At 72.9% G+C, this 56,131-nt stretch carries 50 protein-coding genes (2 of these 50 only partly in view); 19 read left to right on the top strand and 31 right to left on the bottom strand.

From position 1 onward, the window contains the following. From ACFFR3_RS21790 to ACFFR3_RS21770, 5 genes are all read right to left on the bottom strand, one after another. Positions 1-955: the 5' portion of a SpoIIE family protein phosphatase gene (locus ACFFR3_RS21790; protein WP_379483732.1), read on the bottom strand. It extends 746 nt beyond the left edge of the window; only the first 955 of its 1,701 coding nucleotides appear in the window; its start codon is at positions 953-955; its stop codon lies off the left edge, out of view. 61 nt (positions 956-1,016) lie between these two features. Then, positions 1,017-1,394: a DUF3037 domain-containing protein gene (locus ACFFR3_RS21785; RefSeq protein WP_379483731.1), complete on the bottom strand. Its 378-nt coding sequence runs from the start codon at positions 1,392-1,394 to the stop codon at positions 1,017-1,019. Then, the gene (locus ACFFR3_RS21780) at positions 1,391-2,206 is read right to left on the bottom strand and encodes a HipA family kinase (RefSeq protein ID WP_379483730.1); all 816 of its coding nucleotides are present in this window, start codon (positions 2,204-2,206) and stop codon (positions 1,391-1,393) included. The genes ACFFR3_RS21785 and ACFFR3_RS21780 overlap by 4 nt, the downstream gene beginning before the upstream one ends. A 38-nt stretch (positions 2,207-2,244) precedes the next feature. Further along, a complete protein-coding gene (locus tag ACFFR3_RS21775) occupies positions 2,245-3,123 on the bottom strand; it encodes a TIGR03619 family F420-dependent LLM class oxidoreductase (RefSeq protein ID WP_345398271.1) in 879 nt (292 codons plus the stop codon). Then, positions 3,120-4,367: an LLM class flavin-dependent oxidoreductase gene (locus tag ACFFR3_RS21770; protein WP_379483729.1), complete on the bottom strand. Its 1,248-nt coding sequence runs from the start codon at positions 4,365-4,367 to the stop codon at positions 3,120-3,122. The genes ACFFR3_RS21775 and ACFFR3_RS21770 overlap by 4 nt, the downstream gene beginning before the upstream one ends. Positions 4,368-4,456: 89 nt before the next feature. On the opposite strand from ACFFR3_RS21770, the gene ACFFR3_RS21765 reads away from it, so the two are divergent. The 4 genes from ACFFR3_RS21765 (at position 4,457) to ACFFR3_RS21750 (ending at position 9,205) form a co-directional block, all read left to right on the top strand. Next, positions 4,457-5,272 carry a TIGR03619 family F420-dependent LLM class oxidoreductase gene (locus tag ACFFR3_RS21765; protein WP_345398274.1) on the top strand — a complete coding sequence of 272 codons (816 nt, stop codon included), beginning with the start codon at positions 4,457-4,459 and terminating at the stop codon, positions 5,270-5,272. A 46-nt stretch (positions 5,273-5,318) separates the two neighbouring features. Then, on the top strand, positions 5,319-6,737 hold the full coding sequence (locus tag ACFFR3_RS21760) for a serine/threonine-protein kinase (RefSeq protein WP_379483728.1): 1,419 nt from the start codon (positions 5,319-5,321) through the stop codon (positions 6,735-6,737). A 109-nt stretch (positions 6,738-6,846) separates the two neighbouring features. Then, positions 6,847-8,913: a PASTA domain-containing protein gene (locus ACFFR3_RS21755; RefSeq protein WP_379483727.1), complete on the top strand. Its 2,067-nt coding sequence runs from the start codon at positions 6,847-6,849 to the stop codon at positions 8,911-8,913. A gap of 103 nt (positions 8,914-9,016) precedes the next feature. Continuing rightward, positions 9,017-9,205, top strand: a complete 189-nt coding sequence (locus tag ACFFR3_RS21750; RefSeq protein WP_355425886.1) for a DUF6203 family protein — start codon at positions 9,017-9,019, stop codon at positions 9,203-9,205. Between the two features lie 14 nt (positions 9,206-9,219). Here the strand turns inward: ACFFR3_RS21750 and ACFFR3_RS21745 are convergent, their stop codons facing one another. The 4 genes from ACFFR3_RS21745 to ACFFR3_RS21730 all read right to left on the bottom strand — a co-directional run bounded on the left by ACFFR3_RS21745 (position 9,220) and on the right by ACFFR3_RS21730 (position 13,249). Continuing rightward, complete coding sequence (locus tag ACFFR3_RS21745; protein WP_379483726.1) at positions 9,220-9,567, bottom strand: hypothetical protein; 348 nt, start codon at positions 9,565-9,567, stop codon at positions 9,220-9,222. Continuing rightward, positions 9,483-10,661: an AAA family ATPase gene (locus tag ACFFR3_RS21740; RefSeq protein WP_379483725.1), complete on the bottom strand. Its 1,179-nt coding sequence runs from the start codon at positions 10,659-10,661 to the stop codon at positions 9,483-9,485. Before ACFFR3_RS21740 ends, ACFFR3_RS21745 begins: the two co-directional genes overlap by 85 nt. A gap of 24 nt (positions 10,662-10,685) precedes the next feature. Beyond that, on the bottom strand, positions 10,686-12,611 hold the full coding sequence (locus ACFFR3_RS21735) for a hypothetical protein (RefSeq protein WP_379483724.1): 1,926 nt from the start codon (positions 12,609-12,611) through the stop codon (positions 10,686-10,688). 89 nt (positions 12,612-12,700) lie between these two features. Beyond that, a complete protein-coding gene (locus ACFFR3_RS21730; RefSeq protein WP_345398301.1) occupies positions 12,701-13,249 on the bottom strand; it encodes a TetR/AcrR family transcriptional regulator in 549 nt (182 codons plus the stop codon). Between the two features lie 100 nt (positions 13,250-13,349). Here ACFFR3_RS21730 and ACFFR3_RS21725 point away from each other — a divergent pair, with 100 nt between their 5' ends. Then, positions 13,350-15,584, top strand: a complete 2,235-nt coding sequence (locus ACFFR3_RS21725) for an MMPL family transporter (protein WP_364380385.1) — start codon at positions 13,350-13,352, stop codon at positions 15,582-15,584. A gap of 15 nt (positions 15,585-15,599) precedes the next feature. Here the strand turns inward: ACFFR3_RS21725 and ACFFR3_RS21720 are convergent, their stop codons facing one another. From ACFFR3_RS21720 to ACFFR3_RS21695, 6 genes are read right to left on the bottom strand one after another with little or no spacing between them, the layout of a single operon-like run. Continuing rightward, positions 15,600-15,890, bottom strand: coding sequence for a hypothetical protein (locus tag ACFFR3_RS21720; RefSeq protein WP_364380388.1), 291 nt, complete (start codon positions 15,888-15,890; stop codon positions 15,600-15,602). A 26-nt stretch (positions 15,891-15,916) separates the two neighbouring features. Then, positions 15,917-16,558: an ArsR/SmtB family transcription factor gene (locus ACFFR3_RS21715; protein ID WP_345398307.1), complete on the bottom strand. Its 642-nt coding sequence runs from the start codon at positions 16,556-16,558 to the stop codon at positions 15,917-15,919. Continuing rightward, the gene (locus tag ACFFR3_RS21710; RefSeq protein WP_355425866.1) at positions 16,558-17,055 is read right to left on the bottom strand and encodes a cupin domain-containing protein; all 498 of its coding nucleotides are present in this window, start codon (positions 17,053-17,055) and stop codon (positions 16,558-16,560) included. Before ACFFR3_RS21710 ends, ACFFR3_RS21715 begins: the two co-directional genes overlap by 1 nt. 29 nt (positions 17,056-17,084) lie before the next feature. Continuing rightward, positions 17,085-17,984 (bottom strand): LLM class flavin-dependent oxidoreductase, encoded by a 900-nt coding sequence (locus tag ACFFR3_RS21705; protein ID WP_345398316.1) that lies wholly within the window; start codon positions 17,982-17,984, stop codon positions 17,085-17,087. A 49-nt stretch (positions 17,985-18,033) separates the two neighbouring features. Beyond that, entirely contained in the window at positions 18,034-19,122 is a 1,089-nt protein-coding gene (locus ACFFR3_RS21700) for an alcohol dehydrogenase catalytic domain-containing protein (RefSeq protein ID WP_379483723.1), read from the bottom strand. 56 nt (positions 19,123-19,178) lie between these two features. After that, positions 19,179-20,360: an MFS transporter gene (locus ACFFR3_RS21695; RefSeq protein ID WP_345398322.1), complete on the bottom strand. Its 1,182-nt coding sequence runs from the start codon at positions 20,358-20,360 to the stop codon at positions 19,179-19,181. A gap of 73 nt (positions 20,361-20,433) precedes the next feature. Between ACFFR3_RS21695 and ACFFR3_RS21690 the strand changes: the two genes are divergently transcribed. From ACFFR3_RS21690 to ACFFR3_RS21675, 4 genes are all read left to right on the top strand, one after another. Beyond that, positions 20,434-21,468 carry an ROK family transcriptional regulator gene (locus ACFFR3_RS21690; RefSeq protein WP_364380399.1) on the top strand — a complete coding sequence of 345 codons (1,035 nt, stop codon included), beginning with the start codon at positions 20,434-20,436 and terminating at the stop codon, positions 21,466-21,468. A gap of 124 nt (positions 21,469-21,592) precedes the next feature. Continuing rightward, a complete protein-coding gene (locus ACFFR3_RS21685; RefSeq protein ID WP_345398328.1) occupies positions 21,593-22,831 on the top strand; it encodes an ABC transporter substrate-binding protein in 1,239 nt (412 codons plus the stop codon). Further along, positions 22,828-25,422, top strand: coding sequence for an ABC transporter permease subunit (locus tag ACFFR3_RS21680; protein WP_379483722.1), 2,595 nt, complete (start codon positions 22,828-22,830; stop codon positions 25,420-25,422). The genes ACFFR3_RS21685 and ACFFR3_RS21680 overlap by 4 nt, the downstream gene beginning before the upstream one ends. Before the next feature lie 2 nt (positions 25,423-25,424). Then, positions 25,425-26,165, top strand: a complete 741-nt coding sequence (locus tag ACFFR3_RS21675; RefSeq protein ID WP_345398334.1) for an ABC transporter ATP-binding protein — start codon at positions 25,425-25,427, stop codon at positions 26,163-26,165. A gap of 1 nt (position 26,166) precedes the next feature. Here ACFFR3_RS21675 and ACFFR3_RS21670 read toward each other — a convergent pair whose 3' ends face one another. Next, entirely contained in the window at positions 26,167-26,886 is a 720-nt protein-coding gene (locus tag ACFFR3_RS21670) for a dienelactone hydrolase family protein (RefSeq protein WP_379483721.1), read from the bottom strand. 169 nt (positions 26,887-27,055) lie between these two features. Here ACFFR3_RS21670 and ACFFR3_RS21665 point away from each other — a divergent pair, with 169 nt between their 5' ends. The 6 genes from ACFFR3_RS21665 to ACFFR3_RS21640 all read left to right on the top strand — a co-directional run bounded on the left by ACFFR3_RS21665 (position 27,056) and on the right by ACFFR3_RS21640 (position 32,788). Next, the gene (locus ACFFR3_RS21665; RefSeq protein WP_379483720.1) at positions 27,056-28,024 is read left to right on the top strand and encodes an alpha/beta hydrolase; all 969 of its coding nucleotides are present in this window, start codon (positions 27,056-27,058) and stop codon (positions 28,022-28,024) included. 136 nt (positions 28,025-28,160) lie between these two features. After that, positions 28,161-28,721, top strand: a complete 561-nt coding sequence (locus ACFFR3_RS21660; RefSeq protein ID WP_345398343.1) for an RNA polymerase sigma factor — start codon at positions 28,161-28,163, stop codon at positions 28,719-28,721. Further along, a complete protein-coding gene (locus ACFFR3_RS21655) occupies positions 28,718-29,653 on the top strand; it encodes a hypothetical protein (protein WP_379483719.1) in 936 nt (311 codons plus the stop codon). The genes ACFFR3_RS21660 and ACFFR3_RS21655 overlap by 4 nt, the downstream gene beginning before the upstream one ends. A 245-nt stretch (positions 29,654-29,898) precedes the next feature. Continuing rightward, positions 29,899-30,999, top strand: coding sequence for an acyl-CoA dehydrogenase family protein (locus tag ACFFR3_RS21650; protein WP_364380423.1), 1,101 nt, complete (start codon positions 29,899-29,901; stop codon positions 30,997-30,999). After that, the gene (locus ACFFR3_RS21645) at positions 30,996-31,952 is read left to right on the top strand and encodes an acyl-CoA dehydrogenase family protein (RefSeq protein WP_379483718.1); all 957 of its coding nucleotides are present in this window, start codon (positions 30,996-30,998) and stop codon (positions 31,950-31,952) included. Before ACFFR3_RS21650 ends, ACFFR3_RS21645 begins: the two co-directional genes overlap by 4 nt. Next, positions 31,949-32,788, top strand: coding sequence for a TIGR03619 family F420-dependent LLM class oxidoreductase (locus ACFFR3_RS21640; RefSeq protein WP_379483717.1), 840 nt, complete (start codon positions 31,949-31,951; stop codon positions 32,786-32,788). Before ACFFR3_RS21645 ends, ACFFR3_RS21640 begins: the two co-directional genes overlap by 4 nt. A 105-nt stretch (positions 32,789-32,893) precedes the next feature. On the opposite strand, the gene ACFFR3_RS21635 is transcribed toward ACFFR3_RS21640, so the two are convergent. From ACFFR3_RS21635 to ACFFR3_RS21605, 7 genes are all read right to left on the bottom strand, one after another. Beyond that, positions 32,894-35,659, bottom strand: a complete 2,766-nt coding sequence (locus ACFFR3_RS21635; protein WP_379483716.1) for a CHAP domain-containing protein — start codon at positions 35,657-35,659, stop codon at positions 32,894-32,896. A gap of 263 nt (positions 35,660-35,922) precedes the next feature. Further along, positions 35,923-36,672: a glucose 1-dehydrogenase gene (locus tag ACFFR3_RS21630; protein ID WP_364380434.1), complete on the bottom strand. Its 750-nt coding sequence runs from the start codon at positions 36,670-36,672 to the stop codon at positions 35,923-35,925. Next, positions 36,659-38,665, bottom strand: a complete 2,007-nt coding sequence (locus tag ACFFR3_RS21625) for an acetate--CoA ligase family protein (protein WP_379483715.1) — start codon at positions 38,663-38,665, stop codon at positions 36,659-36,661. Before ACFFR3_RS21625 ends, ACFFR3_RS21630 begins: the two co-directional genes overlap by 14 nt. A 3-nt stretch (positions 38,666-38,668) precedes the next feature. Next, positions 38,669-40,195, bottom strand: a complete 1,527-nt coding sequence (locus ACFFR3_RS21620) for a class I adenylate-forming enzyme family protein (protein ID WP_379483714.1) — start codon at positions 40,193-40,195, stop codon at positions 38,669-38,671. A 15-nt stretch (positions 40,196-40,210) separates the two neighbouring features. Beyond that, positions 40,211-40,534, bottom strand: coding sequence for a VOC family protein (locus tag ACFFR3_RS21615; protein WP_345398370.1), 324 nt, complete (start codon positions 40,532-40,534; stop codon positions 40,211-40,213). Then, on the bottom strand, positions 40,531-40,893 hold the full coding sequence (locus ACFFR3_RS21610; RefSeq protein ID WP_345398373.1) for a Zn-ribbon domain-containing OB-fold protein: 363 nt from the start codon (positions 40,891-40,893) through the stop codon (positions 40,531-40,533). The genes ACFFR3_RS21615 and ACFFR3_RS21610 overlap by 4 nt, the downstream gene beginning before the upstream one ends. 46 nt (positions 40,894-40,939) lie before the next feature. After that, positions 40,940-42,808: a serine/threonine-protein kinase gene (locus tag ACFFR3_RS21605; protein ID WP_379483713.1), complete on the bottom strand. Its 1,869-nt coding sequence runs from the start codon at positions 42,806-42,808 to the stop codon at positions 40,940-40,942. A 172-nt stretch (positions 42,809-42,980) separates the two neighbouring features. Here ACFFR3_RS21605 and ACFFR3_RS21600 point away from each other — a divergent pair, with 172 nt between their 5' ends. Beyond that, positions 42,981-43,571, top strand: coding sequence for a cysteine hydrolase family protein (locus ACFFR3_RS21600; RefSeq protein WP_345398379.1), 591 nt, complete (start codon positions 42,981-42,983; stop codon positions 43,569-43,571). Continuing rightward, positions 43,571-44,308, top strand: coding sequence for an SDR family NAD(P)-dependent oxidoreductase (locus ACFFR3_RS21595; protein ID WP_379483749.1), 738 nt, complete (start codon positions 43,571-43,573; stop codon positions 44,306-44,308). The genes ACFFR3_RS21600 and ACFFR3_RS21595 overlap by 1 nt, the downstream gene beginning before the upstream one ends. Before the next feature lie 14 nt (positions 44,309-44,322). Here ACFFR3_RS21595 and ACFFR3_RS21590 read toward each other — a convergent pair whose 3' ends face one another. Next, positions 44,323-45,573 carry a serine hydrolase gene (locus ACFFR3_RS21590; RefSeq protein WP_379483712.1) on the bottom strand — a complete coding sequence of 417 codons (1,251 nt, stop codon included), beginning with the start codon at positions 45,571-45,573 and terminating at the stop codon, positions 44,323-44,325. Positions 45,574-45,604: 31 nt separating this feature from the next. Here ACFFR3_RS21590 and ACFFR3_RS21585 point away from each other — a divergent pair, with 31 nt between their 5' ends. Continuing rightward, positions 45,605-46,513, top strand: a complete 909-nt coding sequence (locus ACFFR3_RS21585; RefSeq protein WP_345398391.1) for a cyclase family protein — start codon at positions 45,605-45,607, stop codon at positions 46,511-46,513. On the opposite strand, the gene ACFFR3_RS21580 is transcribed toward ACFFR3_RS21585, so the two are convergent. After that, the gene (locus ACFFR3_RS21580) at positions 46,491-47,654 is read right to left on the bottom strand and encodes a cytochrome P450 (RefSeq protein ID WP_379483711.1); all 1,164 of its coding nucleotides are present in this window, start codon (positions 47,652-47,654) and stop codon (positions 46,491-46,493) included. The two genes, ACFFR3_RS21585 and ACFFR3_RS21580, sit on opposite strands and share 23 nt — an antisense overlap. Positions 47,655-47,731: 77 nt before the next feature. Here ACFFR3_RS21580 and ACFFR3_RS21575 point away from each other — a divergent pair, with 77 nt between their 5' ends. Further along, on the top strand, positions 47,732-48,331 hold the full coding sequence (locus ACFFR3_RS21575) for an acyl-CoA-like ligand-binding transcription factor (RefSeq protein WP_345398397.1): 600 nt from the start codon (positions 47,732-47,734) through the stop codon (positions 48,329-48,331). 3 nt (positions 48,332-48,334) lie between these two features. Here the strand turns inward: ACFFR3_RS21575 and ACFFR3_RS21570 are convergent, their stop codons facing one another. The 6 genes from ACFFR3_RS21570 to ACFFR3_RS21545 all read right to left on the bottom strand — a co-directional run. Continuing rightward, on the bottom strand, positions 48,335-49,828 hold the full coding sequence (locus ACFFR3_RS21570; RefSeq protein ID WP_379483710.1) for an AMP-binding protein: 1,494 nt from the start codon (positions 49,826-49,828) through the stop codon (positions 48,335-48,337). After that, entirely contained in the window at positions 49,825-50,892 is a 1,068-nt protein-coding gene (locus ACFFR3_RS21565; RefSeq protein WP_379483709.1) for an LLM class flavin-dependent oxidoreductase, read from the bottom strand. The genes ACFFR3_RS21570 and ACFFR3_RS21565 overlap by 4 nt, the downstream gene beginning before the upstream one ends. Positions 50,893-50,979: 87 nt before the next feature. Further along, positions 50,980-52,113, bottom strand: coding sequence for a M20 family metallopeptidase (locus ACFFR3_RS21560; protein WP_379483708.1), 1,134 nt, complete (start codon positions 52,111-52,113; stop codon positions 50,980-50,982). 23 nt (positions 52,114-52,136) lie between these two features. Beyond that, the gene (locus tag ACFFR3_RS21555; protein WP_379483707.1) at positions 52,137-53,702 is read right to left on the bottom strand and encodes an AbgT family transporter; all 1,566 of its coding nucleotides are present in this window, start codon (positions 53,700-53,702) and stop codon (positions 52,137-52,139) included. A gap of 55 nt (positions 53,703-53,757) precedes the next feature. After that, the gene (locus tag ACFFR3_RS21550; RefSeq protein ID WP_345398406.1) at positions 53,758-55,179 is read right to left on the bottom strand and encodes an ATP-binding protein; all 1,422 of its coding nucleotides are present in this window, start codon (positions 55,177-55,179) and stop codon (positions 53,758-53,760) included. Further along, positions 55,176-56,131 carry the 3' portion of an NAD(P)/FAD-dependent oxidoreductase gene (locus tag ACFFR3_RS21545; protein WP_345398409.1) on the bottom strand. It continues 694 nt past the right edge of the window, so 956 of the gene's 1,650 nt are visible here — the last part of the coding sequence; the start codon falls outside the window, past its right edge — the gene reads right to left on this strand; its stop codon occupies positions 55,176-55,178. Before ACFFR3_RS21545 ends, ACFFR3_RS21550 begins: the two co-directional genes overlap by 4 nt.

Genomic DNA, 56,131 nt, shown 5'->3' with positions numbered 1-56,131 from the left:
CCAGCCCGGCACGGCGGGCGATGTCCTCGACCAGCAGCAGGTCGCCCGCGGTGTACGGCTGCGCCCGCTCGGACCGCCCGAGGGTCAGCGCGCCGATCACCTCACGGATGCCGCGGATGGGGGCGATGCACGCGGACTTGATGCCGGTCTGCGCCAGCAGGTCCTGCTGGGCGACGGCGATGCCGGTGTCGGGCGGCATTCGGTAGCTCTGCGGGCTGATCAGCGTCGCGGTGACGCCGCGCAGCGCCCGCGACAGCGGCATCGGGGAGTCCTCGGTGACGGGCGGCAGCTGCCGCTGCAGGTCGTCGCGGTGGGTCAGCGTGCCGTTCTCGTAGTGGACCACGACGGCGCGGGAGATCGTGCCTTCTTCGTCGACCAGGTCGACCACCACCCAGTCGGCCAGCAGCGGCACCACCAGGCGCACCAGGTGGCGCAGCGTCGCGTCCACGTCGAGGCTGGAGGTGAGCGTGGCGGTCGTCTCGGCGAGCAGGGCCAGGCGTTCGAGCTCCGACAGCGACGGGTTCTGCCAGGGCGGCTCGGCGGCGCCGTCCTCGGCGTCGGGGGCCGGGTGGAAGATCACCAGCGCGCCCGTCGCGGACTCGTCGACCCTGCAGGGGGTGACGAGCCAGCTCACGCGGATCAGCGTGCCGTCGCCGCGCTCCATCCACTCCTGGTCGCCTGATCCGGTGCTGCCGGAGATGAGGGCGTGGCGCATCACGCACCGGCTGTGCGGCAGCGCCTCGCCGCGCCTGCCGCGGTGCAGGGCGTCGTGGGCGTCATGGTCCAGCAGGTCGCCGGCGCGCCGCAGGAGCAGGCGCTCGGCGTTGGGGTTGACCTCGATGATGCGGCCGCGGTCGTCGACCACGTACGCGCCGGCCTCCTTGAGGTCGCGCAGCCTCAGAGGACGCCCGCCCTCAAGGGTGAGGTCGTGCGCCTGCCTGGGCGGGACGCTCATGGACGATCTCCTTTCTCCAGGAGAACCTACCCAGGAGCCACCCCTATCACCGCAGGCTCGGTCATACGCGTACGAGCTTGTCGAAAAGCCGGGCCAGTTCGGTGCCCGGGTCGGCGGTCAGCCCCGCGTGCACCGGCCCCGCCTGGACGACCGTGCTGCGCGGCGCCGTCAGCCAGCGGAACCTGCCGCCGAGCGACTCGCCGGCCAGCGGGCCGGGCTCGTCGCCGCAGGCCAGCTCGTACGCGCCGAGCGCCCGCCGCACCCCCTCGACGTCGGCCCCCGGGTCGAGCGCCCGCAGCCGGCCGGGGTCGAGCTCGACCTTGGCGCACAGGTAGCCGCGCGGCTGGCAGTAGAGCAGCACACCGGCGTTGATCTGCTCGCCCCGCTCGACCTTCGGCACCACGCGGATCACCGCGTACTCGTAGACGTCCCTGCTCATCGGCTCCCGCCCTCCCGCCAGAACGCGCCGACCGAGCCGGGGCCCGCCGTCTTGCGGGCCTGCTGCTCGCCTGCCAACAGCCAGCCGCGCGGGCCGTGCGCCCGCTCCAGGAGATGCTCGACGTACGCCGCCCGCACGGCGGCGGGGGAGTCGAAGCCCTGCTCGCCCGCCAGCCACTCGTCGGGCACCAGGGCCGTCACGCTCTCCAGCAGCTCGCGGTCGATGCGCCCCGCCAGGTCGGCGCCCGCGCGGCCCACGTCGCCCGCGAACGGCGCCAGCACGTGGTCGCCCGCGTCGAACGGCCGCTGCGGGTCGGCGGTGCGCCAGTTGTGGTGGAACCACAGGGCGGCGCCGTGGTCGATCAGCCACGTGTCGCGATGCCAGATGAGCAGGTTGGGGTTGCGCCAGCTGCGGTCGACGTTGTGGATCAGGCCGTCGAACCACACCACCCTGGCGGCGAACACCGGGTCGGGCACCCAGGCCAGCGGGTCGAACCCGAGCGCGCCCGGCAGGAAGTCGACGGCCAGGTTGAGCCCGGTGCTGGCCTTGAGGAGGTCCTGCACCTCCTCGTCGGGCTCCCTGACGCCGAGCTGCGGGTCGAGGTCGATGAGCTTGAGCTCGGGGGTCCTGAAGCCGAGACGCCGGCCCAGCTCGGCGGCGATGATCTCGGCGACCAGCACCCGCCGGCCCTGGCCGGCCTCGCGGAACTTGACGACGTAGGTGCCGAGGTCGTCGGCCTCGACCACGCCGGGCAGCGACCCGCCCTCCCGCAGCGGGGTGACGTAACGGGTGGCTGCGATCTTTTCCAGCACGAGATGAGGCTATCGCCCTGGAAGCGCCGTTCAGGACGTCACACGGGCATCTTGGCGATCACCTCTTCGGCGAAGCGTTCCATGGTGGCGAGCTTGAGCTCCAAGGTGCCCTCGCCGTACCGGGACTTCTCCTCCGGCGTGGCCAGCCACCACGGGGCGGCCAGCGTGCCCGTCACGCCCTTGGCGGCGAAGTGGCGGTAGGTCTCCGCCTCGGGCAGCACCGCGAGCGGCGCGATGACCTCGAACTCCTCGATGGACCTGCCGTTGGCCTCCAGGTGCCCGCGCAGGGTGTCGAGCACCTCGTCGAGCTGCTCTTCGGTGTAGATGCGGTTGCCGATCCAGCCGTCGCCGAGCCGGGCCGCGCGGCGCAGGGCGGCCTCGCTGTCGCCGCCGACGTACACGGGGATCGGGCCTGACGGGGTGGGGGAGATCGACAGCGGCGGGAGGCCGTCGAGGGTGACCGTCTCGCCCGACCAGAGCCCGCGCAGCGCGGGCAGCATCGCGTCGAGGCGCTTGCCGCGGGTGTGGAAGTCCTGGCCGGTGGCCGTGAACTCCTCCTTGCACCAGCCCACGCCGACCCCGAACGTGACCCGCTCGCGCGACAGCACCGCCGCCGTGGACACCTGCTTGGCCACGGTGAACAGGTCGCGGGCGGGCGCGATGTAGACGTTCGGCGCGAAGCGCAGCGTGCTGGTGACCGCGGCCATGGCCCCGATCGTCACCCACACGTCGGGCCAGTGCGTACGCGCGTCCCACCGGGGCCGCCCCGACCGCGAGTACGGGTACGGCGAGGCGAAGTCGGCGTAGAAGAGGTGGTCGGAGAGCGTCAGCGTGTCGAACCCGCACCGCTCGGCCGCCCTCGCCAGTTCGGTGAACTGATCGGTGTCGGAGAAGGAGGCGCCCAGCCAGAACTTCATCGAAACTCCGGTGCGACCTTGGTGGCGAACAGTTCCAGGTTCCGCTTGACCGTGTCGAGCGGCAGCACGCCCTGCTGGCCCTGCATGTAGAGGCCGAACCACTCCAGGTCGGGCATCTTGTCGAGCATGCGCTGGATGCCGCGCTTGACGTCGTCGGGCGTGCCGAACAGCGCCATCTCGACGTCCCTCATGCGCTTGGCGTCGCCCTTCTCCGGCGAGATGGGCTTGTGCTTCTCGTCCTCCTTCTTGCGCAGCACCTCCAGGTAGCCGAAGGGGCCGAAGAAGGCGGCGAAGTCCTTGGGGATGCTCCTGCCGAAGGTGGCGATGGCCTGCTCGGTGGTGTCGCCGATGCCGACGATCTTGAGGATGCCGGTGTGCTCGCCCAGCTTGTAGTGGCGGCCGTGCTTGGCCGACTCCTCCTGGTAGAGCCTGGCCTTCTGGGCGTGGTCGTCGGGGTTGGGGGTGAACATCCACGGCAGGATGTCCTCCTGCGCCGCCCTGATGACCGACCGGTCGGAGATCGTGAACGGCTGCCACAGCTCGGGATGCGGGTTCTGGTACGGCTTGGGGCAGACCGACACCGCCTTGACCACGCCGTCGTCGTCGATCTCGCCGGGCGCGCCGAACGTGCGGGTCCACTCCTGGGCGGGCCAGCCCTCGATGCCCTCGTACGGGAAGGGCACCTGGTAGTCGAGCACGTCCGACTTGTAGCGGAGCGTCTCCTGCGTCCAGGCCAGCTTCATGATCTTCAGCACCTCGCCGAAGACGTCGAAGTTCCGCGTGTCGGTGGCCGAGCCGTCGGAGCGGGCGGCGGCGGCCTGCCAGCGCTGGCCGAGCACGTTCATCCAGCGGTTCTGGTAGCCCCGTGCCACGCCCAGCCGCAGCCGTCCCTTGCTGAACTGGTCGAGCAGCGCGACGTCCTCGGCGGCCCTGATGGGGTCCCAGGCGGGCAGCACGAGGCCGAGCGGGGCGAGCAGGATGCGCTCGGTCCGCGCCGCGAGGTCGGTGAGGAACATCAGCGGGTTGACCGAGAACTCCATGCCTTCCGAGTGGAAGTGGTGCTCGGTCATCATCAGCGCGTCGAACCCGATCTGGTCGGCGTGCACGGCGATCTCGCGTACCTCGTGCAGCAGCCGCTGGTACGACTCGGTGTCGCGGCCGATCGGGCGCTTCGCCCTGGCGTTCTCCTCGGCCGCGTAGCCCGAGCCTGGGATCTGCGGATTCAGGAAGATCGAAAACTTCACCGGGAACCTCTCTCCGCGGGACGGTCCTTCGCAAGGTACTCTGGAAATCTTAACCGAGCAATCGCTTGGTTTATCGGTGTGGGGGTGTGATGAAGCTCGGCGTCACGATGTTCGCGACCGACCTGGCGATGCCCGTGCAGCAACTCGCGAAGGCGGCGGAGGAACGCGGGCTCGACTCGCTCTACCTGCCCGAGCACACCCACATCCCGGTCTCACGGCGCACGCCCTACCCGGGGGCGGCGGACGGCGAGCTGCCCGAGGAGTACAAGCGCACGCTCGACCCCCTCGTCGCCCTGTCCTTCGCCGCCGCCGCGACCGCCCGGCTGCGGCTCGGCACCGGCATCCTGCTCGCCGCCCAGCGCGACCCCATCGTCACCGCCAAGGCCATCGCCTCTCTTGACCTGCTGTCGGGCGGCCGCGTGGTGGTCGGCGTCGGCTTCGGCTGGAACGTCGAGGAGATCGAGAACCACGGGGTCCCGTACGGGCGGCGCCGCGAGATCGCCCGCCACCACGTCATGGCCATGCAGGCGCTGTGGCGCGACGAGGTGGCCTCCTTCGAGGGCGTCGAGCCGGCCTGGTCCTGGCCCAAGCCGCTCAGCCGTCCGCCCGTCCATGTGGGTGGGGCGGCGGGGCCGAAGCTGTTCGCCCACGTCGCCGAGTACGCCGACGGCTGGATGCCCATCGGCGGGCGCGGCATCAAGGCGGCGCTGCCCGCCCTGCGCGAGGCGTGCGAGAAGGCGGGACGGTCGATGGCCCGGGTGATCCCGTTCGCCACGCTGGCCACCAGGGAGAAGCTCGACTACTTCGCCGAGCTGGGCATCGAGGAGGCCGTCGCGACGCTGCCCAGCGGGCCCGCGGACGAGGTGCTGCCCGTCCTCGACCGGTACGCGGCGCTGCTCCCGTAGCTTGTTCTGGACGCTCGCTTGCCCCGGCCAGGCATAATGGCGGTATATGTCCGAGCTACGTGCCGACGACCCCCGGCAGTTGGGGTCCTACCGGCTGACACGCAGGCTCGGTCAGGGTGGCCAGGGAGTGGTCTACCTGGGCGAATCCCCGCAACGCGGCCGGGTCGCCATCAAGCTGCTGCACGCCAGCCTCTCCGGCACCGCCGACGCCCGCCGCCGCTTCCTCGGCGAGGTGCAGGCGGTGCGCAGGGTCGCCGCGTTCTGCACGGCCCAGCTCCTGGACGCCGACCTCGAAGGCGACCGTCCTTACCTGGTGAGCGAGTACGTCCACGGCCCCTCGCTGCGCGAGCACGTCGAGAAGGAGGGGCCGCGTACGGGCGGGTCGCTCGAACGCCTGGCCATCGGCACCGCCACCGCCCTGGGCGCCATCCACCGCGCCGGGGTCGTGCACCGCGACTTCAAGCCCGGCAACGTGCTGCTCGGCATCGACGGGCCCCGCGTGATCGACTTCGGCGTGTCCCGGCTCGTCGACACCACCGTCACCACCAGCCACATGCCCATGGGCACGCCCGCGTACATGGCGCCCGAACGCATGAAGGGCGAGCCGGCCGGACCGCCGGCCGACATGTGGGCCTGGGCGCTCACCGTGGCCTACACCGCCAACGGGCGGCCCGCGTACACCGCCGAGACCCACAACGAGGTGCTGGCCCGCGTCCTCTACGGCACGCCCGACCTCGGCGACCTCGACGGGCGGCTGCGTGAGATCGTCGAAGCCTGCCTGGCGACCGAGCCCGCCGACCGGCCCGACGCGGAAGAGGCGCTGCGCCTGCTGCTCGGCCAGGAGGGCGACGGGGGCGACGTGCTGACGACCGGCGCCATGGCCGCCGTCGGGGGCAACGGCATCGGCACGCTCGTCCGCACGAGCAGGCCCGTCACCCGCGCTCCCGACGCCGTCGTCGGAGTCGGCGCCGCCGAGGCTGAGCCAGGCGTCATCACCGACCCCGACCCCACCACCAGCTTCCCCGCCATCACCCGCACCCAGGTGGCGCGGGCCGGGCGGCGGCGGGTGCGGCCCTGGCAGATCGGCGTCGCGCTGGCCGGGCTGCTCATGGGCATCGCCGGGTTCGTGCTCTACCTCCAGAGCGCCCAGGGCGAAGGGCTGGCCGGCGACTGGAGCGGCTCCGCCGAGCACTTCACCGCCGAGCGCGTCTTCCCCGTCGAGCTCGTCCTGGACCACGAAGGCTCGGGACGCATGCGGTGGGGAGCCGACCTGCACTGCACCGGACGGCTCTCGCGCGACGGCGGCGGCATGGTCTTCACCCTCAGCGACGTCGGCGGGCAGGAGTGCTACCCGGGCACGCTCCGCATGTACCCCACCTCCGATGTGAACCAGATGGATATCAAGGTCACTCGTGCAGGTAAGGACGAAGTGACGTATTCCGGCAGGGTTGCGCGTACGTCCTGACCGGCTGTGTCACGGTCCGGATGCGATTGCCCTGCGCACCGTTGACTGTTCGCGGCCCCTTGCCTTCAGTAGGAGGCAGAAGGGGTGGCGCGGCGAGGGGAGGCGCCCCGTGCCAACGGCACAGCCGCTCAGAACGGGGGACCCTCGGCGACTCGGCGACTACGAGCTCACCGGGCGGCTGGGCGAAGGTGGCCAGGGCGCGGTGTTCCTCGGTTCCAGGGGCGGAGAGACGTACGCGGTCAAGCTCCTGCACGGGCCCGTCGGTGACGAGCGGGCGGCGTTCCTGCGGGAGGTCGAGCTGGCCAAGCACGTCGCCAGGTTCTGCACGGCGCAGGTGATCGACGCCGGGTTCGACGAGGGACGGCCGTACATCGTCAGCGAGTACGTCGACGGGCACTCCCTGGCCCGCGAGGTCGCGCTCACCGGGCCCCGCAGGGGCGGCGCGCTCGAACGCCTCGCCGTCGGCACCGCCACCGCGCTCGCCGCCATCCACCGGGCCGGGATCGTGCACCGCGACTTCAAGCCCCAGAACGTGCTGCTCGGCTCCGACGGGCCGCGCGTCATCGACTTCGGCCTGGCTCGGGCACTCGACGCGGCCGCCACCGTCAGCGGGCGGGGGGTGGGGACGCCGGCGTACATGGCGCCCGAGCAGATCACCGCCTCTGCCGTCACGGGGGCCGCCGACGTGTTCTCGTGGGGCGCCACCATGTGCTTCGCGGCCAACGCCACCGCCCCCTTCGGCCAGGACTCCGTCGCGCCCGTCCTGCACCGCATCCTCACGGCGCCGCCCGAACTGGGGCTGCTCGACGGGCGGCTGCGTACGCTGGTCGCGGCCTGCCTGGACAAGGACGCCCGCAACCGGCCGAGCAGCAGGGAGCTGCTGTTCGAGCTGCTGGGAGAGTCGTCCCCTGCGGAGTGGCCTGCGGTGGGGCCTGCGGTGGGGCCTGCGCTGGGCTCTACGGAGGGGCCTGCGGAGGTGCGGCGCTCACCTCCGCCGCCCATCCTCCGCACCCCGCCGACACCCCTGGTGCCGGGCCAGCGCACCCCGGACGCCCACTCCGGCCCCGCCGGGGCTTCAGCCGGCTTCTGGTTCACTCCGCTGGCCGAGCCCGAGGTCACCGGGGCCATGGACGCCTATCACCTGCCTGCCGCGACCTCCGACCCTCAGGCCGCCCAACCAGCAGGTGCGTTACCCGGGAATCCTGTCCCGGCCGGGGGAGGGCGTACGGACCGGAGGCAGTGGCCGCGGGCGGCGGTCGCGGTGTGTGCGGCGCTGCTGGTGACGGCCGTGGTGCTGCTGGCCGTGGTCGTACCGGCGCTCACCCAGAGCCCGGCCGGGCAGGCGGGACCCCAGGCGGGCGGACCTCTCGCCGCACCGCCGCCCGCCACGCCCGCGCCCGAGACCACCCGCAGGTCGCCCGCCGAAGCAACACCCACGAAGAGCGCGGAGGCCCGGCAGGCCCAGGACGACCGCCGCCCCGCCCACGACGCGCCCGCGATCGTACGTCCGCCGACGGTGACGATCCCGCCCCTGACCGGCCTGGACAAGGCCGCCGCCACCAAGGCCGTCGAACGCGCCGGCCTCACCCTCGGCCGCGTCACCCGGCAGGACTCACCCCGCGCGATCGGCCAGGTCCTCGCCAGCACCCCCGCCGCGGGAACCGCCGTGGACCGGGGGACCAAGGTGTCCTTGCACGTGTCGGCCGGCCTCCCCGTACCGGAGGTGACGGGCATGCGACGTGGCCCCGCCGAAGCGGCCCTGACCGGCGCGGGCCTCAAGGCGGGCGCCACCACGCGTTCCTGCTCCCAAGAGCCGTCGGGCCAGGTCCTGTCCACCCGCCCCAAGGCAGGCAGCCGCGTGAAGGGCGGCACCGCGGTAGCGCTCACCGTGTCCCGGAACGGCGCCACCGTCCCACCGGTCGCCGGCCGCTCCCGCGAAGCGGCCCGCACAGCCCTGACCGCGGCGGGTTTCACGGTCGGAACAAAGGAACAGTTGGTGGACGACGAGTCCCAGGCAGGCACAGTCCTGGCACAAAGCATCGACCCGGGCACCTGCGCCAAACCCGGCACCCAGCTCACCATCACCGTCGGCCTGGCCGCCCAGACGGGCCCCGACCCCGGCGAATCCCTCGAACCCACCACCAACGAGCCCGAGCCCGAACCCGACCAGCCCTGACCTTCCCACCCACCGGATCCGAGAGGCGTCGCGCAGCGACCTCCACCGCCAGGTCTGGAAGGGCTTATGCGTGCGCCTACCGTCCTGGGGCAGTTGGGGGCGTATGAAGAAACTCCTGAAGCTTCTGGTGGCCCGCAAAATGGCCACCACCCCCCTCGGTATAGCCGCCCTGGGCGTCGGCTGGTTCCTCGGCCGCCGCCGCAAGCGCCGCCGCGCCGAGCGCGAGGCCCAGCACAACGTCCCCCAGCACACCAGCACCACCCACGAGGACGTACGGGCCGCCCAGCCCTGATCCGTCGCCGGTCGTCACACGCGCAGGATGGTGACCGGGCGGCCAGAGGGTGTGGTGGCCTCCTCGAACGCGCCGCGTTCCTGCCATGGCGGCGCTTCTGGGCGCCGGTCGAAGATGACGAGTCTGCCGGTGGACAGGGTGAGCCGGTCGAGATAGCGGTCGAGCTGGGCGAGGCCGTCGGGGGCGGGGTCGTTCTCGCCCGCGCGCCACACCTTGAGCTCCATGGCCTCGCGCTGCACGAGCCGTTCGCCCTCCGGCCCGTGGTAGGGCCAGCGCATCAGGACGTCGAGGCGTTTGGTGCCGGCGGCGTATTCACGGTCGAGCTGGCCGCCCCCGTTGACGAGCCGGTGCAGGAAGGCCATGAGGATGATCTGACATGCGGCCGGAGCAGGACCTCCCGGTAGATCGGGTTGGCGATGTCCAGATCCCTGGTACTCCGGATGAGACCCAGGTCATGGACATAGCGGGCGTCGCTGCTGAAGGCCATGTCCATGTCGGGCCAGGTGCCCGCCAGGATCGGTTCGATGACCCGGGCCACCCGGGGCTCCCGCAGCCGATCCGACAGTGACTCCAGGTGCATGGCATGTGCTCGGATCAGCCGTTCCTTGGCTTCCTCTACCCGCGTCACGGAGACGGTGTCGGTCACCCCCATCTCCTGGGTGATCTCGTAGGCGAGAGCGTTGACCAGCCATGGCTGGCCCTGGGTCAGCTCGAAGACCCGCTCGACCGCGTCCTTGGTGAACTCCTGACCGGTCGCGTCGGTGTGCTGGCCGTACAGCTCGGCGATCTGGTCGATGGTGAAGTCACCCAGGCGCAGCGACTTGGCGATGATGTTGAACGGGCTCGCCGGGTTGATCCGATTCGGGTCGCTGCCCACCGCGACCTTGTAATCTCGCACGTCCCGCAATCCGCACAGGACGATGGACGAGGGGAACGGCTGGCCCTCCGGCCGCGCGTTGTGACCGTCGCGGAGCTGGCCGAGGATGCTGCTCATGCTGGTGCCCTGCAGGGCGTCGAATTCGTCGAAAAGGAGCACCATCCGGCGCGGACATCGGCGGCACCACTCGCTCAGCGCATTGAAGAAGCGGCTGCCCGGGGCGGCCGGTGGCCACGGGTCAGGTGGTAGCAGCTTCTTCGGCCATCCCGATCGCAAGACGGCTTGGCGAAGGGAATCCAGCAGCATCGACTCGGCCGCGGCGTAGTCGTGGCCGGCTGCCTTGGCGCGCTCGCAGGAGAACATCAGGGCGGCGACGTCGCCTGCTGCGGTCAGTTCGGAGGCGAGGGTGCGCAGCGCGGTGGTCTTGCCGGTCTGACGAGGGGCGTGAAGGACGAAGTAGCGGTCCATCTCGATGAGGGTGCGGGCCTCGGGGATGCGCGGCGTGGGAGGCAACATGTAATGGCGCGCCGGGTCGCACGGGCCCGTGGTGTTGAAGAACTTCGCGCGGGGTAGTCGCATGGTCACATTCTGACAATCTTCGGTTCAGCGTCTGTGGCGTTTGGTTCTTGGGGTGCCGGGGCCGGTGCCGGGGATGAGGCGGAGGGGGCGGTGGTGGGTGGTGCGGAGGGGTTCGGCGACCAATGCGCGGATCTCCTCCAGGCCGACCGTGTCGTGGTGGCCGGCGTCGAGGACGGCGGCGACCAGCTCGTACGCCTCCCGCCCCGCCATCGCCTTGAGCTGCTCGATCAGGGTCTGGGGGCCGCCCAGCTCCAGCAGGGTGAGGAAGTTCTCGGCGGCCAGCAGCAGGTGCTCGTCCTGGCCGATCGCGGACGGGTCGAGCTCGCCCACGTCCACCAGGTACGTCAGCGCGGCCGGGCCGAGTACGGGGTCGCGGCGCAGGCCGTGGAGGAGGGCGCGGCCGTCGGGCAGGGCCTCGGCGAGCACGTTGAGCATGGCGCCGGCCCGGGTGCGGAACGGGCACCGGCGTACCGCCTCCAGAAGCGGCTCTATGCCGTGGCCCGGCTGGGCGAGCCACCCGTGCAGCTCGGCGGCGGCGTCGTACGGCGGGTAGTGCTGGGTGAGGACGCCGAGCAGTTCGGCGGGGCCGGCTGCGGCGAGTTCGCCGATGAGCGGGGCGTCGCGGCCCTCGGCGAGCAGGCGGGCGCGTACGGCGCGCTGCCCGAGCGGGGTGAGCCTGGCGAGGAGCAGGTCGGGCTCGGCGAGGCGAGTGCGGAGGCGTTCGACGGACTCGGGCGGAAGCTCCTGGGCCTCGTGGTCGAGGTCGGCGAGGTAGAGCTCGTCGGCCGGGCCGCGGCTCAGCTCGACGGCGCCCAGGTCGGCGAGGACGTCGAAGGTGCGGGCGAGGTCGTCGCCGAGCCGGCGTCGCAGCAGGGTGGAGGAGGCACGGCGGTCCCCGGCGAAGTAGTCCTCGTATTCGCGGCAGGTCAGCCACACCGTCTCCTCCAGCCGCGCCACCGGCATGTCGTCCATGCCGTAGAGGGTGTTGAGGAGGTCGGGCAGCAGCTCGTCGAAGAAGAGCGTGAAGGGCGCGCCGTCGGTGCGGCCGGTGATGGCGCGGCCCAGCTCGGGCAGGGCGTCGAAGGCGCGCTGCCACAGGGCTTCCGGGTCGCGCAGCAAGGGGGCGGCCTTGGCCACCGCGTGGACGCGGCCTTTGGCGACCCGCACCAGCCGCACCCGCTTCGCCCACGCCAGGAGGAGGTCGGGGTCCCCGTCGGTGGCGGGCATGGTGCCGAGGTCGGTGACGGGGCGGCCGTCCTTGCCGGCCCAGGCTGCCAGGGCGGTCAGGCGTCGGACTGTCCGGCTCCCCACGGCGGCGGTCGTGAGGTCTGGGGCGGGGGGCAGGGCGATGGGGGGTTGGAGGGGGGCGCGTTCCTCCGCCAGGTCCAGCTCCGCGCCGAGCAGGCGGGCCTGGGTGAGGTGGTCGAGGATGTCCTGGTCGTAGTGGACGCGGCCGGCGTCGAGGTCCTGTTTGAAGTCGTCGAATCCGCCGGGGTCGGTCAGGTCGACGCCGTGGTCGAGCGCGGTCTGGGCCCAGAACTTGGCCAGCCCCTGCAGGTGCGGGTCGTCGAGGGACTTCCTGAACTCGGGGGTGGCGCGGGCGATGGCGGCGTCGGCCTCTGCCAAGGTGGCGCCGCGCGGGTCGCGCAGGCCCGTCGCGGCGAGGTAGGCGAGGTAGGTGCGCAGGATGTCGGGGGCGATGTCGAGGATCTCGCGCGGCGCGACGACATATTTGGGAATCCAGGCCAGCAGGTAGCGGCGGATCTGCGGCTCGTCCCAGTAGGCGAGCCGGCCGTCGCGGCTGTGGTGGCGGGCGTCGATGGCGGCGCTGATGAGAAGGTCGTCCGCCGGGCGGCCGTGCTCGTCGGCCCAGGCGAGGCAGCGCCGCAGCAGCACGGCCTTCGCCACCTCGAACTCCTCCGCCTCCTCCGGCTCGAACCAGGTACGCAAGACCGTTCTCCCTGCCGGTGCGAAAAGGGGATCTGGCGTCCCAGTATCGCCCTTCTGGCGCGCCGTCGTGAGCCGTTGTGCACAAGCGGTCAGTACGCGCGTGCCGCTTCGAGCAGGGCGGCGCGTACCTGCTCCTCCGGCAGGTCCATGGTCTTGACCGCGCCCCACTGCAACGCCCCCAGCAGCGCCCAGCTCTTGAGCCTGGCCTCGGGGGCGGGGTCGGGCCCGGCGAGCTTGGCGTAGATCTCGTCCCTGAAGGTCCTGATGGTGTCGCGCTCCGAGCCGGGCGCGGCGCCGGCGTCGTCGGCGGCGAGGTCCTCCATGAACAGCCGGATGACCGAGCGGTAGCGCACCGCGAACGTGACGAGGGCCTCGACGAAGGCGTCGCGGCTGTCGTACGCGGTGTCGAGCAGCGTCAGCATGTCGGCCGCGACGGGGTCGAGCAGCTCGGCGGCGAGGCGGTCTTTGGGGTGGAAGTGGTAGGCGACGGCCGTCTTGGTGAGGCCGACGGCGGCGGCGATGTCGGCCAGGGAGGTCGCCGCGTAGCCGCGTTCGGCGAACAGCTCTCTGGCGGCGGCCAGGATTCGCGATCGGGTGTCGTCGGCTGTGGCCCCAGCTGTGGTCCCAGATGTGGTCATCGTCTCATTTCCCTGTGGAGACGGCCTTCCTCATAAGTTCCGCTTTATCGTATGTCGCTGTACGACCGTACAGGACGGTCGTCGAGTGGGGGCTGAAGCGATGACGCGGTTGCTGGGACGGCTGGGCGGCTGGTGCGCGCGGCACGGCTGGATCGTGCTCGTGACATGGGTGATCGCCGCCGCGGCGCTGATGGGCGGCAGCCTGGCCTTCCCCAGCCCGACCAACAACGACGCGAGCATCCCCGGCACGGACGCGCAGCGCGCCCACGACCTGATGAAGGAGGGCTTCGGCGCCGGGTACGCCCAGGGCGGCACCGTCCAGCTCCTCGTCTACTCCGCCGACGGGCCGCTGCTGGAGGAGAAGCGCAAGCAGGCCGTCGAGCGGGCCGTGGACCGGCTGGAGACGATGCCGCACGTCACGTCCGTGGACACCCCGTTCCGCGTCGGCGGCATCTCCTCCAACCTGCAGATCGGCCTCATCACGATCAAGATGGCGGGCAACGACTCCGACAAGATCGCCCAGACCACCCAGGAGCTGTCCAAGGCCGCGGACCCGGCGCGCGAGGCCGGGCTCGAGGTCGTGCCCGCCGACAGCTCGAACCCCGCGGACAAGGAGATCAAGACCGGCCCCAGCGAGGTCATCGGCGTGGTGTGCGCGCTGCTGGTGCTGGTGTTCGCGTTCGGGACGCTGGTCGCCGCCATCGTGCCGATCTTCGCGGCGCTGGTCAGCGTGGCCTCGGGGCTCGGCGTGATCGGGCTGCTCGGCTGGGTCGTGGACATGCCCAAGCAGGCCGGCATCATGGCCACGATGATCGGGCTCGGCGTCGGCATCGACTACGCGCTGTTCCTGCTGTCGCGGCATCGGCGGCTGCTCGCGCAGGGCGTGCCGGTGGTGGAGTCGGTGCGCAGGACGGTGTCCAGCTCGGGCGGCGCGGTGGTGTTCGCGGGCGGCACGGTGATCATCGCGTTGAGTGCGCTGATGCTGGCCGGGTTCCCGCTGCTGGCCACGCTCGGCTGGGTGACCGGCATCTCGGTCGTGGCCGCCGTGCTGACCTCCGTCACGCTGGTCCCCGCCCTGCTCGGGCTGCTCGGCCACCGCGTCAACGCGCTCAAGGTGCCGTTCCTGCGCGGCTCGGGCTCGTCCGGCACCGGCTGGGCGGGGCTCGGCTCGTGGGTGGCGCGCCGCCCGTGGCGGGTGCTGCTGGCCAGCACGATCGTGCTCGGCGCGCTCGCCGCGCCCGCGCTGGCGCTGAAGCTGGGGCCGATCGACGAGGGGTACGGCGACAAGGGCTCGGAGCCGCGCCGGGCGTACGAGCTGATGGCCACCGGCTTCGGCCCCGGCTTCAACGGCCCGCTCATCGTGGTCGCCGAGCTGCCCGAGAAGGTGCCAGGCGCCAAGGACCCGCTGGTCAAGAAGCTGGTCGGCGAGGTGGAGGACGTCGAGGGCGTCAAGTACGTCAGCGACCCCAAGGTCAACGCCGACGGCCGCTCTGTGCTGATGCAGGCCATCCCCGAGTACGCCCCCAGCGACGAGCGCACCGCCGAGGTCGTCGAGGACGTCAGGGCGATCGCGCTGCCGGGCGTGCAGGTGCACGTGGGCGGCAAGGTCGCCGGGCTGACCGACGCGGGCGACCGGATGGCCGAGCGCACCCCGCTGGTCATCGGCGTCGTGGTGCTGCTCAGCGCGCTGCTCCTGCTGCTGGCCTTCCGCGCGCCGATCGTGGCGATCAAGGCGGCGGTGATGAACCTGGTGTCGCTGGGCGCCGCGTTCGGCGCGCTGGCGCTGGTGTTCTCGATCGGCCTCGGCACCGGGCTGGTCGGCCTGGACCCGCCGGCCAGTTCGTCGTACGTGCAGACGATCTTCTTCTCGGTGCCCATCGAGAGTTACGTGCCGCTGATGCTGTTCGCGGTGCTGTTCGGGCTGTCGATGGACTACGAGGTGTTCCTGCTGACGGCGGTGCGGCAGTCGTACCAGCGGCACGGGCGCAACGCGCGGGCGGTGGCCGAGGGGCTCGGCTCGACCGGGCGGGTGATCACGTCGGCGGCGCTGATCATGGTGGCGGTGTTCACCGCGTTCATCGCCTACCCGGACTCGATGGTCAAGACGTTCGGCGTGGGGCTCGCGGTGGCGATCGCGGTGGACGCCACGATCATCCGCGGGTTCCTGGTGCCGGCCACGATGGTGCTGCTGGGCCGGCTCAACTGGTGGTGCCCGCGCTGGCTCGACCGGCTGCTGCCGAACCTGTCGGTGGAGGGCCACGAGGAGGACGAGGACGAGCCGGTGGCCGAGCGGCGGGAGCCGGTCGGCGCGGGCGTCGGCGCGGGCGTCGGGTAGGGCGTCGGGTAGGGCTCAGTCGGAGTCGAGCAGGTCGCAGGCGGGCACCCAGCCGATGACGCCGGTGCTCGCGTTGTGGCCGTGGTGCCAGAGCGTGGTCTCGTACGGGCCGCACGCGTACGCCTCGTGCTCCTCCTCCCGGTTGGACGCGAACCCCTCGCCCGGCTGCCCGAACCCGTGCACCCGGGCCGCCGCCGCGGGCTCGGCCCGGATGGCGACGCCGGGGGCCGCGAAGTCGTAGGCGGGCCTGGCGCTCAGCGCCGGCACGGCGAGCAGCGCGGCCAGGGCCATCGGTCCGAAGCGCACGCCGCTCAGCGTAGTGGCATGGTCGCTCAGCGTTCCAGCGGCTTGCCGTCGCGCCGCCAGGCGAGGTAGCCGCCGTCGAGCGGGCGGGCGGAGCGGCCGTGGGCGCGCAGCACGCGTACGGCCTCGGGCGAGACCACGCAGTACGGCCCCCCGCAGTACGCCACGATCTCCGCCGAGGCCGGCAGCTCGCCCAGCCGGTCGCGCAGCTCGGCCATGGGCACCGAGACCGCGCCTGGCACGTGCCCGGCCGCGTAGTCGGCCGCCGAGCGCACGTCGAGCACGAGCGTGGACGGGTCGGCCAGCCGCGCGGCGAGCTCGTCGGCCGTCACGCCCTCCAGGTCGCCGAGCCGGTCGCGCACGGCGCCGCGCAGGTCGGCGAGCCGCTCGCCGGCGAACGCCTGGAACGCGCCGAGGAAGCGCGACACGCTCTCGTCGGCCAGCCGGTAGTAGACCCGGGTGCCGTCCCTGCGGCTGGTCACCAGGTGGGCCGCGCGCAGCTGCTGGAGCTGCGCGGAGGTGTTCTTGAGCGGCACGCCGGCCGCCCGCGCCAGCTCCTCGACCGTGCGCTCGCGCTGGTCGAGCACGTCGAGCAGGCGTAGCCGGACGGGGCCCGACAGCGCCTTGCCGATGCGGGCGAGCTGCTCGTAGATGGGCTCTTCTGCGAACATCAGACCATGTACTGGTCGTGGCGCAGGTAGAGCTCGGTCCACTCGTCGGGGGAGAGTTGCCGGCCGGTGGCGGCGATCTCGGCCAGCTCCTCGAAGTAGCCCTCGCGCGGCGCGCCCGGCGTGAACAGGATGAGCATCGTGGCCGGCTCGCCCGACTCGTTGCGGAAGGCGTGGATGCCGCCCTCGGGCACGAACAGGAAGTCGCCCGGCTTGCCGTCGGCCCACTTGTCGCCGTTGTAGAGCCGGATGGTGCCGTCGAGGACGTAGAAGGACTCGGTCATCGTGCGGTGGAAGTGGGGGCTCGGGCCGGACGGCTTGGCGGGCATCTCGTAGCGGTAGAGGCCGAACGCGCCGCCCGTGCTGCCGCCCGTGGCGAGGTAGTGGACCTGGGTGCCGCTCGGGCCGCCCATGCTCAGGTCGGGCGCCTGCCCGGCCAGGTGGAACACGCCGCTGGGCGCGCCGTGCTCGGCGTGGTAGCGGGGCTCGGGGTAGGACATGAGGGCCTCCTCTAGAGTTCTAAGGATCCTTAGAATAGCTCAGGAAGGACGTCCTCCGCCAGCCGGTCGAGCTGCCCGGCTTCGCCGACCATCGGATCGATCAGGACGAGGTCCGCGCCGGCGTCGATGACCGCGCGCAGGCCGCGTACGACCTCCTCCGGCGAGCCCGTGACGGCCACGTCGGCGCTGCCGTACATGCTGCGGAGCTGGTCGTCGATGCGGCCCGGCGCGTCGACCGAGACGTAGACGCGCTTGGCCACGCCGAAGCTCCCCGGGTCGCGCCCGGCCCGCGCCAGCTCGTCCTTGAGGACGCGCACCTGCTCGGCGAACGCCTCCGTGGTGGCGCCGCCCGCGCCGATGAAGCCGTCGCCGTGCCTGACGGCCCTGCGCACGGCGGCCGGCTTGTGGCCGCCGATCCAGATCGGCGGATGCGGCTTCTGGTACGTCTTCGGCTCCATGGCCGCCTCCACCTGGAAGAACCGCCCCTGGAACGACACCTTGGGCTCCGTCCAGCACGCCTTCATCAGCTCGATGCCCTCGGTGAACCGGGTCACCAGCCCTTCGGCCGGCACCCCGAACGACTCGAGCGCCCGCCTTCCGCCCAGCCCGAAGCCCACCTCCAGGCGGCCCCGGCTGAGCTGGTCGAGCGTGCTCAGGCTCTTGGCGAGCTGGAGCGGCTGGTGCTGCACGCTGACGAACACCGCGCAGCCGATGCGCACCCGCTCGGTGCAGGCGGCGGCGTACGTCATGACCTCGATGGGGTTGAGCGTCGGGACGGGCGACAGGGTGCCCTCGCGGGTCCAGACGCTGTGGAAGCCCAGGTCCTCCACCCGCCGCAGGTAGGCGCGGAAGGCGACGGGGTCGAAGGCGCCGTCGGAGATCTGCTGGGGAAGGGAGACGGCGAAACGGGTGCGCGTGGTTGCGGTCATGCTCCACCGAATATCCGGCCGCGGCGGGTGCGTCCAGTTCCGCCGCGCGTCAGAACGTGATGACGGTACGCGCCACCGTGCCCGCGCGGACGTGGGCCACGGCCTCGTCGATGCGGTCGAGCGGCAGCCGTTCGGTGATCAGGCCGTTGAGGTCGAGGCGGCCGCGTACGTACTGCTCGGCCAGCATGGGCAGGTCGCGGTGCGGCGCGGCGTCGCCGCCCTGGGTGCCCATGAGGCGGCGCGAGGCGAACAGCAGGCCGGTGTCCAGCTCCATCGGATGGCCCTGGGGCGGGCTGCCGACCATGACGGTGGTGCCGCCCGGCCGGGTCGCGGCGAACGCCTTGGCCAGCACGCCGGGCGCGCCCGTCGCGTCGAAGGCGTGGTCGACGCCGCCCCTGACCAGCTCGTCCACCTGGCGGGGCAGGTCGGTGACCAGCAGGGAGTGGGTGGCGCCGAAGCGCTCGGCGAGCTTGAGCTTGCCCTCGGCCACGTCGGCGGCCACGATCGTGGTCGCCCCGGCCAGCACCGCGCCCTGCACGACGTTGAGCCCGACGCCGCCGCAGCCGACGACCAGCACCGTCGCGCCGGGCGGCACGCGCGCGACGTTCAGCACCGCGCCGACGCCGGTGACGACGCCGCAGGCCAGCAGCGACATCGCGTCGAACGGCAGCCCAGTGGCGAGCTTCACGCACATGGCCTCGGGGACGACGGCGTACTCGGCGAACGAGCCGATGCCGATGAACCTGCGCACCTCGGCGCCGTCCAGGGTGACGCGGGGAAGGCCGCCCATGATGATCGGCAGCCGGCCGGGGCTCGCGCACAGGTGGAAGTGTCCGGCCTGGCAGGGGCGGCAGCGGGCGCAGGGGCCGTTCATGGCGATGATGACGGGGTCGCCCTCCTTGACGGTGGTGACGCCCGTACCGGTGCGCTCCACCACGCCGGCGCTCTCGTGACCGAGGATGAAGGGCAGGCGGCCCGCCACGGGGCTCTTGCCGTCGATGGCCTTGAGATCGGACCCGCACACGCCGGACGCCTTGACGCGCACCCGCACCTCACCGGGCCCCGGGTCGGCGATCTCCACCTCACGCAGCTCCATGGGGGCGTGGAACTCGGTCAGCACGGCCGCGCGCATCCGCATGGGCCTCACGGTAGCCGCGCCCCGTCATGCGAGCAAGCGGTTGCTCGACAGGCTGGTCAGTCCCGCGCACGCGCGAGGCGTCCGTTCCCGGCGGGCGTGCCGGCGGTGGCCGGGGAGGAGGGCCGCACGGCCGGGGCGAGCAGCGTCAGCAGCACCACCACGCCGGTGATCACGGCGAAGGCCGCGGGATAGGACAGGCCGCCCGCCACCCACCCCGTCACCGCCGGGGCGACGAGCCCCGAGAGGTACGTGATCGTGGCCACCCCGGCCACGCCCTCGCCCGGCGTCGCGCCCTTGTTGCCCGCCGCCGCGATCGCCAGCGGCACGATCACCGCCACGCCCAGCCCGAGCAGCGCGAAGCCGGTGATGGCGAGGGCGGGCGTGCGGGACAGGACCACGATCAGGCCCCCGAGCGCGGCGACCGCCCCGCTGACCCGCACCGTCCGCACCGGGCCGAGCAAACGGATGACGCGGTCGCCGAGCAGGCGGGTGCCGGCCATGCAGAACATCAGGACCATGTAGCCGGCGGCGCCCACACCGGGCCCCGCGCCGGTGACGGCGGTGATGTAGACGGCCGACCAGTTCGCGCTGGCTCCCTCGGCGAAGGTGGCGCAGAAGCCGACGACGCCGATGAGGGCGATCCCGCGGGTGGGCAGCGCGAAGCGGCGCGGCGCGGGGCCCGTGGCCGGACCGCGCTCGTCGGCGAGCAGGCCGCGGCCGGTGTGGGCGCCGGTCAGGAGCAGGGCGGCGGCGACCGTCGCGAGGTGCGCGCGGGCGTCGATGCCGGCCTGCGCGGCCAGGGCGCCGAGACCGGCCGCGGCGAGGCTGCCGACGGCCCACATGCCGTGCAGCCCGGACATGATCGGCCGGCCGAGGCGGCGTCCGAGGACGACGGCGTGGGCGTTCATGGTGACGTCGGACATGCCCGCCGCGACGCCGAACAGCAGGAACGCAAGGAACAGGCAGACGGTGGAGGGGGAGAGGGCGGGCAGCGCGAGGGCCGCGCACCACAGGGCGATGAGTAAGCGGGTGGCGGTGCGGGCGCCGATCCGGTAAGCCAGGCGCCCGGCCATCGGCATGCCGACGAAGGCGCCGATGGGCGTGCAGAGGAGCACCAGGCCGAGGACTTGGGGGTCGAGGCCGAAGTGCTCCTGGAGCCAGGGGATGCGGGTGGACAGGCTGCCGGCCACGGCTCCGTGAATGAGGAAGACCGAGGCGATGGCGCGATGAGGGCTCATGAATCGGAAACTATCAGGCAGGGTTCCTGATGAAAAGGGCTTTCAGGCAGGGTCCCTGATTATTATGGCGAGCATGAAGACCGCGACCCCTTCCACGGCTCGAGCCATCAACGACCGGCTGGCGCTGGACCTGCTGCTGGAACGGGGCCCGCTGAGCGCTCCCCAGCTCCGCTCGCTGACGGGGCTGTCCAGGCCCACCGTGTCCGACCTGATCGAGCGGCTCATCGGCGGCGGCCTGATCGAGGTCGCGGGGGAGTCGGGCGAGGACAGGCGCGGGCCCAACGCGCGCCTCTACGGGCTGGTGGCCGGCCGGGCCCACGTCGCGGGGGTCGACCTGCGGCGTGACACCGTCCACGTCACCGTCGCCGACCTCACGGGCCGTACCGTCGGCTCGGCCGCCCGGGCGGTCGGCGGTGACCTGGTGGATCTCGTTGAAAGCGTCCTGGCCGAGGCGGCGGGGCAGCGGAGCCTCGACGCCGTCGTGGTCGGGGCGCCGGGCCTGGTCGCGCCGCGCGACGGCGAGCTGGTGTCGTCCAACGACGTGCCGGGGTGGCGGCCCGGGCTGGTGACGTCCTGGCGGGAGCGGCTCGGCGGCGTCCCGGTGGTGCTGGAGAACGAGGCGAACCTGGCCGCCATCGCCGAGTCGCGGGACGGGGTGGCGCAGGACGCCGAGGACTTCGTCCTGCTCTGGCTGGGCGACGGGGTCGGGGCGGCGGTCGTGCTCGGCGGGCGGTTGCGCCGGGGGGCGTCGGGGGGCGCGGGCGAGATCGGGTTCCTGGAGGTGGGCGGGACCGCGTTCTGCAACCTGGTGACCTCGCCCGTCGCGCGCGGCCTGGCCCGTACGGAGTTCGCCGCCCGCATCGCCAAGGGCGCCGCCGCCTTCGTCAGCCTGCTCGACCCCGGCCTCGTCGTGCTCGGCGGCGAGTGCGGGAGTGAAGGGGGCGCCGAGCTGGCCGAGGAGGTGGCCGCCCGGCTGGGCGACCTGGCGCCCGCCCCCACCGAGGTGCGCGCCAGCACGGTCACGGGCAACCCCGTGCTCCAGGGCGCCGTGCTGACCGCACTCGACCTGGCCCGCGACCGCGTCTTCGGCGCCTCGGCCACCCCGTGACGGCCACCGTCACGCGTTTGTGAGCAAGCGGTTGCTCGGTAGCCCCGTTGACGGCGCCGTAAGGCGAATTTACGCTCGGACGAAACCAAGCGAGCGCTAGGCCAAGGCGCAAGGGGAGGCCGTCATGGTGCGAGTGAGGTCGGTGGCCCTGGTGACGGTCCTTCTCGCGACCGGATGCGCGGCCCAGCAGCAGGGCGGCGCCGCGGGCGGGGGCGCGGCCGGTGTGACGGACGCGACGATCAAGGTCGGTGGTGTGCTGACCAAGACCAGCGCCAGCGGTTACTCCACCAAGGACGCCGAGCTGGGCGCCAAGGCCAGGTTCGAGCGGGCCAACGCGGAGGGCGGCGTGCACGGCCGCACGATCGAGTTCCTCGGGGCCGAGGACGACGGCCAGGACGCCGCCAAGGGCGACGCGGCGGCCAAGAAGCTCGTGCAGAAGGACTCGGTGTTCGCCCTCGTCCCCGTGCACGCGCCCAACTTCGGTGGCGCCGCCTTCCTTGAGCAGCAGGGCGTGCCGTGGTTCGGCTGGGCGACGGGCCCGCAGTGGTGCGGCACGAAGACCGGCTTCGGCTACAACGGCTGCCTGGCGCCCAAGCAGGGCGCGGGCTCGCAGACGTGGTGGGGCCGCCAGATGGCCGACCTGCTCGGCGGCGCCGAGGGCAAGAGCGTGTACGTCCAGACCTCCGACTCCAGCGGCAGCAAGTACGGCGGCACGACCATCTCCCAGTCGTTCACCGCGGCCGGGTTCGAGCTGGCCGGCGTGAACTCGGGCCTGCCGGCCGCCGCACCCCCGCCCGACTGGCTCCCGTACGTCAACAAGATCATGACATCCGACGGTGGCGGGCCGCCCGACGTCGTGGTGTCGGTGATCGCCGGCACCAAGTTCAACGTCGGCCTGTACTCGGCGCTCAAGCGGGCCGGCTACAGGGGCGTGCTCACCGACGCCACCAGCTACGACGCCGCCATACTCAAGGACCCCGCCAGCGCGAAGGCCCTGGAGGGCGTGATCGCGGCGCCCATGTTCGAGCCCTTCGAGTCGGACGCCCCCGAGGTCGCCCAGCTCAGGCAGGACGTCGAGAAGGCCGCGCCGGGCACCGAGCTGACCCAGCACCTCGCCATCGGCTACTGGGCCGCCGACATCTTCCTCGACCTGCTGGACAAGACCGGCAAGGAGCTGACCAGGGAACGCTTCCTCGCCACCGCCAACGGCTCCTACGTCTACGAGAACCCCGGCTTCGGCCGCATCGAGTATCCGAAGGACCACAGCGAGCCCAACGGCTGCGGCGCCCTGGTCAAGCTGGAGGGCGGCGCCTTCCAGGTGGCCAGGAACATGCGCTGCTTCGGCAACGTGCCGCTGAAATGATCGCCTACGTCCTCAGCGGCCTGGTCACCGGCGCGGTCTTCGCGGTCATGGGGGCGGGCCTGACGCTCTCGTACGCCGCCACCGGCGTGTTCAACTTCGCCCACGGCGCCATCGGCTTCCTGACCGCCCTGCTGTTCTACGAGCTGACCCAGGCCGGCGTGCCCGCGCTGCCGTCGGCCCTGCTGGCGGTGGCGCTGTTCGCGCCCGCGCTCGGCTACGCCCTGCACAAGGCCATGTTCAGGGGCCTCGCGCAGGCGGGGGAGACCGCGCAGATCGTGGCCACCATCGGGCTCACGATCGCCCTCCCCGCGGCCGGTCTGCTGGTCGTGGATGTGGCCGGGCTGCCGCCCGCCGACGCGACAGCGCTGCCGCGCGGCGTCGGGCCGCACCCGGCCGTGGACGTCGAGGTGTTCGCCGTGCGGCTGGACAGCGACCAGCTCATCACGTTCCTGTGCTCGGCGCTCGCGGCGGCCGGGTTGTGGGCGTTCATGCGGCACACTCCGTACGGGCTGCGCATGCGCGCCTGCGTGGACCGGCGGCGGCTGGCCACGCTGCGCGGCATCGACGCCGGCGCCGCGTCGGCGCTGGCCTGGACGCTCTCCTCAGGGCTCGCCGGGCTGGCCGGGGTGCTGGCGGTGCCGGTGCTGGGGCTGGACGCGACGGCGTACACGGTGCTGCTGTTCGCCTCGGCGACGGCGGCGGTGTTCGGGCGGCTGCGCTCGATCCCGTGGACGTTCGCGGCCGGGCTGGCGCTCGGCGTGATCCAGAACCTGGTGGCCGGCTACACCGACTTCCTCGAAGAGGTGACCGGGCTGCGTACGGCGGTGCCGGTGATCCTGCTGTTCGCCGGGCTGGTGCTGCTCAACAGGGCGCGTGACCGGGTCGCGGGCAGCGCGGCCGAGGACGCGCCGCCGCCCGACCACCTGGCCGGGCTGCCGCCGTGGCGGCGCCGGCTGCCGTGGGCGCTGGGCGCGCTCGCGCTGGCCGCCTTCGCCTTCGCGGGCCCGGTCTATTACGTGGGCGTGGCCGCGCAGGGCCTGGTGCTGGCGCTGATCTTCTGCTCGTTCGTGATCGTCACCGGCATCGGCGGCATGGTGAACCTGGCCCAGGCCGCCTTCGCCGCCATGGCCGCGCTGACCTGCGGCTGGGCGTTCACCTCAGGGCTGCCGTTCGCCGCCGCGATCGTGCTCGGCGTGCTGGCAGCGGCGGCGGCCGGGATGCTGGTGGCGCTGCCCGCGCTGCGGCTCGGCGGCCGGGTCCTGACGCTGGCGACGCTCGCCATGGCGCTGCTGGCCGACCAGGTGCTGTTCCAGGTGGACGCGTTCAGCAACGGCACGATCGGCTGGGCGCTGCCGGCGCTCGGGTTCGGCTTCGCCGACACCTCGGATCCGCGCGTGCGCGTGGTGCTGCTGCTCGCGCTCATCGGGGCCGTGGCGCTGCTCGTCCGCAACCTCGAACGGTCGGCGTCAGGGCGGGCGATCCTGGCCGTGCGCTCGGCGCCCGCCGCGGCCGTCACGTCGGGGCTGTCAGCGCCGCGTACAAAGATCGTGCTGTTCGTGCTGGCGTCGGCGGTCGCGGGGCTGGGCGGGGTGCTGTTCGCGATCTTCAAGGGCTCGATCACGGCGACCGACCTGCCGGCCTTCTCCGGGTTCGTCTGGCTGGCCATCGTGGTGCTGCAGGGCGTGCGGCGGATCGGCGGAGCCGTGCTGGGCGGGCTCGTCGCCGTCGCCGTGCCCGAGCTGCTGGCCGTCTGGGACCTGTCCGCGCACGTCGGCGCGATCCTGTTCGGGCTCGGCGGCGTCATCCTGGCCAAGCACCCCGACGGCGTGCTCACCCAGATGGCCGGGCTGCGGCACAGGAAACGGGAGCGCCCCGAGCCCGAGGTACGGGCCGAGCCGGCCGTGCGGGAGCGGCGGCTGTTCACCCTGGAAGGCGTCGCCGCCGGATACGCCGACACCACCGTGCTGCGCGGCGTGGACCTGACCGTCGGCCCCGGCGAGGTGGTCGCGCTGCTCGGCGCGAACGGCGCGGGCAAGTCCACCACCTGCGCCGTCGCGGTCGGCGACCTGCCCGTGAGCGCGGGCCGCGTGCTGCTCGACGGCCGCGACGTCACTGCCTGGCCCGCCCACCGCAGGGCCCGCGCCGGCATCCTGCTGGCGCCCGAGGGCAGGGGCGTCTTCCCCGGGCTGACCGTGGAGGAGAACCTGCGCACCTGGCTGCCCGACCCCGAGCCGGTCTTCGCGCGGCTGCCGCACCTCGGCGAGCGCCGCCACGTGCCGGCCGGCGCCCTGTCCGGCGGCGAGCAGCAGCTGCTCACGCTCGCCCCCGCGCTCATCAGGCCGCCGCGCGTGCTCGTCGCCGACGAGCCGTCGCTGGGGCTCGCGCCCATGGTGGTGCGGCAGGTGTTCGAGGTCTTCGCCGAGCTGCGGGCGCGCGGGGTCGCGCTGCTGCTGGTCGAGGAGAAGGCCACCGAGGCGCTGGCGGTCGCCGACCGGGTGGCGTTCATGCGGCTCGGCCGCGTCACCTGGTCGGGGCCGCGCGACGAGGTGGACGGCGAGCGGCTGACCGCCGCCTACCTGGGGGTGCGCTGATCATGCTGGCGGTGGACGGGGTGTCGGTCGCCTTCGGCGGTGTCAAGGCGCTGGACCAGGTGTCGTTCGAGGTCGAAGAGGGAGTCGTGTGCGGCGTGATCGGGCCGAACGGGGCAGGCAAGACCACCCTGTTCGACGTCGTGTCCGGGCTGCGCAGGCCGGTCGAGGGCCGGGTCCGCGTCGACGGGCGGGACGTGACCGGGCTGCCGCCGGTCCGGCGGGCCAGGGCGGGGGTGCGCCGCACGTTCCAGCGCACGCAGGTGTTCGGCCGGCTCACGGTCGAGGACAACGTGCTGGCCGCGCTCGACTGGCACGGCGGCGGTGGCGGGCTGGCCGCCGACCTCGTCGGCCTGCCCGCCCGGCGGCGGCTCGAACGTGACCGGCGCGAGCGCGTCGCCGAGGTGCTGGCGCTGTGCGGGCTCGACGGGCACCGCGAGGCGTACGCGGCAGCGCTGCCGGTCGGCGGGCGGCGCCTGGTCGAGCTGGCCAGGGCGCTGGCCGACCGGCCCAGGCTGCTGCTGCTCGACGAGCCCACCTCCGGGCTCGACGCCGCCCAGACCGCCCGCCTGGCCGAGGTCGTCAGGAGCCTGGAGACCACGGTGCTGCTGGTCGAGCACGACATGGGGTTCGTCATGGACGTCTGCGACCGGATCGTCGTGCTCGACCTCGGCCGGGTCATCGCCGCGGGGCCGCCCGCCGAGATCCGCGAAGACCCCGTCGTCCGGGCTGCCTACCTGGGATGACTCAGGAGTGGCGCTCGACGAAGTCGAGGATGCGCCGCCATGAGTCCTGGCAGACCTCGGTCCACTTCGTGTACGAGCGGTCGAAGTACGCGTGCGGCGCGCCCGGATAGACGTGCTTCTCGTACGGGGTGCCGGCCCGGTCGAGCGCGGCCTCGTACGCGGCGGACTGCTCGCGCGGCGTGGCCCGGTCGGCGCCGCCCAGCAGCATCAGCAGCGGCGCGCCGGGCCCCGACTCGGGCGGCTCCACGAAGCGCAGGGTGGGGTAGAAGCCGATGCCGCCCGCCAGCCCGTTGCCCTCGGCGGCCTGCCGCAGCGACTGCGCGCCGCCCAGGCAGAACCCCACGGTGAACACCGGCCCGTCCAGCGCCTGCGTGGCCGCCAGCGCGTCGGCCCTGACGTGGTCGCTGGTGAGCTGGTCGACGTGGGGACGGAACGGGAAGTCGTCGCCGCGGTCGCCGAGGCCCGCCGTGCGGCCGAAGTAGTCGATCGCGATCGTCCGGAACCCCGCCTCGGCGAACCGGACCGCGAGGTCACGGTAGTAGGGGTGCAGCCCGCGGATGTCCGGCAGGATCACCATGCTCCGGCCGTTCGGCTCGGCGGGTTCGGCCCGGTAGGCGAGGAAGCGGTTGCCGTCGGCGGCGGTCAGCTCGGTCTGCTCGTGCGCGGCCACCTCGCCACGCACGGGCGGGGCGGGCGGCCTGCTGTCGGTGGAGTGGCACATGATGATCAGCATGCCGGACGGCGGCGGCTTCGTCCCGTATCCGGGGCGGCCGTTCGCCGAACGGCGGGGGCACGGGGGCCGATCTCCGCCATATGGCGGTTGTGCGACGATGACCGGGAATTCCACGATGTCAGCAGAGACAGCACCCCTTCGCGGAAGGAAACAGCCCATGGCGCATCACCCCAACCTGGACGCCGAGCTGCGTGCCGGGGTCGAGCAGGTCGCGCAGATGCCCGGGATCGACTTCGCGTCGCTGACGTACGAGGCGCTGGCCGAGCATCGGGCCCAGCTCAACGCCATGATGGCCGCCGCGCCGAGGCCGCTGACCGAGGTCTCGATCGAGGACCGGCTGGTGCCGGGGCCCGCGGGTGCGCCGGACGTACGGGTGCGCGTCTACCGGCCCGCCGAGCCGGGCGCGAACCGGCCCGCGCTCTACTGGATCCACGGCGGCGGCATGATCATCGGCAAGCCGGAGATGGACGACGAGATGATCGTCCGCTACGTCGAGCGGCTCGGCCTGGTCGCCGTCTCCGTCGACTACCGGCTCGCCCCCGAGCACCCCCATCCCGCGCCCGTCGAGGACTGCTACGCGGGCCTCGCCTGGACCGCCAAGAACGCCGCCGAGCTGGGCATCGACCCGGCCCGGCTGGCCGTCGGCGGGGCCAGCGCGGGCGGCGGGCTGGCCGCCGCCACCGTGCTGCTCGCCAGGGACCGCGGCGGCCCCGACCTCGCGTTCCAGCTGCTGATCTGCCCCATGCTGGACGACCGCAACGTCACGCCGTCCAGCCGCGCCTTCGCCGACGCCGTGGTGTGGCCCAGGTCGGCCAACCTCTACGGCTGGAAGGCACTGCTCGGCGACCTGGCGGGCACCGACGACGTGTCCCCTTACGCCGCCCCCTCCCGCGCCACCGACCTGTCCGGGCTGCCGCCGGCGTTCGTGGACGTGGGGGAGCTCGAGGTGTTCAGGGACGAGTGCATTGACTACGCGCAGCGGCTGGCCCAGGCCGGGGTCTCGACCGAGTTCCACCTGTTCCCCGGGGCCTTCCACGGGTTCGACATGATGGTGCCGGACGCCGAGCTGAGCCGGCGGGCGCGGGCGGCCAGGGAGGCGGCGCTCAAGCGCGCCTTCGGTATCTGACCACGTCTTCTTGAGGGGCACCTGCCGGGTCTTCCGGCGGGTGCCCCTTTGCGTGGAAATGATGGGGGCTGGGCGTACATAGAGGTAGGTGTCCGTGTCAATCGTCTGCTGAGGAGATCTGCCATGGGGACCGCCTGTGGATGACGAGCGGCTGGCCCGGTTCGAGGCCGCCTATGACCTGGCGTACGGCAGGATCACCGCCTACGCCGTACGCCGCTGCGACTCGCCCCAGGACGCCGCCGACGTCGTGGCGGAGACGTTCACCATCGCCTGGCGGCGGGTGGCGGAGCTGCCGGACGGCCCCGAGGTCGTGCCCTGGCTGTACGGCGTGGCGCGCAAGGTGCTGGCCAACCACTTCCGCGGCGACAACCGCCGCAGGGCCCGCACCGCCGAGCTGGACGCCGAGCTCGCCGACCTCTACGGGCACTCCCCGGACACCGAGGTCGAACTGGACGCGATCGGGCGGGCCTTCAGAAGCCTGCCCGACGACGACAGGGAGCTGCTGGCCCTGGTCGCCTGGGAGGGCCTGGAGCGCGAGGAGATCGCGCAGGCGCTGGGGCTGTCCCGCAACGCCGTACGGATCCGGCTGTACCGGGCCCGCAAACGGCTGTCCCGGGCACTCGCCGACGCCGGGGTGCACGTCGGCACGCGGGCTCGGCCCGCATTGGTGGAACGGTCGCAGGGAGGAGCGCTGTGAAGGACATCGACGAGATCGAGGCGATCAAGCCGCTGGCCCGGGTCGCACCCGGTGGCCTCGGCGGCGAGCCGTCCGGCGCGGGGGCGCGGGCGCTGCTGGCCGAGATCACCGCGCAGGAGCCGGAACCGGTGCGGCGGCCCCCGCGCTCGTTCAAGCGGCCGTTGCTCGGCCTGGCGGCGGCCGTCGTGCTCGCCGCGGGCGTCGTCGTGGTGCCGAGCGTGCTGCGCGGTGGCGCGCCCAGCTCGTACGCCGTGGACATGCAGGACGGGATGGTGACGATCCAGATCCGCGACTTCGACGACGCTGAGGGGCTGGAGCGGCGGTTGCGGGAGCTGAACGTTCCCGCGACGGTCGACTTCGTCCCCCAGGGCATGATGTGCCGGGAACCGCGTGGCGAGCACGTGAGGAACATCCCCCGTGGCGTCTACAGCCTGCCGGAGAACATCCCGGGCGAGCGGGAGGGGTGGCAGATGCGGATCAACACGAAGCTGTTCCGGCCGGGCCAGACGTTCGTGTGGAGCATCAGCGGCAAGGGCGGCATGACCACCACGTACCTGATGGAGGGCCCGATCGCGCCCTGCGAGCCCGTCCCCGCGCCCAAGCCCTCGTTCAAGGAGCCGGAGTTCCGCGTCGCCACCGACAGGGGCCGCTCCCTGGAGGACCTGCGCGTGGACGAGAAGACCGTCGGTGAGGTCCTCCCCGAGCTGCGCAGGCGCGGCAAGAAGGTCGTCTTCGCGGTCATCTCCGTGCCGCCGGGGAACCCCGGAGGGTACGGCATCGTGCGTACCCAGGAGGAGCCCGTCGGGGACGACTGGGTGGTCTGGGAGGCCGAGGAGAACGCCAAGGGGGTGATCCGCCTGCTCGTGACCGAGCATCGGCTGGACAAGAACCCCGTCTACGGCGGTCCCAGGGACGCGCTCATCCCGGACTGAGCAGCCTGCCTCAGCCGGGGACGGCTCCGGCGCCGGCCGCGGCCGCATCCCGATTTCGGTGCCGATTTCGGTGCCGATTTCGGTGCCGGGTGAGGTGCCGGGTGAGGTGGTGGTGTGGCCGTCGGGGGTGACGCGGGTGCGGCGGACGGTGGCGGCGTCGAGCGTGGACAGGGGCGCGGCAGCAGTCCCTGCACGACGTCAGCCTGACCTGGTCAGCTCACCAAGCGTGCGCTAGGTTGGTTGTCGTGGATCTCGACTTCTCCCCGGCCGAGCGGGACTTCCGCGCCGAGGTTCGCGAGTGGCTGAGCACGCACGTCCCCGATCACCTCCCGTCCATGGACACCCCTGAGGGCTTCGCCGCCCACCGGGCCTGGGAGGCGGAGCTGGCCGCCGCCCGGCTGTCCGTCGTCTCCTGGCCCGAGGAGTACGGCGGCAGAGGCGCCTCCCTCGTCGAATGGCTGATCTTCGAGGAGGAGTACTGGGCCGCCGGCGCCCCCGCCCGCGTCACCCAGAACGGCATCTTCCTCCTCGGCCCTTCGCTCATGCGGTTCGGCACCGGGGAACAGCGGCGGCGCTGGCTGCCCGGCATGGCCTCCGGCGAGCAGGTGTGGGCCCAGGCGTGGTCGGAGCCCGAGGCGGGCAGCGACCTGGCCGCGCTCACCTCCAGGGCCGAGCCCGTGCCCGGCGGCTGGCGCCTGTACGGACACAAGACGTGGAGCTCGCGCGCCGCGTACGCCACCCACGGGTTCGGCCTCTTCCGCACCTCGGGCGAACGCCACCGCGGCCTGACCTACGTCCTGTTCCCCCTGTCCGACGTCGCCGTCCGGCCCATCGCCCAGCTCGACGGCCTGCCCGGCTTCGCCGAGCTGCACTTCGACGGCGTGTACGTGCCCGGCTCCCTCGTGCTCGGCCGGCCAGGCGACGGCTGGCGCATCGCCATGGCCACCACCTCGTCGGAACGCGGCCTCACCCTGCGCAGCCCGGGCCGCTTCCTCGCCACCGCCGACCGGCTCGTCGCCCTGGCCGCCGGCGCCGACCCGGCGCTCGCCGACCGGGCGGCGCGGTGCTGGGTGGAGGCGGAGGCGTACCGGCTGCACACGTACGCGACCGCGCGCGGGATCGCGGCGGGGGAGGAGATCGGGGCCGAGGCCAGCCTGGGCAAGCTCTTCTGGTCCGAGCTCGACCTGCGCATGCACGCCCTCGCGCTCGACCTGCTCGGCGACCGGGCCGGGGTGGAGGGGTGGCTCGACGGGTTCCTGTTCGCGCAGGCGGGGCCGATCTACGCGGGCACGAACGAGATCCAGCGCACGATCGTCGCAGAACGTCTCCTCGGACTTCCCCGATGATGATGGATGCCGCTTTCAGCGCCGATCAGCTCGCCCTGGCGGCGAACGTACGGGATGTGCTGCGGGCGCACTGCCCGCCCGCCGCGCTGCGCAGCGAGCGGCGGCCAGGGTGGAAGCAGCTCGCCGGGCTGGGGTTCTTCCAGGTGTTGTCGCCCGAGGAGGACGGCGGGCTGGGGTTGCGGCTGATCGACGTGGTGCCCGCGCTTGAGGAGACCGGGCGGGCCTGCCTGCCTGGGCCGGTCGTGGAGACCGCCGTGGTGGGGGCTTACCTGCTGGGCGGCGCTGAGCCGGTGACCGTGGCGGTGCTGCCGCCTGGGCAGGCTTATGCGGCCGATGCCGATCTCGCCGACCTGGTCGTGGTCGTGCGGGACGGCGCGGCCCGGTCGTTCCCCGCCGCGTCCGTGCGCCTCAGCCCACGTCCAGGGCCCGACCCGTGCCGGCCGCTGTTCGAGGTGACCACCGAGACGCCGGGTGAGCCGCTCGGCGCAGACGTGGGGGCGGCGCTGCGGGCCGGTGCCGTGGCGACCGCCGCGCAGCTCGTCGGGGTCGCCAGGCATCTGCTGTCCACGACCGTCGCATACGCCGGGGCCCGCACCCAGTTCGGCGCACCGATCGGGTCGTTCCAGGCCGTCAAGCACCAGCTCGCCGACGCGGCGGTGGCGGTCGAGTTCGCCGCGCCGCTGGTGTGGCGGGCGGCGGTGACGGCGGACAAGGCACTGGCCGGCGCGGACCGGGACGCGAGCGCCGCCAAGGCCGCCGCGGGCGAGGCCGCCACGCTCGCGGCCAGGACGGCGCTGCAGGTGCACGGCGCCATCGGCTACACCGACGAGCTGGACCTGCGGTTCTGGCTGGCCCGCGCGTGGTCCCTGTCCAGTGCGTACGGCACCACCGCCCACCACCGCGAACGCCTGCGCGCCGCCATCGTCGACGGCTCCCCTCGGAGGTACCCGTGAAGTTCGGCGTCCCGCTCGGGCTGCTGCATCCCGCCGCGTGGAAGGACGTGGCGGTGGCGGCCGACGAGCTGGGGTTCGAGTCGATGTGGCTGCCCGAGCACCTCGTCTTCACCACCGACCTGTCCACCGCTCACTACCCGGGCGCCACCTCGCCGGGGATCAAGCCGGGGACGCCGCTGTTCGACGCGCCCGCATACCTGTGCTGGCTGGCCGCCCTCACCTCGCACGTCAAGCTCGGCACCGCCGTGCAACTGCTCGCCCTGCGCCACCCCTTCGTCTCCGCCCGCGCCTTCGCCACCCTGGACGTGGTCTCCGCCGGGCGGGCCGTCTGCGGGGTCGGGGCGGGCTGGTATCGGGGGGAGTGGGACGCGGCCGGGGTGCCGTTCGAGAGCAGGGGGGCGCGACTGGACGAGGCCATCGAGGTCGTACGGCGGTTGTGGAGCGAGCCGGTGGTCGCCCATAGCGGGAGGTTCTACTCCTTTCCCGAGGTCGCCTTCGAGCCCAAGCCCGTGCAGCCGCACCTGCCCGTGCTCGCCGGCGGGGAGTCGGACGCTGCCTTGCGGCGGGCGGCGCTGCTGTGCGACGGGTGGATCAGCATGCCGCACACGCTCGCCTCCATCCGGCCCCGCCTCGCCGCCCTCGCGCGGCTGCGCTCAGGGGTGCCGGTGACGGCTCACGCGTACGAGCTGGGGTCCCCTGACGAGGTCGCCGAGTGGGCGGCGCTCGGGGTCGAGCGGCTGATCGTACGTCCCTGGACCCGCGGCCGCGACGCGGTGGCCCACCTGACCAGATTCGCCACCGCCTACGGCCTCACGCCCCCGTCGCCCCCGGCCTGACCGCCGCCGGCTACGGCCTCACGCCTCGTCGCCCCCGGCCTGACCGCCACCGGCTACGGCCTGACGCGCCCGTCGGCCCCGGCCTGACCCGCCCTCATGGGGTGGTCAGGCGTGGTGACGGCCGCTGGTGTCGGCGGTCAGCTCGTCCTCCGGGCGGGTGCGGCGGTGGCGGCGGCCCCTGGGCGGGGCGTCGGTGTAGGGGAACGCCGGGTGCTCGTCCGATGAGCGGCGACGGCGGCGGCCACGGTAGGTGGTCGCGGGCTCCGAGACGGTGAGCAGGCCGCCGGACCGCGCGGGCGGCGCGAAAGCGTCGAACGTGCTCGTCGCGCCGGGGATGACGATGCGCTCGAACGGGCTCGTGTCCACCACCCGGTCCAGGGGGCCGGTGTCGAGCACGACCTCCAGCGGGCCCGTGTCGTCCGTGAACCGGTAGCGGGACCTGTCGAAGTCCGGCTCGTAGGGCGCGGCCAGGAAGGTGGGCTCGTAGGGGGCCGCGTCGCGGGACACGCGGGCCGTGGCGCCGTGGGGATCGTAAGGCCCCCACCCGGTGGTGCCGCGGGACTCGCGCGGCCCCGCAGCGGCGGCGTCACGGCGGCCGTGGAAGCCGCGCGGGGCGCTGTAGGGCTCGTCGGCTCCCCACGTGGGGGTGTTGCGGGACTCGTGCGGCCTCGGGGCCGTGGTGCCACGGTGGTCGTGAGGCGCGCGGGTGTGGGGCTCGTCGGCCCCCCAGACGGTCGGGGAGCGGTGGTCGTGGGAGCCCTGGGCGGTGGCCGGGCCGTGCGGGGTGGCGTCGGTGGTCAGGTCGAAGGGGCGGATCTCCAAGGGGAGCCTGCGGTGCCTGGCGTGGCGGGCGCCGTGCCTCAGCGTGTCGCGTGCCGCCTCCCTCGCGGCGGCTTCCCTGGCGGCGGCGTGGCGCGCGGCCTCGCGCGCGGCGGCCTCCTTGGTCGCGGCGTGGCGCGCGGCCTGCCGGGCGGCGAGCTCCTTCGCGGCGGCCCGCTGCGCGGCCTCACGCGCGGTGGCCTCTTGTGCGACGGCCTCTCGTGCGACGGCCTCTTGTGCGCCGGCCTCGCGGGCGGCGATGCGGCGGGCGGCTTCCCGGGCGGCGGCGTGCTGGGCGGCCTCCTTGGCGGCCGCTTCTCTTGCGGCGGCGTGATGGGCGGCCTCGCGCGCGGCGGCGTCCTTGGCCGCGGCGTGGCGGGCGGCGTTCCTGGAGGCCGCGTGGCGGGCCCTGCCTCTGGAAGCGGCGTGCCGGGCCGAGTCCCTGCCGCCCGGACGGCGGGAACCGTCCCACGCGTCCCCGGCGGCCGAACCACCGTGCAGGTCGGTGTCTGCGGAGTGGCCGTCCGAGCCGAAGCCGGCGCGCACGCCGGAGGAGGGGGCCTCGAAAGCGTCGGGCCAGGGGGTGCCGTCGAAGGAGACGGACCGGGGGCCGAAGGCGGCGCGGGTGGTGTCCGAGCCGGCCCCTGCGGTGACCGGCCAGGCCGTGGAGTCGGTGGATTCCGGGAGGGGCCAGGCCATCGTGGTCGAGGCCGCGCTTGCCGCCGCCGGGGTCGTAGTGGTGGACGACGCTGCGGGGGTGAGGGTGCGGAGGGCGGCGGCGGTGGCGAGGCGTTCCGGGGTCTCCGGGAGGTCCACGGCGGTGCGGTGATCGGCCGTCGCCAGGACGGGGGCCGTTCTGCCGCGCCGGCGGCGGCCCTTCGCGCGGGACGGGCGGGGCGGCCTGGCCGGTGCGGCGGCCGCGGCGGCGGCCGAGCGCTGGCGGCGGGTCTTGGCCACGGCGAGCAGCGTCAGGGCGGCGATCAGCGTCGAGCCGACCAGCGTCGGGGTGTTGACGACGGGCAGCGGCCCGGTGGCGGAGGCGTCGGTGTGGGAGGGGAGGGGTTCGCTGGTCGCGGCCTCGGTGTCGGCCGTGGTGGGCTTGGCGTGCTTGCCCTTCTTCGCGGGGGCTCCGTTGGCGGCGCCGCTGGAGGCGCCGACCTGGGGTTCGGCCGGGGCCGACGCGGTGGGGGCGGGACGGGCGGCGGAGTCGTTCGTTCCCGTACGGGACTCGGACGCCTCCTTCGAGGAGGACTTGGACGTCTTCGCCGGCGCGTCCGCGTGCGCGTCCGAGGACGAGGACGACGACGAGGAGCGCGGGGCGCCGTGGGGGTCAGACTGGGCCTGCTCCGGGGTCTGGCCCTCGGTCTGGCCGGTCGCTCCCTGGTCGGTCTGGCCCGGCGTCAGGGACTGGATGCGGTCGCCGGACAGCGGCACCTGGGCGGAGCGGCCGTCGTCGCCCCGGGGGATCTGTGAGGTGAGCGACTGCTCGGGAAGCTGGATCGTACCAACCTCGCTTCCCGGCTTCCCCGCCTCCTTGAGCGCTTCCTGGGCCTCTTTCTCGGCCTTCTTCCTGGCCTTCTTGTCGAGCCGCTCCTTGACCCGCTGCGGGTAGCCGTAACCGACGACCTTGCTCGTGTCGCGTTCCTTGCGCTTGGCGACGCCGCCGTCGATGTTGCCCTCGATGGTGTGGATCCGGCCGCCCTCGACCCTGGTCACGACCCCGACGTGGTCGATCCTGTCGATGTCGTTGGAGCCGCTCCAGTCGTAGAAGACCAGCGCCCCGACTTCGGGCTTCTTCCCCCACGCGCCCTGCTTCTTGAACCACTTGGCGTGCTCGACGGTCCAGGCGAACTGGCCGACCCAGTCCTCGTAGCCGAGCTTGTGCGCGGCCCATGAGAGGTACATGTCGCACCACGGCGCGGAACTGTAGTCGGCGTCGAACTCGATGTTCTTGCCGTACCAGGCGCCGAACTTGGTGTACGAGCCCGACTTCTCGGAGTAGCCGATCTGGCTCTCGAGCAGTTCTATGTACTTCTGGATCTCTGGCGTCATGGAAGTGTGGGGGAACCTTCCGGGCAAGACCGGGTTCGACCCACCAGCCATGGGTAAAGGAGGGTAACCCGGGACTGATGTGACAAAACCGGAGGCCTGTCGTCTTCCGTGATGAGTGAGGTTATCGTGTCGTGACCTTAGCTCAAGCACGCACCCTGGGGGCAAGGGCCCTCACGGGGTAGAAACCAGCAGGTCAGTAACGTTGCCAGAAATGTCCGACCCTAGGTGGTTTAACACTAAAAGATCTACCTTGTGGTGAGATCTTAGTATCCTGCGCCGGTCAGCAGCCCGCCGTCCACGGTGAACTCGCTCCCCGTGCAGTAGCTGGCCCGGTCCGAGGCCAGGAACGCCACCACGTGCGAGACCTCCACCGGCTTGGCGAACCGCTTGATGACCATGGACTTGACGAACGCCTCCGCGTCCACCTCGCCGACCAGCTCGGGGTCCATGACCATGGAGGTGTTGATCGCTCCAGGGTGCACGGAGTTCACCCTGATCTTGAACTTCGCCAGCTCCCGCGCCGCCGACTTCGTCACGCCACGCACGCCGAACTTCGAGGCCGAGTACGCCGACAGCCCCTCCGCACCGACGTAGCCCTCGATGGAGGAGATGTTCACGATCGAGCCGCGCCCGGCGGCCTTCATGGGCTCGATGACCGACTTGATGCCGAGCCAGGTGCCCCTGAGGTTCACGCCGATCACCTGATCGAAGTCTTCGAGCGACATGTCGGCGATGCGCCGAAATTTCAAGATCCCGGCGTTGTTCACCAGCACGTCCAGCCGCCCGTACGCCTCGACGGCCGCCCCCACGGCCGCCTCCCACTCCTCCGGACGGGTCACGTCGTGCCGCACGTACACCGCGCCCGTCTCCGCCGCCAGCGCCTTGCCCTCCTCCTCCAGCACGTCCCCGAACACCACCCGCGCGCCCTCGGCCAGGAACAGCCGTACGTGGGCCTCGCCCATGCCCCGCGCACCGCCGGTGATCAGCGCGACCTTGCCGTCAAGCAGCCCCATGGCGTCCTCCTGCCGCGACGGCCACGGCGGCCGCCTCCATCGTGCGGTAGACGGGGATCCCGGCCGCCGCCGCGATCCGCCCGACCTCGTCCGTGACGCCCGGAGGCGCGCACTCGGCGTTCCTGGTGACGAGGGTGATCCTGGTGTGCGGGTGCGCGGCCTGGGCTCCCGCCAGGGCGTGCGCGTAGGCGTACAGGGGCTCGGCGGCGTCCCCGTACGTGAAGAAGGCCGTGACGTTCACGTGCGCCACCACGTCCCGGTACGGCCCCGCGAGCGCGTCGATCACCTCGGCCACGAGGCCGGCCCGCCCCATCGGACCCACGGGCACTTCGAGCGGGTTGCCCGTCGTCACCACGCCGAGCCCGCGCAGCGCGGCCAGGCGGTCGGCGGGCAGCGGGTCGAGGCGGACACCGGCCCGGTCGAACGCGTCCGCGGCGAGCACGCTCGCGCCCCCGCTCGGCCCGACCACGAGCGTCCTGTCACCCCTGACGGCGCGCCCGCCGTGCGCCTGGAAGAACGCCAGCACCCCGATCAGGTCGTCCTGGGACGTCACCAGCGTCACGCCCGCCTGCTCGGCCACCGCCGCCCAGATCCGCTCGTCGCTCACCAGGCCGCCGGTGTGCGAGGCGGCGGCCTGCCTGCCCTGCCCGGTACGTCCGCCGACCAGCAGCACCACGGGCAGGTCCGCGTCGCGCAGCGCCTCGTACAGTTCGCGGCCGTTCCTCGGGTCCTCCAGGTACAGCCCAGCCGCCCGCGTCTCGGGGTCCGCGGCGAGCCAGCGCAGCAGCTCGGCCGGGGTGACGTCGGCAGCGTTCCCGGCCGTGACGACCCGGCTGAACGCCAGCCCGCGCCGCTCCCCGACCTTGATCACCTCGCCGGCCAGGCCGCCGCTCTGCGAGATGAGCGCGACGGAGCCGGCCGGGCCCGTGCCGCCGCCGACGAACGTCTGACCGCCTCGGGGACAGTACACGCCCATGCAGTTCGGCCCGAGCAGCCGGACGCCGGCCGCGCGCGCCGCCGCCACCAGCTCGGCCTCCAGCTCGGGCCGTCCCGCCTCGCCGAACCCGCCGCTCATCACCTGCACGAACGGGACTCCCGCCGCCTGCCGCACCACCTCGGCACAACGTTCGGCGGGCACCGCCACCAGCGCGTAGTCCACGTCTGCGCGGTCGAGCGACGGCACGGCCGGCACCCCCGCGACCTCCTCCGCCGTCGGATGCACCGCCACCAGCGGGACGCCCGTCTCCCGGTAGAACCCGAGGAACATGTTCCCGAAGTTCGGCCTGCTCGTGGACGCCCCGACCACGGCCACGGCCCTGGGCTCGAAGAGCGGCAGGAAGTCGGTCGCGGGGGCTGCCGGGATCGGCGGGGTGGGGGCCGCGGGGAGATAGCGGGCGTCGACGGCCACCACGCCTGACGGGCCTGCTATGACCGGGTTCAGTTCGAACTCGCCCAGGTCCAGCCGCTCCCACAGTCCGCCGGGCCCGCCCACCGCCATGAGGAGCTTGACGACGGCGTCCTCGTCCACGGGCGGGGCGCCGCGCCAGCCGCGCAGCACGGCGGAGCCGCGCAGGGAGGCGGGCATGCGGCGGGCGTCCTCCTCGGAGATCGGGCAGAGCCGTACGGCGGTGTCGCGCAGCGCCTCCGTCCACACCCCGCCGAGCCCGGCGAGCAGCACGGGCCCGAACGCGGGGTCGCGCACCAGCCCGACGATCAGCTCGACCCCGGCGGGGACCTGCTCCTCGATGAGGAAACCGGCGGGCCGCAGCCGCTCGCGCAGCCGGTGGGCCGCCGGGGCCAGGCCGGCGTGGCGCAGGCCCAGCACCACCGCCCCCGACTCGGTCTTGTGCGTCAGCCCGGGACCGAACGCCTTCAGCGCCAGCGGCTCGGCCAGCTCCCCGGCCGCCGAGAAGTCGTCGCCGGCCACCACGACCCCGCGCGGCACCGGCACCCCGGCCTCGCGGATCAGCGCCTTGACCTCGTGCTCGTCCACGCTCTACCCGCGCACGCCGGGAAGCTCGCGGATCTTCCTGCGCAGCAGCTTGCCAGGCCCTCCGGAGGCGTCCCCGGTGTGGGGCAGCTCACCGGTCACCACGATGCGGTCGGGCCGCTGATGGGCGGGCAGCGCGTCGGCGAGGGCCGGCGCCAGCTTGGACGGGTCCAGCGTATGCCCGGCGCGCGGCACCACGGCCAGCAGCACCTCCTGCTCGGCGGCCCCCTCAGGGGTGCCCACCGCGCCCGCCTCGGCCACGCCGTCCAGCGCGCAGGCGGCGTCCTCGATGACGGCCGGCTGGGTCCAGACGCCGCCCTTGAGTATGGAGTCCTCGCGCCGCCCCAGCACCCGCAGCACGCCGTCGGGGGAGAGCGTGCCGAGGTCGCCGCCGACGTACCATTCGCCGCGCAGCACCTCCGCCGTGCGGTCGGGCAGCCCGTCGTAGCCGGCCATCCGGTGCGGCCCGGCCAGGTTGATCTCGCCGACCTCGTCGATCACCCGGTGGCCGTGGGGGCCGGTGACGCGCACGGCGTTCCCCGTACGGGCCCGGCCGGACGAGCCGAGCGGCGTGGAGCCGTCGTCCACCCGCCCCACGCATGTGTACGGCGCCTCGGTCTGCCCGTAATAGGAGTAGATGCCCGCCTGCGGCAGCCTGGCCTTGATGCGGTCGAGCATGGACGCCGTCAGCGGCTCACCGCCCAGCATGATCACCCGGATCGACGACAGGTCCACGCCCTCGTGCGCGGGCGAGGCCAGCAGCGCCGCGTAGAACGACGGGATCTGCGACACGTGCGTGACGCGCTCGCGCGGGACCACCCGCAGGAAGTTCTCCGGCCCCCAGTCCTGCTCCAGCACCAGGCGCATGCCCGCGTACAGGGCCGGGCCGACGATGGCCGGGAAGCCGATGCCCCAGATGATCGCCCCGGTGCCGAACACCGCGTCAGGGCCGCGCGGCACGTCCAGCCAGATCTGGGCGGTGGCCAGCGACGATGCGTGGGTGTGCACGACGGCCTTGGGCAGCCCTGTGGTGCCCGAGGTGTAGTAGAGCGCGAGCGGGTCGTCGTAGGACCCGCCGAGCGGCGGCTCCGCGTCGGACGCCTCCGGCAGCTCCCGTACGTCGATCCAGGTCGTCACCTGCGGCAGCTCCGGCCTGATGGCCTCGACCGCGGGGGCCACGGTGGCGTCGTGCACGAAGACCGTGCACCCCGAGGCGGCCACCACGTCGCGCAGCGTCTCGACCGGCCAGTACGGGTTCAGCGCCGCCGTCACCGCCCCGATCTTCGCCTGGGCCAGATAGACCTCGGCCACCTGCAACGTCTCGTTGAGCAGTGCCGCCACCCGGGTGCCCGGTGTGACCCCGGCGGCGATGAGGGCGTTGGCGCGGCGGTTGACGTTCCTGTTGAGCTGGTCGTAGGTGAAGCTGCGCTCCCCGCGGTACGTCAGCGCCACCTGGTCGGGCGTGCGCATCGCGCTCGCGGTCAGGATCGCGTGCCCGTAGTTGCCGTACGGCGATCGTGCCGGTCGTGCCATGGGGGTGCCTCCATCTCAGAGGGGCGAATAGAGCACGAAGACGTTGCCCGAGGGGTCGCGCAGCACGGCCCGCCTCTCGTGCGGTCCTGCCTCGGGCTCCCGCACCACCTCGGCGCCGCGCGCGACCAGCTCACCCACCTCGCGATCGACGTCCACCACCTTGTACGACACCGCGACCGACCCGGCGACGTGCTCCTCCGGCCCCGCCAGCGCCACGGTCACCCCGCCGCCGTCGAGCGCGGCGAACCTGTCGCCGTCGCGGAACTTCACCGGCAGGCCGTAGAACGCGATCGCCGCGTCCAGGTCGGCGACGGGGATCAGGACGTTGCCCAGCTTCACGCGGGCCTCCAGTGGGGCAGGTCGTCGTGGAAGGTCACGCGTACGGGGAGGCCGACGCGCACCTGCCCGGGCTCGCAGCCGATCACGTGCCCGAACGCGCGCACGCCTTCCGGCAGGTCGACCCAGGCCATGACGTACGGCTCGCGGCCCTGGTAGGCGGGGGAGAAGGAGCGGTGCACGACCGTGTAGGTGTGCACGACGCCGTCGCCTGAGACGGGGTCGAACACCAGTTGCCGGCCGCCGCACCAGGGGCAGGCCGGCTCGGGGAGGTGGATGCGGCGGTCGCAGGCCGTACAGCGCTGGATGACCAGCTCGCCGCGCGCGCAGGCGGCCCGGTAGGCAGAGGTGTCACCGCTCATCGTGCCTGCCAAGCTAGCGCACGCTTGGTTGCCCGGCAAGGCCCGTTCAGCCGGACCGCTCAGCCCCCGGCCTGGCATCGGCCGGCGACGCGAAACCGGGCTCCTGGACGCCGCCCGAGGACTCGCCGGCGGGCCCCTGCGAGCCGTCGAAAGCCTCGCCGGCCGGCTCGGGCGAGCCGCCGGACGGCTCCGGCGAGTCGGTGAGAAGGGTCGGCGTGGAGAGACCGGCTTTCGGGTCGGGGGACGAACGGGCCTCAGGGCCGCCGGCGGGTGGGCCGGCTGAGGAGCGGGCCTCGGGGCCGTTGGAAGGTGGGGTGGCGGGCGGGGTCGAGGGGCTGGGCGACGGGTCCGTGGTGGGCGGGGCCGGGCGGGTGGCGGTGGGGGTGGGTGGCGCGGGGCAGTCGGGGCCGGTCAGCGCGACCTCGCTGACCTGCGGCCCGTTCCCGGCCGCCGGCTCGGTCATCACGAGGATCCCGACGTGCGCCAGCTCCCCGCACGGCACCCGCCCAGGGTCGTGGGTGACGGCGCTGGTGTAGGAGGTGCGGCCGCGCAGGGTGCGGCTCTCCTGCCGGACGGTCCGCGCCGCCCCGCCGTCGCCGTCCCTCCTCGTGTACGCGATCCGCAGCCGCACCGCCCCCGTGCCGTCCGCCGAGACCCCGATCGTCCCTGCCGTGCCGTTCCACCGCAGGATCGTGGCCGCCCGCACGGAGGCGATGGGCGCGGACGTGCCGGGCTGCCCGCTGCGGGTCGGGCGTGGGGAGGGAGGGGCGGCGGTCCGGGTGGCGGGCGGAGACGGGGAGGCGGCCGTCCGCCGGGGCGCGGGGCTCGACCGGGTGGGTGCGGGGCTCGTGGTGGCAGGGGCCGGCTCGTCGCGGACCTCGGGCGGCGGCAGCAGGATCGTCCCCGGGCCGGGCGGCACCCCGCCGCCGGACACCAGGATCGCGACCACCGCCGCGACCACCGCGCCGCCCGCCACCCAGAGCTGGGGCGGCAGCCTGGGCAGCCGGGATCGCAGGCCGTTCGAGGGAGCCGGGCCGGTGCGCGCCAGCGGGAAACGTAACGCCAGCAGGGTGGCCAGCTCCGCCAGGTGCCGCCGTCCGCGCTTCTCCCAGTCGGGGCCGTACCCGGCGGCGGCGTCCTCCTCCAGCTCGGCCGCGAACTGACGGGCGGAGGCGTACCTGACGGCCGGGTCCTTGGCCATCCCGCGCCTGAGCAGGTCGCGCAGCGTGTCGGGGGCGACCTCCACCGGCACCGGCTCCACGAGGTGCTTGTCGCGCAGCGCGGGCACGTCCTGCTCGCCGTCGCCGTTCTCCGTGCGGTACGGCGGCCGCCCCCTGACCGCCTCGAACAGCACGCACGCCGCCGCGTACACGTCGGCCGGCGGCCCGTCGCGCCCCTGCGTCCATAACTCGGGCGCCATGTACGGCGGGCTGCCGGCGGGCACCCCGGGCTCCTCGGCGTGCACCACGACGCCGAAGTCGGTCAGCTGGGTCGTGCCGTCCGCCTGGACCAGGATGTTGCCCGGCGTGACGTCCCGGTGCGCCACCCCGCGCTCGTGGGCGGCGGCGAGGGCCAGCAGTGTGCTCTTGACCACGGCCAGCGCCGCCTCGGGGGCGATCCTGCCGTGCTCGGCCAGCAGCGTGCGCAGGGACACGCCGTCCACCAGCTCCATGACGAGGGCGGCCCTGGTGGCGGTCTCGACGTACTCGTACAGGCGCACCACGTCGGGGGAGTCGATCTCGACGAGGCGGTGGGTGTCCGACCGGAAGCGGTCCATGAACTCGGTGTCCCTGCGCAGGGTGGCGTTCAGGTACTTGATGGCCACGTACGCGCCGGTCTCTTGATAGGTGGCGAGGAACACGCGGCCGGTGCGGCCGGCGCCGAGCTGCCGTACTTCGCGGTACCCAGGGACCAAGTCCTACCCCCATCAGACGGCCGTCTTCGATTTGACGGTCTCACCCGGGGTTCGGGTTGTCACGACCGGAGATATTTCGCCCCGCGTTAATCGGAGATGGCGGGATGTGCCGGTGTTATGCTGAGCGGCGTACCAAGCAAGCGCTCGGCTAAACAACGGGTGGAGGTCGCCGGTGGAGCGCGTGGCGGTGCTGGTGATGGAGATGCAGCGGGGCGTCGTCGGCGATCTCACTAAATTTCCGGATCTGGTGGCGGCGTGCGACCGGCACGACGTGATCGCCAACGCCGCCCGCCTGCTCCAGGCCGCCCGCCGGACGGGCCTGCCGGTGATCCACTGCACCGCCGCGTTCCGCCCCGACCGGGCCGGCTCCCACACCGGCAACTGCCCGTTCATCGTCTCCCTGCTCAAGGACCCGGCCCACATGCTGGACGGCGCCCCCGCCACCGAGGTGCTGCCCGAACTGCTCGACCCCGGCGACCTGGAGAGCCGCCGCCACCACGGCTTCTCCCCGTTCACCGGGACCTCCCTGGACATGACGCTGCGCTCGCTGGGCGTCTCCGAGGTGGTCGCGGTCGGCGTCTCGCTCAACCTGGGCATCCCCGGCCTGGCGCTGGAGGCGGTCAACCTGGGCTACCGGGTACGCGTGGTGACCGACGCCGTCGCGGGCGTCCCGGAGGAGTACGCGCGGGCGGTGCTCAAGCACACGATCAGCCTGCTGGCCACCCGGACGACGACCGCCGGCCTGGTCGAGGAGTGGACGTGATGGAGGGCCTGCGGCTGGACGGGCGGGTCGCGGTCGTCACCGGCGGGGCGGGGGCGATCGGCGCGGCCATCGGCGCCGACCTGGCCGCGCTCGGCGCCCGCGTGGTGCTGGCCGACGTGGACCTGCCGGGGGCGTCGAAGGCGGCCGCCGGGCTGCCGGACGCGCGGGCGCTCCGCGTGGACCTCGCCGTGCCCGAGTCGGTCTCCGCGTTCGCGGCGGCCGTGGGGGAGGTGCACGTCCTCGTGCACAACGCCGGGGTGTCGATCGTGCGACCGTTCACCGAGAGCGACCCCGCCGACTGGGAGCTCATGTGGCGGGTCAACCTGCGCGGCCCGATGCTGCTGACCAGGCTGCTGCTGCCGGGCATGACGGCGGGGGGATGGGGACGGCTGGTGTTCGTCTCCTCCGACGGCGCGCGGGCCGGCTCGGGCGGCGAGGGCGCGTACGCGGCCACCAAGGCCGGGCTGTTCGGCCTGGCCAAGACACTGGCCAGGGAGGCCGCCAGGGCGAACGTCACCTCCAACGTGGTGTGCCCGGGCCCCACCGACACCCCCATGCTGCGCCGGGTGGCGGAGGCGGAGCCCGGCTTGGTCGACAAGATCGCCCGCGGCATCCCGCTGCGCCGCCTCGGCAGCCCCGCCGACGTCGCCGGGCTGGTCGCCTACCTGTGCACGGAACGCGCCGCGTACATCACCGGGCAGATCCTGTCGGTGAGCGGCGGCGTGACCATGCACTGACCACCGCCATGCGCCTACACCGAGTCGTAGACGGCCTGGACCAGCCGCATCCCGCGCAGGTTGCCGGTCAGGGCGTCGGCCATCCTGTTCATCACGTAGCCGATCGCGAGACCGCGCTCCGGGTCGCCGAGCCCGATCGCGCCGCCCATCCCGGAATGGCCGAACGCGGTCTTCGACGGCATCAGGAACGTCAGCGACGGCCGCATGAACCCGAGCCCGAACGACGTGTTCAGCAGCAGCACCTTGTCGGGGCCGTGCACGCGGGGGCGCAGCGCGTCCCGCAGCGTCTCGGGGCGCAGCAGGTCACCGGCGATCAGCCCCCGGTAGAACCCGGCCAGGCCCCGCGCGGTGGTGACGAGCCCCGCCGCCGGCCAGCCGGCGCGCAGGATCACCGGATGGTTCGCGCCGCCCTTGAGCCGGTGCATGGCGGGGTTGCCGAGCGCCCTGTTCATCAGGCTCGCGGGGTCGAGCGCGGCCCGCTGCACCTCGGCCAGCACGTCCTGCGTCCGGTTCCCGGTCTCGACGATCCGCATCCCGGTCCTGGGCCCGGGCTGTGCGGCGGGCCCGGTCTGGGCGGGCTGTTCCGCGGGCTGTTCCGCGGGCTGTTCCGCGGGCTGTTCTGCGGGGTCGCGGCGGGGGCGTTCGCCGGCCTTGAGCCGCGCCGTACGCTCGATCACCGTATCGGGCGCGCCCACCCACAGCTCCAGGTCCAGCGGCCCCGCGATCTCGGCCGCCACCAGCTCGCCCACGGACTTACCCGTCACCCGCCTGACCACCTCGCCGAGCAGGAACCCGTACGTCAGCGCGTGGTACCCGTGCGCCGTCCCCGGCTCCCACAGCGGCCGCTGCCCGGCCAGCCGCGCCGCGATCGCCGGCTGGTCCTCGAACTCCTCCACCGGCACCTCCTCCTCCACCACCGGCAGCCCGGCCTGGTGGCTGAGCAGGTGCTCGACCGTCACGGACCCCTTGCCCCCGGCGGCGAACTCGGGCCACACGTCCGCGACCGGCGCGGCCAGGTCGAGGCGGCCCTGCTCGGCGAGCCGCAGCAGCACGGCCGCGGTGACCGCCTTGGTGCAGGAGTAGGCGAAGACGGGGGTGCCGCGCTCCCAGGGGCGCCCGGTGTGCCGGTCGGCGACGCCGTCCCACAGGTCCACCACCGGCTCGCCGTCCAGGTAGACGGCGAAGGCCGCGCCCAGCTCCTCGCCGTCGGCGAAGTGCCGCTCGAACACCTCGCGTACGCGGGCGAAGCGCGGGTCGCAGTACATCGGACCTCCAGCGGGGAAAGGGAGTGCTTACGTGATCCACGAGCCTAACAATTGGGGACGATTCGGCCCAGACGATCAGCGCGGCACCCTCAACCTGCTCACCCCGTCCGTGGTGCTCGACGCCCTGCGCAGCGCCACCACCGGCGAGGTGCTGAACCTGGCCCTGCCCATCAGGGGCGCCACCTCGTCGCCCGCGCCCGGCACCGTCCCGCACCTGCCCGGCCGCCCGCTGCCGCAGCACTTCATGAGCGTGGACGGCGGCGACTACGCGGCCGGCGCCCGCCCCATCGGCCCCGGCCTGCGGGTGGCCGACGACGCCCTGCTCGTCAGCCACCACGGCACGACCACCCACATGGACGCGCTGTGCCACATGTGGTCGGGCGACGAGCTCTACAACGGCCACCCGGCCGCCCGCGTCCGCTCGTACGGCGCCACGAGGTGCGGCATCGAGCACGCGGGCGGCGTGGTGGCGAGAGGCGTGCTCTTCGACGTGCCCCGTCACCTGGGGCTCGGCCACCTGCCCGCCGAGCACCGCGTCTCGGCCGGCGAACTGGCCGCCATCGCCACGCCGCGCCCCGGTGACGTGGCGGTGGTGCGTACGGGCTGGCCGCTGGTGTGGGAGCGGTCGCGCGAGGAGTACTGGTCGGGCCAGCCGGGTCTGTCCGCCGAGGCGGGCCGCTGGCTGGCCGGTCACGACGTGGCCGCCGTGGCCTGCGACAACGCCGCCGTCGGCGGGCTCGACGGGCGCGGCATGTCGCAGGAGCCCGTCGAGGACGACCTGCACCTGCTGCTCCTGCACCGGCACGGCATCCACCTGATCGAGATGGTGTGGCTGGAGGAGCTGGCGGCGAGGGGACGTACGGACTTCGTGTTCGTCGCGGCCCCGCTGCGGATCGAGGGCGGCACCGGCAGCCCGCTCAGCCCGCTGGCGATCCTGTGATCCAGGTGACGGGCAGGCTCGCGACGCCGTACACGGCCGCGTCGGTGCGCAGCGGCACCTCGGTGGCGGGCACGGCCAGCCGCAGATCGGGGAACCTGCCGAACAGCGCCCGGTAGCCGATCCGCATCTCGATCCTGGCGAGCTGCTGGCCCAGGCACTGGTGCACGCCGTGCCCGAACGCCAGATGCCGCCGCGCCTCCGCCCGGTCGAGCCGCAGCGCCTCCGGGTCCTCGAACATCGCCGGATCCCGGTTGATCGCCGGCAGCGACAGCGCGACCGTCTCGCCCTTGCGCACGGTCACCCCGGCCACCTCCACGTCCTCCGGCGCCGCCCGCGCAGGGACGCCTAGGTGCACCACCGAGAGCCAGCGCAGCAGCTCTTCCTCAGCGCCCGCCGCGGCGTCCTCCTCGTAGGCCAGGCCCTCGTGCAGCAACGCGAACACGCCGAGGGCGATCATGTTCGCGGTGGTCTCGTGTCCGGCGACGAGCAGGATCAGGGCCACGTTCGTCGCCTCCTCGTCGGTCAACTCGCCGGTCAGCTCGCTGAGCAGGTCGTCGCCCGGCTCCTTGCGCTTGCGGCCGACCAGCTCGGTGAGGTAGGCGGCCAGGTCCGCCGTCGCCCCCTGCGCGTCCCGGCCGGGCAGCGCCAGGCGGGTGCTGCGGTCCTGGAAGAAGTCGTGATCGGCGTACGGCACCCCGAGCAGCTCGCAGATGACCAGCGACGGGATCGGCAGCGCGTACGCCGGCACCAGGTCGGCCGGCGGCCCCGCGGCGGCCATCGCGTCCAGGTGGTCGGCGGCGACGCGCTCGATGCGCGGCTCCAGCAGCCGCATCCTGCGGACCGTGAACCGGCCGGTGAGCAGCCGCCGGTAGCGGGTGTGCGCGGGCGGGTCCATCGCCACGAAGAAGCCCGGGGGCGGCGCGGCTCCCGGGGGCACGGTGGCTCTCACGGCGGCGCGCCGCAGGTCCTGGCGGGCGCTGAAGCGCGGGTCGGCCAGCACCGTCCTGGCCGCTTCGTGCGTGGTGGCCAGCCAGCCCAGGTGGCCGTCCGCCAGCTCCAGCCTGGTCATCGGGGGCAGGCCGCGCAGCCCGGCGGGCGGGTCGAAGGGGTGCTGCGGGTCTCGTTCGAGGGGAAGTCGCATATTTTGAGAGTAGACTCTCATTTGAGAGTTCGCTAGCAATTGGACGCGGCATGCCGGATCGCCGAGAATGCGGAGTCATGACCGACCGACCGGGGCTGCGCGAGCGGAAGAAGGCCAGGACGCGGGCGCTCATCCAGAAGGAGGCGCTGCGGCTGTTCCGCGAGCAGGGCTACGCCGCGACCACCGTCGAGCAGGTCGCCGCGGCCGCCGAGGTGGCGACCAGCACCGTCTTCCGCTACTTCGCCACCAAGGAGGAGCTGGTGATGGTCGACCAGTTCCCGCCGTTCATGGAGGCGCTGCGCGGGGTGCCGCCCGAGGCCGGGCCGGTGGCCGCCGTACGGCTGGCGATGCGGGCCGTCCTGGAGGGGCAGACGGCCGAGGAGCGCATCGACGGCCTCGAACGCGAGCGGCTCATGCTCACCGTGCCCGAGCTGTGGGCGGCCACCCTCGGCAACGTCACCGGCGTGCTCAAGAAGCTGCGCGACGCGCTCGCCGAACGCGAGGGCCGCCCCGCCGACGACCCTGAGCTGCGCGACGTCACGGGCGCGATCGTCGGGGTCATCATGGGCGTCTGGCTGGAGTGGGTGAACGACCCCTCCATGGACGCGACCACCGAACTCGACCGCGCCCTCTCCCACCTCGAAGCCGGCCTCCCCTTGCCCCGGCCCGCCGGGTGAACGTCAGGCGCCCGGGTAGTTGCCGCCGCCGTGTGCCTCGTCCAGGGCGTCGTAGTCGGGGGTGAAGCCGCGTTTCGGGATCGTGTCCGCGAACGTGACGTGGCGCGGGCGCTTGTACGCCGCCAGCAGGCCCCTCACGTGCGTGATCAGGTCGTCCTCCGTGGCGGTGGCGTCCGGCTTCAGGGACACGACGGCCTTGACCGTCTGGTGCCATTCGGGGTCGGGGACGCCGATGACGGCGGCGTCGGCCACGGCGGGGTGGGTCTTGAGCGCGCGTTCGACCTCGGCGGGGTAGATGTTCTCGGCGCCCGACTTGATCATGCGTAGCTTGGGGCCGATGAAGGTGATGGTGCCGTCGGGTTCGCGGCGGCCGAGGTCGCCGGTGTGGTGCCAGCCGTACCGCGACTTTTCGGCATTTAAGTCTGGCCGGGCGAAATATCCGGAAAAGAGGGTCTTGCCGCGGGCGCAGATCTCCCCGACCTCCCCGACCGGCACCTCGCTCCCGTCCGGCGCCATGATCCGCACCTGCGCCAGCGGCGAAGGCCGCCCCGCCGGCCCCGCCCCGCCCTCCGCCAGCCCGAGGAAGGTCAGCATCCCGCCCACCTCGGTCTGCCCGTACCCGCCCATCTTCGAGCGGCACCACGGGGAGTCGTCCACGGTGATCATGTCGTTCCACTCGGCGGAGTGGGCGACGAAGCGCAGCGAGGACAGGTCGTACTTGCCGCCCGCGTTCGCCTTCGCGACGGCGTCGATCATCGGCCCGAACAGGAACGCCTGCGTCACCCGCTCGGCGTCGATCAGCCGGCACACCTCCTCGGGGTCGAAGGCGGGGGTGAAGACGTTCGTGCCGCCGATCTGGAACGTCGCCAGGCAGAACATCATCGTCCCGACGTGGAAGAGCGGCCCGTTGTTGAGGAAGGTGAAGCCGGGCTCCATCCGCCGGACCACGAGCAGGGTGGTGGCGTGCGCGAGCAGCGCCGCGCTGCTGAGCAGGGCGGCGCTCGGACGTCCTGAGAAGGCCGCCGTGTAGAGGGCCAGGACCGGCTCGGCATCACTGACCTGCGCGAAGTCCCTCGGCGCTGCGCCCGCGAGCAGGCGCTCGTACTCCTCGCCCGCGCGCACCCACGCGCCGCCCGCCTCGTCGCGCAGCGCCGTGGTGACGTCGGACGGCTCCCACACGACCGCGCCCGGCGCCAGGTCGCCGAGCACGAACCGCAGCTCGTCGAGCGACTGCCGCCAGTTCGCCGGGCACAGCACCGCGCCCAGCCGGGAGCAGGCGAGCAGCAATTCCAGCACCGCGTACGCGTTCTGCCCGAGCCACACCACCCGGTCGCCGGCCCCGACGCCGAGACCGTCGAGCGCCGCCGCCAGCCGGGAGACGCGCTCGTCCAGCTCCGGGTAGGTGAGCCGGACCTCGCCGTCCACCACGGCCGTGACCTGCGGCCTGCTGCGGGCGTGCTCGGCGAGGGCGTCGGACAGGGTCAGGCTGTGGATCATCGTCCGCCTCCAAAGGCCGGCATGACTTCGGTCGCGAAGAAGCGCATGACCCGCTTCATGTCCTCCAGCGGCATCGGCCGGGTGCTGCCGAAGTCGCACAGGAGGTTGCCGAACCCGGCGTCGCGCAGCAGCGCGACCTGCTCGATCACCCGGGCCGGGTCGCCGATCACCTCCAGCTGCTCCCAGCGGAAGTCCGGCGAGACGGTGCCGCCCTTGAGGTAGCGGTCCTGGTAGTACTCGAAGCCCTGCGCGGCCCGTCCGGTGCGCGGGTCGATGGGGGCGCTGCGCTCGTTGAAGATGCGCGAGCGGTCGAACGACGCCTCGAACCTCTCCTGGTCGGCGCGGGCCTGCTCCAGGGTGGGGGCGACGTACACGCTGCGCGCCACCACCAGCTCGGCCTCCGCCGCCGGATGCCCGGCCCGCGCGGCCGTCTCCCGCCAGGTCCCGGCCGCCTTGACGACCTTGCGGAACGGGGCCGCGGGGTCGGCCAGGATGGGCAGGCCGCGCTCGGCGTACATGGAGACGGTCTCCGGCGAGACGGCCGCGACGTGCAGCGGCGGGTGCGGGTCCTGCAGCGGGCGCGGCACCAGCGACACCTCGGTGCCGGTCCGGTAGAACTTCCCCTCGTGCTGGTACGACTCCCGCGTCCAGAGCCCGACGATGACCTCGAGCGCCTCGTTGAAGCGGTCGCGCGCCTCCGCCAGGTCGACCCCGAACCCCTCGAACTCGTAGCTCTGGTACCCCCGCCCGATCCCGAGTTCGAGCCGGCCGCCGGACAGCACGTCCACCTGCGCCGCCTCCTCGGCGACGTGCACGGGGTTGTGCAGGGGCAGCACCACGATGCCGGTGCCGAGCCGTAGCCGCTCGGTGCGGGCGGCGGCGTGGGCGAGTACGGTGAACAGGTTGGGCGCGACCCCGTAGTCGCGGAAGTGGTGCTCGGCCAGCCGCACCCCGTCGAACCCCAGCTCCTCGGCCAGCTCGATGAGCTCCAGGTGGTAGTCGTAGACGTCCTTGAAGCTCTGCCCGTCGAAGCGGTGGAAGAGGTGGAAGGTCGAGAACTTCATACGGCGGCCGCCCCTCAACGGAAAACCAAGCGCTCGCTTGGGAGCGTATCACAGGGGCTTCCAGCGGACCTGCCGCGAAGAGGTGACCTACGCCAGGGCGGTGATCAGGCCCATGGTGAGGGCGGTGCGCTCGGGGATGTGCTCGACCAGGACATGCTCGTGGCGCGCATGGGCCCCGTCGCCGACGGCGCCCATGCCGTCGAGGACCGGGCGGCCCAGGGCCGAGACGAAGTTGCCGTCGCTGGCCCCGCCCACCGACGCCTGGTCGAGGCCCCAGCCGAAGCCGGTCGCCACCCCCTGCGCCTCCTTGAACAGCCGCTGCGAGGCGGCGTTCTGGACCATCGGAGGCCGGTTCCACTCGCCGGTGGCGGAGATCGTGACGCGCGGGTCGGAGGCGTGCAGCCCGGCGAAGACGTCGTCGATGCGGCCCATCTCGGCCGGGTCGGTCACGCGGACGTCGATGCCGCACGTGGCGCGGCCCGCGGTGACGTTGCGGCCGGTGCCGCCGCTGATGAGGCCGACGTTGACGGTGGTGCCGCGCTCGCGGGAGCCGGCCCCGGCGAGCGTGGTGACCAGCTCGGCCAGGGCGTGGATGGCGTTCGCCCCCGCGTACGGGTCAAGCCCCGCGTGCGCCTCCACCCCGGTGACGCTCACGTTGAACAGCCCGACGCCCTTGCGCGCGGTCTTGAGCGCCCCGTCCAGCGACGCCTCGAAGACGAGGGTGGCCAGCGCGTCCTCGCTGGCCGCCTCGATGTGCTCGCGGGAGGCCGGGCTGCCGATCTCCTCGTCGCCGTTGAACAGGAAGCGCACGCTCGGGTGCGGCAGGCCCAGCTCGCGCAGCCCGCGCAGCGCCCAGATCGACTGGACGAGCCCGGTCTTCATGTCGAACACGCCGGGCCCGGTCGCCTTGCCCTCGACGACGGTGAACGGCCAGCTCTTGAGCGTGCCGGTGGGCCAGACCGTGTCGTAGTGGCTGAGCATGAGGATCGTGCCGGGCGCGGTGCCCTCGTAGAACAGCTCAAGGACGTCGCCGTGCTGGCCGCCCTCGTGCAGGATCTCGTCGTCCGGTGTCCCCAGGTGGCCGACCACTCTCGCCCTGATCGCCCGCAGCCCCTTGACCAGCATGGCCTTGTCGTAGCTGTTGGTCTCCAGCTCCACCACGGCCCTGAGGTCGTCGAGCATGGCCGGCAGGGCCTGCCGGGTCCAGTCGGTGATCAACACGAGAATCCTTCCAACGGGTTGTACTAGGGGACGGGGGCTCCGGGGCCGAGCGGCACGCCAAGCCACCAGAAGACGTAGAACAGCAGCGTCCAGACGACGAGCAGGGTGAGCGCGAGCGGGATCGTCATCGAGGCCAGCGTGCCGATGCCGGCCGAGCGGCGGTAACGCTGCAGGAAGCCGAGCGCCATCACGAAATAGGGGCTCATCGGGGTGATCGCGTTGGTGCAGGAGTCGGCGATGCGGTAGAGGGCCTGGGTGTACTCGGGCGGGATGTCCAGCAGCATCAGCATGGGCACGAACACCGGGCCGACGAGCGCCCACTGGGCCGACCCGCTGGTCACCACGAGGTTGATCACGGTGACCACGAGCAGGATGCCGAGGAAGACGACCGAGCCGCTCACCCCGGCCGACTTCAGCAGCCCGGCGCCGTCGATGGCCAGGATCTGGCCGATGCCGGTCCACTTGAAGTAGGCGAGGAACTGCGAGATCGCGAAGAACAGCACGAGGATCGGCGCCATCTCGCGTACGCCGTGCACCATGAACCCGGGGATGTCGCCGCTGCGGGTGACGGTGCCGGCGGCCCTGCCGTACGCCCAGCCGACGGCCAGGAACGCGAGGCCGAGGAAGATGGCGATCGAGGTGAGCAGCGGCGACTGCACGATGCTGCCGCCCTCACCGCGCAGCGGCGACCCCGAGGGCAGGACGGCGGCCGTCAGTGCGGCGGCGAACACCACGAGCGTGATCAGCGCGGCCCGCAGCCCCCGCCGCTCCTCGGGGGTCAGCCTGAGCGAGCCGAGGTCGTCCTCGTCGGCGTCGGGGTCCACGGGGATCGACTCGACGCGGCGGGCCAGCACCCGCTCGGTCACCAGCGTGATGACGGCAGCCAGCACGACGGACGACACGAGCGAGAAGAAGTAGTTCGCCAGCGGCGTGACCGTGTAGCCGGGGTCGATCGTGTGGGCGGCGGCGGTGGTCAGGCCGGACAGGATGGCGTCCACGGGGGTGACGACGGGGCTGGCGTCGTAACCGGCCGAGATCGACACGAACGCCACCACGATGCCGAGGATCGGGCTGCGCCCGACGGCCCGGAAGGCCAGCGCGCCGAGCGGGATGAGCACCACGTACGCGGCGTCGGAGGCCACGTGCGCGACCATCCCGGTGAACGACAGCGCGAACGTCACCCACCGCGGCGACACCCGCGACACGCCGGAGCGGAGCACCGCGGCCAGCAGCCCGGACCGCTCCGCGACGGCGACGCCGAGCATGACGACGAGGATCGTGCCGAGCGGCGGGAACGAGGTGTAGTTCTCGATCGCGTCGCCGACCATCATCCGCACGCCCTCGACGGACAGCAGGTTCTTGGCCGCGACGGTCTCGCCCGTGGCCGGGTTGACGGCCGAAACCCCGGCCGCCGCGAGCGCCCAGCTCAGCAGCGACAGCAGCACGCTCAGGATGACGAACAGCCAGAACGGATGCGGCAGCCGGTTCCCCAGCCGCTCTATCCCCCCGAGCATCGTGAGCAGCGCGTTCAGCGAACGCGATCCCGTCATCGTCTCGGGGGTCGCCACCGGGTCATCTCCTTTCCGCATTTCGGTCACCCATTACATGCGGTCAGAAGACGTCCTGACAAGTCAGGGTAAAAACTCAGCCAGTGGCGGCGGGCTCACGCAGCGGCAGGCGTACCTCGAACCACGTGTCGCCCGGAGTCGAGCGGACCTTGATCTCGCCGCCGTGCCGGCCCGCCACGATCCGGTACGAGATGTCCAGCCCCAGCCCCGTGCCCTCGCCCACGGTCTTGGTCGTGAAGAACGGGTCGAAGATGCGGTCCTTGATCTCCTCGGCCACGCCGTGACCGGTGTCGCCGATCTCCACGATGGCCTCGTCCTCGTCGTACGCCGTGCGGATCGTCAGCGTGCCCTCCTGCCCCATCGCGTCGAGCGCGTTGTGCATGAGGTTCGTCCACACCTGGTTGAGCTCGCCCGCGTAGCAGGGGATCTCCGGCAGCGTGCGGTCGTAGTCGGTGACCACGGTGATGCCGGGCGGGATCTTGCCGCGGAAGATCGCGATCGTGCTGTCGAGCAGCTCGTGCACGTCGGCCTGCTGGAACGGGGCCCGGTCCATCTGGGAGTACTGCTTGGCCGAGCGGATGAGCGTGGTGATGCGCTCGGTCGCCTCGGCCACCTCGTTGAGCATCTGCGCGATCTCCACGGCCTCCGACAACCAGTGCAGCGCCTTCGGGGTGTGCTCCTCGCCGACCTTCGTGCACACCTTCTGCAGGTCATCGCCGGAGAAACCAGCGCTGACCAGGGCGGGCGCGAGGTCCCACGCGTCCTCGACGCCGATCTCCTCAAGGGCCTCGCCCAGCTCGTCCTCGGCGTCGGAGATCTCCAGCGGTGAGCGCTGCGGCTGCTCGCCCAGCCTGCTCGTGCACGCCTCCTGCGCCTCGATCAGCGCCCGCAGCTTCTCCGGCGGGATGCCGTCCTCGGCGAGCTGGGCCAGCTGCAGCCGCGACCCGGCGATCAGCGAGCGCAGCTCGCCCACCGCCCGCACGGCCGCCGCGGCCGGGTTGTTCAGCTCGTGGGTGAGCCCGGCGGTGATCGTGCCGAGCGCGGTCAGCCGCTGCCGCCTGTCGATGATCTCGCGCTGCATCCGCCCGCCCGACATCAGCCCGTCGAGCAGGTGCATCGCCATCGGGAACCACTCGGCCACGATGTAGGCGAACTTCTTGGCCGGCAGCATGAACATCCGCGACGGCGCCGTCGCGCGCAGCGTGTGCTGGTAGGTGAGCGGGGCGCGGTCGCCGAGGTAGGCGGCGGTGGCGCCGCCGTACACGCCGGGCTGGGAGGTGCGGGGCATCGCGACGGTGCCGGCGCTGACCGTCTCACTGATCATCTGGATCTCGCCCTCCAGCAGCACCGCGAAGCACTCGGCGGGCTCGCCCTGCCGGACGACGTCCTCGTCCTGGGCGTAGGTCTGCACGCGGCCGCTGGCCGCGAGCTTGGAGAGCTGCTCGTCGCTGAGGCGCTCGAACAGGAACAGCTTGCGGAGCTCGTCGATGTCGATCATTGCTTCTCCAGGTAGCGGTGCACGAGCGCGACGGCCATGGCGCCCTCGCCGACGGCGGAGGCCACTCTCTTGATCGACTCGGCGCGCACGTCGCCCGCGGCCAGCACCCCGGGCACGTTGGTCTCCAGGTAGTACGGCTCCCGCCGCAGCGGCCAGTTGCGCGGCCGCTGGCCGCTCTGCACCAGGTCGGGCCCCGTCAGCACGAACCCGCGCGCGTCCCGCTCGATCGTCTCGCCCAGCCAGTCGGTGTACGGCCGGGCCCCGATGAACACGAACAACCACTGCGCGTCCACCGTGCGCTCCTCGCCCTTGGTGGACAGCGTGAGCCGCTCCAGATGACTGTCGCCGGCCGCGCCGGCCACCTGAGTCCCCAGGTGCACCTCGATGTTGGGCAGCGCGGCGATCTGCTCGATGAGGTAGTGGGACATGGACTTCTCCAGACCGTCACCCCGCACCAACAAATGGACCTTGCTCGCGAATCCCGACAGGTAGACGGCCGCCTGCCCGGCCGAGTTGGCCGCGCCGACGATGAACACCTCGGTGTCCTTGCACGAGGGCGCCTCGGTCAGCGCGGCGCCGTAGAAGACGCCGCGGCCCACGAAGTCCTCCAGGCCCGGAGCCTCCAGCCGCCGGTAGGTGACGCCGGTCGCGAGGATCACCGCGTGCGCCGCGATCTCCCCGCCGTCCTTGAACCCGACCACCCGCGCCTGCCCGCGCGCCTCCAGGCTGCTCACCTTGCGCGGGGTCAGCAGCTCGGCCCCGAACTTCAGCGCCTGCCTGCGCGCCCGGTCGGCCAGTTGCTGCCCCGAGACGCCGTCGGGGAAGCCCAGGTAGTTCTCGATGCGGGAGCTCTGGCCCGCCTGCCCGCCCGACGAGTACGCCTCCACCAGCACGGTGTTGAGCCCCTCAGAGGCGCCGTACACGGCCGCCCCGAGCCCGGCCGGTCCGCCGC

Origin of the sequence: Nonomuraea salmonea (genome assembly GCF_042428605.1) — a bacterium.
In the GTDB taxonomy this organism is placed as follows: Bacteria; Actinomycetota; Actinomycetes; order Streptosporangiales; family Streptosporangiaceae; genus Nonomuraea; species Nonomuraea salmonea.
Note: the sequence above shows the minus strand (reverse complement) of the source record. Positions and strands in the feature narration are given on the sequence as shown.

Bases quoted from the DNA above. Each gene is read 5' to 3' on its own strand.
- ACFFR3_RS21785 (WP_379483731.1), bottom strand. From the start codon at position 1,394: ATGAGCAGGGACGTCTACGAGTACGCGGTGATCCGCGTGGTGCCGAAG.
- ACFFR3_RS21775 (WP_345398271.1), bottom strand. From the start codon at position 3,123: ATGAAGTTCTGGCTGGGCGCCTCCTTCTCCGACACCGATCAGTTCACC.
- ACFFR3_RS21765 (WP_345398274.1), top strand. From the start codon at position 4,457: ATGAAGCTCGGCGTCACGATGTTCGCGACCGACCTGGCGATGCCCGTG.
- ACFFR3_RS21760 (WP_379483728.1), top strand. From the start codon at position 5,319: ATGTCCGAGCTACGTGCCGACGACCCCCGGCAGTTGGGGTCCTACCGG.
- ACFFR3_RS21750 (WP_355425886.1), top strand. From the start codon at position 9,017: ATGAAGAAACTCCTGAAGCTTCTGGTGGCCCGCAAAATGGCCACCACC.
- ACFFR3_RS21745 (WP_379483726.1), bottom strand. From the start codon at position 9,567: ATGGCCTTCCTGCACCGGCTCGTCAACGGGGGCGGCCAGCTCGACCGT.
- ACFFR3_RS21740 (WP_379483725.1), bottom strand. From the start codon at position 10,661: ATGCGACTACCCCGCGCGAAGTTCTTCAACACCACGGGCCCGTGCGAC.
- ACFFR3_RS21730 (WP_345398301.1), bottom strand. From the start codon at position 13,249: ATGACCACATCTGGGACCACAGCTGGGGCCACAGCCGACGACACCCGA.
- ACFFR3_RS21725 (WP_364380385.1), top strand. From the start codon at position 13,350: ATGACGCGGTTGCTGGGACGGCTGGGCGGCTGGTGCGCGCGGCACGGC.
- ACFFR3_RS21715 (WP_345398307.1), bottom strand. From the start codon at position 16,558: ATGTTCGCAGAAGAGCCCATCTACGAGCAGCTCGCCCGCATCGGCAAG.
- ACFFR3_RS21710 (WP_355425866.1), bottom strand. From the start codon at position 17,055: ATGTCCTACCCCGAGCCCCGCTACCACGCCGAGCACGGCGCGCCCAGC.
- ACFFR3_RS21705 (WP_345398316.1), bottom strand. From the start codon at position 17,984: ATGACCGCAACCACGCGCACCCGTTTCGCCGTCTCCCTTCCCCAGCAG.
- ACFFR3_RS21700 (WP_379483723.1), bottom strand. From the start codon at position 19,122: ATGCGGATGCGCGCGGCCGTGCTGACCGAGTTCCACGCCCCCATGGAG.
- ACFFR3_RS21695 (WP_345398322.1), bottom strand. From the start codon at position 20,360: ATGAGCCCTCATCGCGCCATCGCCTCGGTCTTCCTCATTCACGGAGCC.
- ACFFR3_RS21690 (WP_364380399.1), top strand. From the start codon at position 20,434: ATGAAGACCGCGACCCCTTCCACGGCTCGAGCCATCAACGACCGGCTG.
- ACFFR3_RS21685 (WP_345398328.1), top strand. From the start codon at position 21,593: ATGGTGCGAGTGAGGTCGGTGGCCCTGGTGACGGTCCTTCTCGCGACC.
- ACFFR3_RS21680 (WP_379483722.1), top strand. From the start codon at position 22,828: ATGATCGCCTACGTCCTCAGCGGCCTGGTCACCGGCGCGGTCTTCGCG.
- ACFFR3_RS21675 (WP_345398334.1), top strand. From the start codon at position 25,425: ATGCTGGCGGTGGACGGGGTGTCGGTCGCCTTCGGCGGTGTCAAGGCG.
- ACFFR3_RS21670 (WP_379483721.1), bottom strand. From the start codon at position 26,886: ATGTGCCACTCCACCGACAGCAGGCCGCCCGCCCCGCCCGTGCGTGGC.
- ACFFR3_RS21665 (WP_379483720.1), top strand. From the start codon at position 27,056: ATGGCGCATCACCCCAACCTGGACGCCGAGCTGCGTGCCGGGGTCGAG.
- ACFFR3_RS21645 (WP_379483718.1), top strand. From the start codon at position 30,996: ATGATGATGGATGCCGCTTTCAGCGCCGATCAGCTCGCCCTGGCGGCG.
- ACFFR3_RS21635 (WP_379483716.1), bottom strand. From the start codon at position 35,659: ATGACGCCAGAGATCCAGAAGTACATAGAACTGCTCGAGAGCCAGATC.
- ACFFR3_RS21630 (WP_364380434.1), bottom strand. From the start codon at position 36,672: ATGGGGCTGCTTGACGGCAAGGTCGCGCTGATCACCGGCGGTGCGCGG.
- ACFFR3_RS21620 (WP_379483714.1), bottom strand. From the start codon at position 40,195: ATGGCACGACCGGCACGATCGCCGTACGGCAACTACGGGCACGCGATC.
- ACFFR3_RS21610 (WP_345398373.1), bottom strand. From the start codon at position 40,893: ATGAGCGGTGACACCTCTGCCTACCGGGCCGCCTGCGCGCGCGGCGAG.
- ACFFR3_RS21595 (WP_379483749.1), top strand. From the start codon at position 43,571: ATGGAGGGCCTGCGGCTGGACGGGCGGGTCGCGGTCGTCACCGGCGGG.
- ACFFR3_RS21590 (WP_379483712.1), bottom strand. From the start codon at position 45,573: ATGTACTGCGACCCGCGCTTCGCCCGCGTACGCGAGGTGTTCGAGCGG.
- ACFFR3_RS21580 (WP_379483711.1), bottom strand. From the start codon at position 47,654: ATGCGACTTCCCCTCGAACGAGACCCGCAGCACCCCTTCGACCCGCCC.
- ACFFR3_RS21575 (WP_345398397.1), top strand. From the start codon at position 47,732: ATGACCGACCGACCGGGGCTGCGCGAGCGGAAGAAGGCCAGGACGCGG.
- ACFFR3_RS21570 (WP_379483710.1), bottom strand. From the start codon at position 49,828: ATGATCCACAGCCTGACCCTGTCCGACGCCCTCGCCGAGCACGCCCGC.
- ACFFR3_RS21565 (WP_379483709.1), bottom strand. From the start codon at position 50,892: ATGAAGTTCTCGACCTTCCACCTCTTCCACCGCTTCGACGGGCAGAGC.
- ACFFR3_RS21555 (WP_379483707.1), bottom strand. From the start codon at position 53,702: ATGCGGAAAGGAGATGACCCGGTGGCGACCCCCGAGACGATGACGGGA.
- ACFFR3_RS21550 (WP_345398406.1), bottom strand. From the start codon at position 55,179: ATGATCGACATCGACGAGCTCCGCAAGCTGTTCCTGTTCGAGCGCCTC.